At 69.9% G+C, this 57,671-nt stretch carries 48 protein-coding genes and 3 pseudogenes (1 of these 51 running past the window's edge); 21 read left to right on the top strand and 30 right to left on the bottom strand.

Translation table 11 applies throughout. The features are described 5' to 3' along the window. Window positions 1-780 carry the 3' end of a glycoside hydrolase family 3 N-terminal domain-containing protein gene (locus RM423_RS04380; protein ID WP_311421780.1) on the top strand. Its footprint begins 1,017 nt before the window's first position, so 780 of the gene's 1,797 nt are visible here — the last part of the coding sequence; its start codon lies beyond the left edge, outside the window; its stop codon occupies window positions 778-780. 101 nt (window positions 781-881) lie between these two features. Here the strand turns inward: RM423_RS04380 and RM423_RS04375 are convergent, their stop codons facing one another. The 3 genes from RM423_RS04375 to yidD form a co-directional block, all read right to left on the bottom strand. Beyond that, complete coding sequence (locus RM423_RS04375; RefSeq protein ID WP_311421779.1) at window positions 882-2,075, bottom strand: thiolase family protein; 1,194 nt, start codon at window positions 2,073-2,075, stop codon at window positions 882-884. A 73-nt stretch (window positions 2,076-2,148) separates the two neighbouring features. Then, entirely contained in the window at window positions 2,149-3,750 is a 1,602-nt protein-coding gene (locus tag RM423_RS04370) for a phospholipase D family protein (protein WP_311421778.1), read from the bottom strand. A 69-nt stretch (window positions 3,751-3,819) separates the two neighbouring features. Further along, entirely contained in the window at window positions 3,820-4,329 is a 510-nt protein-coding gene (gene yidD, locus RM423_RS04365) for a membrane protein insertion efficiency factor YidD (RefSeq protein WP_311421777.1), read from the bottom strand. A gap of 231 nt (window positions 4,330-4,560) precedes the next feature. Here yidD and RM423_RS04360 point away from each other — a divergent pair, with 231 nt between their 5' ends. Then, the gene (locus RM423_RS04360; RefSeq protein ID WP_311421776.1) at window positions 4,561-4,938 is read left to right on the top strand and encodes a YciI family protein; all 378 of its coding nucleotides are present in this window, start codon (window positions 4,561-4,563) and stop codon (window positions 4,936-4,938) included. A 67-nt stretch (window positions 4,939-5,005) separates the two neighbouring features. Continuing rightward, window positions 5,006-6,343: an RNA polymerase sigma factor gene (locus tag RM423_RS04355; protein ID WP_311421775.1), complete on the top strand. Its 1,338-nt coding sequence runs from the start codon at window positions 5,006-5,008 to the stop codon at window positions 6,341-6,343. Window positions 6,344-6,360: 17 nt separating this feature from the next. On the opposite strand, the gene RM423_RS04350 is transcribed toward RM423_RS04355, so the two are convergent. Next, window positions 6,361-6,546, bottom strand: coding sequence for a hypothetical protein (locus RM423_RS04350; protein WP_311421774.1), 186 nt, complete (start codon window positions 6,544-6,546; stop codon window positions 6,361-6,363). A 106-nt stretch (window positions 6,547-6,652) separates the two neighbouring features. Continuing rightward, complete coding sequence (locus RM423_RS04345) at window positions 6,653-7,858, bottom strand: MFS transporter (protein ID WP_311421773.1); 1,206 nt, start codon at window positions 7,856-7,858, stop codon at window positions 6,653-6,655. A 41-nt stretch (window positions 7,859-7,899) separates the two neighbouring features. On the opposite strand from RM423_RS04345, the gene RM423_RS04340 reads away from it, so the two are divergent. After that, window positions 7,900-8,589, top strand: a complete 690-nt coding sequence (locus tag RM423_RS04340) for a phosphatase PAP2 family protein (protein WP_311421772.1) — start codon at window positions 7,900-7,902, stop codon at window positions 8,587-8,589. Here the strand turns inward: RM423_RS04340 and RM423_RS04335 are convergent. After that, a complete protein-coding gene (locus RM423_RS04335) occupies window positions 8,575-9,015 on the bottom strand; it encodes a DUF1003 domain-containing protein (RefSeq protein ID WP_311421771.1) in 441 nt (146 codons plus the stop codon). The two genes, RM423_RS04340 and RM423_RS04335, sit on opposite strands and share 15 nt — an antisense overlap. A 163-nt stretch (window positions 9,016-9,178) precedes the next feature. On the opposite strand from RM423_RS04335, the gene RM423_RS04330 reads away from it, so the two are divergent. After that, complete coding sequence (locus tag RM423_RS04330; RefSeq protein WP_311421770.1) at window positions 9,179-10,066, top strand: SDR family NAD(P)-dependent oxidoreductase; 888 nt, start codon at window positions 9,179-9,181, stop codon at window positions 10,064-10,066. A 10-nt stretch (window positions 10,067-10,076) separates the two neighbouring features. Here the strand turns inward: RM423_RS04330 and RM423_RS04325 are convergent, their stop codons facing one another. From RM423_RS04325 to RM423_RS25415, 3 genes and pseudogenes are all read right to left on the bottom strand, one after another. Beyond that, on the bottom strand, window positions 10,077-10,694 hold the full coding sequence (locus RM423_RS04325) for a DedA family protein (protein ID WP_311421769.1): 618 nt from the start codon (window positions 10,692-10,694) through the stop codon (window positions 10,077-10,079). Between the two features lie 81 nt (window positions 10,695-10,775). Beyond that, window positions 10,776-11,474, bottom strand: a complete 699-nt coding sequence (locus RM423_RS04320; protein WP_311421768.1) for a haloacid dehalogenase type II — start codon at window positions 11,472-11,474, stop codon at window positions 10,776-10,778. 56 nt (window positions 11,475-11,530) lie between these two features. Continuing rightward, window positions 11,531-13,661: pseudogene (locus RM423_RS25415) on the bottom strand (acyltransferase family protein). A gap of 281 nt (window positions 13,662-13,942) precedes the next feature. Between RM423_RS25415 and RM423_RS04305 the strand changes: the two are divergent. Beyond that, on the top strand, window positions 13,943-14,512 hold the full coding sequence (locus RM423_RS04305) for a hypothetical protein (protein WP_311421766.1): 570 nt from the start codon (window positions 13,943-13,945) through the stop codon (window positions 14,510-14,512). Between the two features lie 260 nt (window positions 14,513-14,772). Here the strand turns inward: RM423_RS04305 and RM423_RS04300 are convergent, their stop codons facing one another. Further along, the gene (locus RM423_RS04300; RefSeq protein WP_311421765.1) at window positions 14,773-16,236 is read right to left on the bottom strand and encodes an HNH endonuclease signature motif containing protein; all 1,464 of its coding nucleotides are present in this window, start codon (window positions 16,234-16,236) and stop codon (window positions 14,773-14,775) included. A 113-nt stretch (window positions 16,237-16,349) separates the two neighbouring features. Next, a pseudogene (locus RM423_RS25410) lies at window positions 16,350-17,428 on the bottom strand (alkene reductase). A 306-nt stretch (window positions 17,429-17,734) separates the two neighbouring features. Between RM423_RS25410 and RM423_RS04285 the strand changes: the two are divergent. Further along, window positions 17,735-18,028 (top strand): hypothetical protein, encoded by a 294-nt coding sequence (locus tag RM423_RS04285; protein WP_311421763.1) that lies wholly within the window; start codon window positions 17,735-17,737, stop codon window positions 18,026-18,028. Here the strand turns inward: RM423_RS04285 and RM423_RS25405 are convergent. Genes RM423_RS25405 through RM423_RS04275 form a run of 3 tightly spaced genes read right to left on the bottom strand, consistent with a single transcriptional unit; the run spans window position 17,915 to window position 19,964 of the window. Next, window positions 17,915-18,253: a GrpB family protein gene (locus tag RM423_RS25405; protein ID WP_396327590.1), complete on the bottom strand. Its 339-nt coding sequence runs from the start codon at window positions 18,251-18,253 to the stop codon at window positions 17,915-17,917. The genes RM423_RS04285 and RM423_RS25405 overlap by 114 nt on opposite strands. A gap of 26 nt (window positions 18,254-18,279) precedes the next feature. Continuing rightward, entirely contained in the window at window positions 18,280-19,194 is a 915-nt protein-coding gene (locus RM423_RS04280; RefSeq protein ID WP_311421762.1) for a Dyp-type peroxidase, read from the bottom strand. Window positions 19,195-19,202: 8 nt separating this feature from the next. Then, window positions 19,203-19,964 (bottom strand): GntR family transcriptional regulator, encoded by a 762-nt coding sequence (locus tag RM423_RS04275; protein WP_311421761.1) that lies wholly within the window; start codon window positions 19,962-19,964, stop codon window positions 19,203-19,205. A 179-nt stretch (window positions 19,965-20,143) separates the two neighbouring features. On the opposite strand from RM423_RS04275, the gene RM423_RS04270 reads away from it, so the two are divergent. From RM423_RS04270 to iolD, 9 genes are read left to right on the top strand one after another with little or no spacing between them, the layout of a single operon-like run. Then, window positions 20,144-21,652 (top strand): CoA-acylating methylmalonate-semialdehyde dehydrogenase, encoded by a 1,509-nt coding sequence (locus RM423_RS04270; RefSeq protein WP_311421760.1) that lies wholly within the window; start codon window positions 20,144-20,146, stop codon window positions 21,650-21,652. A gap of 26 nt (window positions 21,653-21,678) precedes the next feature. Then, on the top strand, window positions 21,679-22,665 hold the full coding sequence (locus RM423_RS04265; protein WP_311421759.1) for a substrate-binding domain-containing protein: 987 nt from the start codon (window positions 21,679-21,681) through the stop codon (window positions 22,663-22,665). Then, complete coding sequence (locus RM423_RS04260) at window positions 22,662-23,726, top strand: ABC transporter permease (RefSeq protein ID WP_311421758.1); 1,065 nt, start codon at window positions 22,662-22,664, stop codon at window positions 23,724-23,726. Before RM423_RS04265 ends, RM423_RS04260 begins: the two co-directional genes overlap by 4 nt. 6 nt (window positions 23,727-23,732) lie before the next feature. After that, window positions 23,733-24,665 (top strand): ATP-binding cassette domain-containing protein, encoded by a 933-nt coding sequence (locus RM423_RS04255; RefSeq protein WP_311421757.1) that lies wholly within the window; start codon window positions 23,733-23,735, stop codon window positions 24,663-24,665. Window positions 24,666-24,678: 13 nt separating this feature from the next. Beyond that, window positions 24,679-25,743 (top strand): Gfo/Idh/MocA family protein, encoded by a 1,065-nt coding sequence (locus RM423_RS04250; protein WP_311421756.1) that lies wholly within the window; start codon window positions 24,679-24,681, stop codon window positions 25,741-25,743. Next, the gene (gene iolC / locus RM423_RS04245; RefSeq protein ID WP_311421755.1) at window positions 25,740-26,738 is read left to right on the top strand and encodes a 5-dehydro-2-deoxygluconokinase; all 999 of its coding nucleotides are present in this window, start codon (window positions 25,740-25,742) and stop codon (window positions 26,736-26,738) included. The genes RM423_RS04250 and iolC overlap by 4 nt, the downstream gene beginning before the upstream one ends. Then, window positions 26,738-27,670, top strand: coding sequence for a Cgl0159 family (beta/alpha)8-fold protein (locus tag RM423_RS04240; protein WP_311421754.1), 933 nt, complete (start codon window positions 26,738-26,740; stop codon window positions 27,668-27,670). The genes iolC and RM423_RS04240 overlap by 1 nt, the downstream gene beginning before the upstream one ends. Next, window positions 27,667-28,626 (top strand): 5-deoxy-glucuronate isomerase, encoded by a 960-nt coding sequence (gene iolB / locus RM423_RS04235; protein WP_311421753.1) that lies wholly within the window; start codon window positions 27,667-27,669, stop codon window positions 28,624-28,626. Before RM423_RS04240 ends, iolB begins: the two co-directional genes overlap by 4 nt. Then, window positions 28,623-30,512 (top strand): 3D-(3,5/4)-trihydroxycyclohexane-1,2-dione acylhydrolase (decyclizing), encoded by a 1,890-nt coding sequence (gene iolD / locus RM423_RS04230; protein WP_311421752.1) that lies wholly within the window; start codon window positions 28,623-28,625, stop codon window positions 30,510-30,512. Before iolB ends, iolD begins: the two co-directional genes overlap by 4 nt. Window positions 30,513-30,518: 6 nt before the next feature. Here the strand turns inward: iolD and RM423_RS04225 are convergent, their stop codons facing one another. The 3 genes from RM423_RS04225 to RM423_RS04215 form a co-directional block, all read right to left on the bottom strand. Next, entirely contained in the window at window positions 30,519-30,686 is a 168-nt protein-coding gene (locus tag RM423_RS04225; RefSeq protein WP_311421751.1) for a hypothetical protein, read from the bottom strand. Between the two features lie 114 nt (window positions 30,687-30,800). After that, entirely contained in the window at window positions 30,801-32,033 is a 1,233-nt protein-coding gene (locus RM423_RS04220; protein ID WP_311421750.1) for a Gfo/Idh/MocA family protein, read from the bottom strand. Next, window positions 32,030-32,944, bottom strand: coding sequence for a TIM barrel protein (locus tag RM423_RS04215; protein WP_311421749.1), 915 nt, complete (start codon window positions 32,942-32,944; stop codon window positions 32,030-32,032). Before RM423_RS04215 ends, RM423_RS04220 begins: the two co-directional genes overlap by 4 nt. A gap of 96 nt (window positions 32,945-33,040) precedes the next feature. Between RM423_RS04215 and RM423_RS04210 the strand changes: the two genes are divergently transcribed. Beyond that, window positions 33,041-34,126 (top strand): LacI family DNA-binding transcriptional regulator, encoded by a 1,086-nt coding sequence (locus tag RM423_RS04210; protein WP_311421748.1) that lies wholly within the window; start codon window positions 33,041-33,043, stop codon window positions 34,124-34,126. On the opposite strand, the gene RM423_RS04205 is transcribed toward RM423_RS04210, so the two are convergent. Genes RM423_RS04205 through RM423_RS04195 form a run of 3 tightly spaced genes read right to left on the bottom strand, consistent with a single transcriptional unit; the run spans window position 34,123 to window position 35,841 of the window. Further along, a complete protein-coding gene (locus RM423_RS04205) occupies window positions 34,123-34,452 on the bottom strand; it encodes a hypothetical protein (protein WP_311421747.1) in 330 nt (109 codons plus the stop codon). The genes RM423_RS04210 and RM423_RS04205 overlap by 4 nt on opposite strands. A gap of 36 nt (window positions 34,453-34,488) precedes the next feature. After that, the gene (locus RM423_RS04200; protein ID WP_311421746.1) at window positions 34,489-34,968 is read right to left on the bottom strand and encodes a hypothetical protein; all 480 of its coding nucleotides are present in this window, start codon (window positions 34,966-34,968) and stop codon (window positions 34,489-34,491) included. 36 nt (window positions 34,969-35,004) lie between these two features. Further along, entirely contained in the window at window positions 35,005-35,841 is an 837-nt protein-coding gene (locus RM423_RS04195) for a patatin-like phospholipase family protein (protein ID WP_311421745.1), read from the bottom strand. 170 nt (window positions 35,842-36,011) lie between these two features. Here RM423_RS04195 and RM423_RS04190 point away from each other — a divergent pair, with 170 nt between their 5' ends. From RM423_RS04190 to RM423_RS04180, 3 genes are all read left to right on the top strand, one after another. Then, window positions 36,012-37,979, top strand: coding sequence for a serine/threonine-protein kinase (locus RM423_RS04190; RefSeq protein WP_311421744.1), 1,968 nt, complete (start codon window positions 36,012-36,014; stop codon window positions 37,977-37,979). Between the two features lie 48 nt (window positions 37,980-38,027). Further along, complete coding sequence (locus RM423_RS04185) at window positions 38,028-39,506, top strand: amino acid permease (protein ID WP_311421743.1); 1,479 nt, start codon at window positions 38,028-38,030, stop codon at window positions 39,504-39,506. Window positions 39,507-39,639: 133 nt separating this feature from the next. Beyond that, window positions 39,640-41,565: an adenylyl cyclase gene (locus RM423_RS04180; protein WP_396327589.1), complete on the top strand. Its 1,926-nt coding sequence runs from the start codon at window positions 39,640-39,642 to the stop codon at window positions 41,563-41,565. 91 nt (window positions 41,566-41,656) lie between these two features. On the opposite strand, the gene RM423_RS04175 is transcribed toward RM423_RS04180, so the two are convergent. The 8 genes from RM423_RS04175 to RM423_RS04140 form a co-directional block, all read right to left on the bottom strand. Further along, a complete protein-coding gene (locus RM423_RS04175; protein WP_396327595.1) occupies window positions 41,657-42,337 on the bottom strand; it encodes a response regulator in 681 nt (226 codons plus the stop codon). Further along, window positions 42,334-44,949: a DUF4118 domain-containing protein gene (locus tag RM423_RS04170; RefSeq protein WP_396327594.1), complete on the bottom strand. Its 2,616-nt coding sequence runs from the start codon at window positions 44,947-44,949 to the stop codon at window positions 42,334-42,336. Before RM423_RS04170 ends, RM423_RS04175 begins: the two co-directional genes overlap by 4 nt. Window positions 44,950-44,997: 48 nt before the next feature. After that, window positions 44,998-47,379 (bottom strand): amino acid permease, encoded by a 2,382-nt coding sequence (locus RM423_RS04165; RefSeq protein WP_311421739.1) that lies wholly within the window; start codon window positions 47,377-47,379, stop codon window positions 44,998-45,000. Between the two features lie 104 nt (window positions 47,380-47,483). Next, entirely contained in the window at window positions 47,484-49,262 is a 1,779-nt protein-coding gene (gene ligD, locus RM423_RS04160) for a non-homologous end-joining DNA ligase LigD (RefSeq protein ID WP_311421738.1), read from the bottom strand. 41 nt (window positions 49,263-49,303) lie between these two features. Further along, window positions 49,304-50,389, bottom strand: a complete 1,086-nt coding sequence (locus tag RM423_RS04155; RefSeq protein ID WP_311421737.1) for an enoyl-CoA hydratase/isomerase family protein — start codon at window positions 50,387-50,389, stop codon at window positions 49,304-49,306. Further along, complete coding sequence (locus RM423_RS04150) at window positions 50,386-51,255, bottom strand: 3-hydroxybutyryl-CoA dehydrogenase (protein ID WP_311421736.1); 870 nt, start codon at window positions 51,253-51,255, stop codon at window positions 50,386-50,388. The genes RM423_RS04155 and RM423_RS04150 overlap by 4 nt, the downstream gene beginning before the upstream one ends. Window positions 51,256-51,319: 64 nt before the next feature. Next, window positions 51,320-54,541 (bottom strand): fused isobutyryl-CoA mutase/GTPase IcmF, encoded by a 3,222-nt coding sequence (gene icmF, locus RM423_RS04145; RefSeq protein WP_311421735.1) that lies wholly within the window; start codon window positions 54,539-54,541, stop codon window positions 51,320-51,322. A gap of 105 nt (window positions 54,542-54,646) precedes the next feature. Then, on the bottom strand, window positions 54,647-55,468 hold the full coding sequence (locus tag RM423_RS04140) for a helical backbone metal receptor (RefSeq protein ID WP_311421734.1): 822 nt from the start codon (window positions 55,466-55,468) through the stop codon (window positions 54,647-54,649). Window positions 55,469-55,577: 109 nt separating this feature from the next. Between RM423_RS04140 and RM423_RS25400 the strand changes: the two are divergent. Then, a pseudogene (locus RM423_RS25400) lies at window positions 55,578-55,802 on the top strand (alpha/beta fold hydrolase); the annotation flags it as partial. Window positions 55,803-56,022: 220 nt separating this feature from the next. On the opposite strand, the gene RM423_RS04130 reads toward RM423_RS25400, so the two are convergent. Both RM423_RS04130 and RM423_RS04125 read right to left on the bottom strand, forming a co-directional pair. After that, on the bottom strand, window positions 56,023-56,619 hold the full coding sequence (locus tag RM423_RS04130) for a hypothetical protein (protein ID WP_311421732.1): 597 nt from the start codon (window positions 56,617-56,619) through the stop codon (window positions 56,023-56,025). Between the two features lie 61 nt (window positions 56,620-56,680). Next, entirely contained in the window at window positions 56,681-57,415 is a 735-nt protein-coding gene (locus RM423_RS04125; RefSeq protein WP_311421731.1) for a class F sortase, read from the bottom strand. Window positions 57,416-57,671: the final 256 nt, after the last annotated feature.

The raw sequence follows: 57,671 nt of genomic DNA, 5'->3' as shown, positions 1-57,671 counted from the left end.
GGCGACATGGTGCTGACCGTGGACCCGTCCGTGCTGCCGGCGATGTACAACGCCGTGCTGGCAAAAGCCAATTCTGACTCCGCCTTCAGATCCAAGGTGGACGCCTCTGCCATGCGGGTCCTGACGTCGAAGCAGAAGCGTGGCCTGCTGCTGCAGGGCATGGACGTCTCCAGCGTCCAGGGCACCGTCGACTGGACCGGCGCGTTCAATCACGGCGCCCGGTTCGCCTACGTCAAGGCCACCGAGGGCAGCACGTACGTCAACCCGTCGTTCGGCTCGCAGTACAACGGCGCCTACAACATCGGCATGACGCGGGGCGCATACCACTTCGCACACCCGGACGCCTCCACCGGCGCCGCCCAGGCCGACTACTTTCTCAGCCACGGTGGTGGTTGGTCCGGTGACGGCCGGACGATGCCACCGACCCTGGACCTGCAGCCCAACCCCGGTGGCGCGACCTGTTACGGGCTGACCCCGGCGGCCATGGTCAGCTGGATCTCGTCGTTCTCGGCCCAGGTGTACGCCAAGACCACCAAGTACCCGATGTTGCTGACCAGTTACGACTGGTGGAACACCTGCACCGGCAACTCCAGTGCCTTCGCCGCGACGAATCCGTTCTGGCTGTCCAGCTACGGCACCGCCACGCCGAGCTCCATCCCGGCCGGCACCGGCACCTGGACGTTGTGGCAGAGCGCGACGTCGGGCACCTTCCCCGGCGGTCAGGACAACTTCAACGGCAACTACTCGCAGTTGGCGGCGCTGGCCACCAACCACGACTGAGGCTGGTCCGCACGGCCGGGCTCCCTCGCCGGAACGGATAACGGGGGAGTTCGCCGCGCCAGGTCATTCCCTGGGTCTCGGGACAGCGTCTCGGTGCCAGCTCAGGCCGCCTCGAGCACGACCGCGAGGCCCTGCCCGACGCCGATGCAGATTGCGGCCAGCCCGTACCGGGGCCGGTCGGCCGCGGGCAGGGCGTGCAGCGCGTGCGCCAGGTGGCCGAGGATGCGCGCCCCGGAGCTGCCCAGTGGGTGGCCGATGGCGATGGCGCCGCCGTGCACGTTGACGATCGCCGGGTCCAGCTCCGGCCACTCGGCGAGGCAGGCCAGCGACTGCGCGGCGAACGCCTCGTTGAGCTCCACCAGGGCCAGGTCGCCCCAGCCGATGCCGGCACGCCGCAACGCCTGCTCGGCAGCCCGCACCGGGCCGATGCCGAAGAACTGCGGCTCGACGGCGGCCACGCCCCGGGAGACGATGCGCGCCAGCGGCGTCCGGCCGGAGCGGCGGATGCCCTCCTCGTTCCCCAGGAGCAGGCCGGTGGCGCCGTCGTTCAGCGGCGAGGCGTTGCCCGCGGTGACGGTGCCGTCCGCGCGGAAGGCCGGCTTGAGCATGGCCAGCTTCTCGACGGTCGAGTCCGGGCGGATGCTCTCGTCACGCACCAGGTCCACCCCCTCGATGGCGACGACCTCGGCGTCGTACGCCCCGGCCTGCCACGCCGCGGCGGCCTTCTGGTGGCTCGCGGCCGCGAACTCGTCCTGCGCCGCACGTCCGATGCCGTACTTCGCGGCCAGCAACTCGGTCCCCTCGCCGAGGGAGCTCGTCCACTCGGCGGGCATCAGCGGGTTCACCATCCGCCAGCCGAGGGTGGTGGAGTGCAACGTCTCGGCACCGGCGGGGTAACCCTTGGCCGGCTTGAGGAGCACCCACGGTGCCCGGCTCATCGACTCCACGCCACCGGCGATCGTCAGGTTGGCATCGCCCACCGCCACCGCGCGGTTGGCGGCGATCGAGGCCTCCATGCCTGAGCCGCACAGCCGGTTCAGCGTCACGCCCGGCACCGAGGTGGGCAGGCCGGCCAGCAGCGAGGCCATCCTGGCGACGTCGCGGTTGTCCTCGCCGGCGCCGTTGGCGTCACCGAAGAACACATCGTCGATCTCGGCAGGATCCAGCCCGGGGGACCGTTCGACGAGCGCGCGGATGGTGTGCGCGGCCAGGTCGTCGGGCCGCACGCCGGCCAGGGCGCCGCCGTACTTGCCGACCGGCGTGCGCACCGCGTCCAGGAGAAAGGTCTCGGTCATCGTCAACACCATTCGGGTTCGTAGGGCAAGCCCGGGCAGTTCTCGGCCGGCGAGGTGGCCATCGCTGTCCGGCTTAGAATTCCCGGGCCTTGCGCATCCGGCGTGGGCGCCCGTCCGGGTCGTACACGGTGCGGTACAGCGGGGTCGCCCAGGCCAGCGTCGACCGGGACAGGTCCGGGGTCGGATAGGGCCGCAGCCGGCCCGGCGGCCGCGCTCCGGATCGCCCGGAGTCATGCCAGTGCTGCAGTGCCTGGGCAGTCGCGACGAAGGCGTCGAAGGCGGCCTTGGGATCGCACAGGTCATCCACCGCGTCCTCGGCGAGGTCGAGATGCTCGGCGGCCAGCCGCAGCCGGAGTTCCCGGGCGAATCGCCGGGCCCCGGCTCCCAGGCCGTCGATGACCCGGGGCTCGCGGGGATCGGCCACCTCGTCGAGCACCGCGCAGGCCAGCTCGGAGTCGTGCGTCCACGAGCGCCGGTTGATGTTGTCCGAACCGACCGAGGCCCAGACGTCGTCGACGATGCCGACCTTGGCGTGCACGTAGACCGGCACGCCCGCATGGTTCTCGACGCCGAAGACGGCCACCCGCGAACCGCCGGCCTCGGTGACCAGCTCGATCGCCTCTTGCCGGCCGACCAGGTTCGGCGGCTCGGAGAAGCGGCCGTCCTGGTCGGGGTGCATCGGCAGCACCACGATCAGCCGCAGGTCGGGCTTGCTGGCGAGCGCGTCGGCGAAGCCCCGGACGATGTCGGCGTTCCAGAAATACTGGTCCTCGATGTACACCAGGCTCTCGGCCTGGCTGATGACCTTCTCATAGCCCCGGGCCACACTGCGCTCGCCGTCCGGCGCGAACGGAAACGGCGGCCGCTTGTTGGGATAGGTCCGCAACAACTGCACGTGCAGCTCGCCACGCGGCTTCGGAGGCGGCAGCTGGCGCGGCAGCCGTCCCGCCGACACGTCCTCGCCACGCAGGCGGTCCACCAGGGTGTCCAGCGGATTGCGGTTGAGCGGCGTCGGGTCCTCCCAGCGCTCCCGGAATACCGTCTCGACATCGCGGACGGCCGGGCCGCGCACCGCCAGCTGAATGTCGTGCCAGGGTGGCCGGGGTCCGTACACGGCAGCCATCGGCTGGCGCTGCGGATCGCCGTCGTGGGCATGATCGTCGTGCCGGCTGTGGCAGAGGTCGATGCCGCCGACGAAGGCGACGTCCAGTTCCGGCCGGCCGGGGTGCCGGAGCACCACGAACTTCTGGTGATGCGAGCCGCCGGGGCGCACGCGCATGTCGCGCAGGCACTCCCCGCCGGCCGCGTTGATCTCCTCGCCGAGGTGCCGGTTCTCCTGCTCGCTGAACGAGAACCGGTCCAGGTGCGAGCGCCAGACCAGGCCCTTCACGATCACGCCCCGGGTCGCGGCCTCGCACAGCACCCGCTCGACCTCGGTGTCCTCACCGCCCATCAACTGGTCGGGGTCACCACGCCAGTCGGTGAACATCAGCAGGTCCCCGGCGCGTAACTCGCGGATGCAGCGGAGCAGCTCCGGAAGGTACCGGGCGCCGTGCACCAGCGCCGTCACGTCGTTGCCCGAACTCCACGCCTGGCCGACCGGACGGTCCCGGTCCAGCCTGGTCCAGTCGTTGCCCCGCTCGTCCGCGCTCAGGAACCACTGCTCGATGCCCATGGCCGCCATTTAACCCGCAGCTCAACCGCCAGTGGCCTGGCGGGCCGGTAAAGATCCACGGGCGCCCCGTTACCGCGGCGAGGGCACCGGGTCATCGCCGCCGGTTGCGCCCGGGCGGCAGCGGAGCAGTCGGCGCGCGGACAGCCAGAGCCCCCGCCGCAGCCCGTGGTCCCGCAACGCCTGGGCCGCGTAGTGGGAGCACGTCGGGCTGAAGCGGCAGCATGCCCGGCGCTTCGGGCTGATGTCGCGCTGGTACACCGCGATCGCGGCCAGCACGAACCGCAGCAGCCATGCCCGTACCCCACGGCCGGCGGCCGGCTCGGAGCCCGTTGCCGCGGCCGTGACCGAGCGTCGGATCAGGGACGGCCCCACCAGCGCCAGTTGCGGCCCGCAGCCCATCAGGTCGGCCAGGCAGCAGCCACTCTCGACGAGGCACATGTCGCGCATGCACGAACTGCCGCCGCCTCCGTAGCCGCGCCGGTAGCCGGGCGGTGGCCCGTACCCCATCGGGCCGCCGTAGCCGGGGCCGTACGCCCCGAAGCCGCGCCGGCGTGGACGCCAACCTCCGATGAACACCATCGTTAGAACCTACCGATCGGCTGCTGGTGGCGCGACAACAGCCTGCTGGTGGGGCGAGGACCGGCGCGTCCGTGCCTCGTCCGGGAGCGTGTCGATTTCGGCCGTCGCCGTTCGACGTACAGGTGCGGGGTAGTTTGCGCCGGAGTCGTCCCGCCACTGAGTTCCGGCAGACCAGAGAGTTCCGGCAGACCAGAGAAGTTCGCCGGACCTGACAAGAAGGAGAACCACATCATGCGAGTTCTGATGTACACCCTCGGCGACGAGTCGACCCCGATGGCGCCGCCGACGCCGGAGATGATGACCCAGATGGACCAACTGGTCTCCGACGCCACGAAGGCCGGCGCAATGCTGGCCACCGGCGGCCTCGCGCCGACCGCACAGGGCACCAAGGTCAGCTACTCCCAGGGCGAGTTCAGTGTGGTGGACGGTCCGTTCACCGAGACCAAGGAGCTTGTCGGCGGCTGGGCGCTGATGGAGGTCCGGGACAAGGAAGAGGCCATCGAGTGGGCCAAGCGCTTCCTCGCCGTCGCCGGGGACGGGGAGTCCACCATCCGGCAGGTCTTCGGACCGGACGACCTGCCGCCGGGTTTCGATCCTACCGCCCTCTAGCTGCCGCTGGACCGTACGGCGGCGCCGCTTTCCGGCGGCGCTGCCGTACGCGTGATCTGATCGACGCGTGACCTCGCAACCCGCCCATGCCGCCGTCGAGTCGGTGGTGCGGATGGAGTCCGCCCGCCTCATCGCCGGACTGGCCCGGATGACCGGTGATGTCGGCCTGGCCGAGGAGCTGGCGCAGGATGCGGTGGTGGCCGCGCTGGAGCAGTGGCCGACGGCCGGGGTGCCGCGCAATGCGGGGGCCTGGCTGATGACCGTCGCCAAGCGCCGGGCGGTGGACCTGTTCCGGCGCACGGAGCTGCTGCGGTCGAAGTACGCGGTGATCGGACGGGAACTCCAGGCTGCGGGTGAGGGCGTCGAGGTGGACTTCGACGGCGCGTTCTCCCAGGACATCGACGACGACCTGCTGCGGCTGGTGTTCATCACCTGCCACCCGGTGCTGAGCCCGCCGGCGCGGGTGGCGTTGACGCTGCGGATGTTGGGTGGCCTCAGCACGGCCGAGATCGCCCGGGCGTACCTGGTACCCGAGCCCACCATCGCCCAGCGCATCGTCCGGGCCAAGAAGACCCTGGCGCAGGCCGACGTCGGCTTCGCCGCACCCGGTCCCGATGAGCGGGCGGACCGGTTGTCAGCCGTGCTCGAGGTCCTTTACCTGATCTTCAACGAGGGCTACTCCGCCACAGCGGGGTCGGACTGGATGCGTCCCGAGCTGTGCGCCGACGCGGTACGGCTCGCCCGGATGCTGGCTGCGCTGATGCCGGTGGAGGCGGAGGTGCACGGCCTGCTGGCGTTGCTGGAGCTGCAGAGTTCCCGCGCTGCGGCCAGGGTAAGGCCGTCGGGGGAGCCGATCCTGCTGCTGGAGCAGAACCGCGCCCGATGGGACCGGTTGCTGATCAACCGGGGCCTCGCCGCGCTGGCCCGGTCCGTCGAGCTGGGCGGCGCGGAGGGGTTCTATTCGCTGCAGGCAGCGATCGCGGCCTGCCACGCCCGCGCCGTGCGTGCCGAGGACACCGACTGGGCCCGGATCGCCCGGCTGTACGAGGTGCTCGCGCGAGTGCGGCCCTCGCCGGTCATCGAGCTCAACCGCGCCGTGGCGGTGTCGATGGCCGCGGGGCCGCAGGCCGGCCTGGAGCTGGTGGATGCCCTCGCTGCCGACCCGGCGCTGCGCCGATATCACCTGCTACCTGCCGTCCAGGGGGATCTGCTGACCAAGCTCGGCCGCTTTTCCGAAGCGCAGGCGGCATTCCGGCGGGCCGCCGAGCTCACCGCCAACGCCCGCGAGCGGGAACTGTCGCTGGCGCGCGCCGAGCAGGCCCTCGCTGAGCAGGCTGTCGCCGAGCAGGCTGTCGCCACGCAGATCCTCGGCAGGCAGGCTCAGGCTGGACCGGGCGCCGGTTAGACGCCCGCTCGGGTGTCTCAGTCGCCGGCGACGTCGTCGGCGGAGGCTTTGGCGGCCTCGACGTCGGTGGTCGTGCCGTCCGCCTCACGCTCGAACACGTCGCTGTACTTGAGGTCACTGGACGTCTGGCCCGCGACCTGCTTCACCATCTCTTCGTCGGTGAGGCCTTCGCCGGCGGCCTTGGTGTTCTTCTCGTCGGTCATCTCGGCTGCTTTCACTAGAGGGGCGCCGCCCGGACGGACGGCCTGTCCCGAGACTAGCCAGCGGGTCGCTCCGGCGGGTGCGGGGAGTCCTGCGGCAGCCTGAGTCCTACCGTGCTTGGTCGGCTTCTCGGGCTTGGCCGCGGAGCAGCGGTACGAGCAGCCCGAGCGCGATGAGCTGGGCGGTCGCCACGAAGCCGGCGGCGGCCGCCGTCCCGTGCTCGTAGAGGTAACCGATCGCCGCCGCGCCGACCAGCCAGGCAATGCCATACAGGGCAGTGAAGGTTCCGTACCCGGCGCCTCGCCGATGCGCCGGCACGAAGTCGGCTACCGCCGCGCGCATGGTCGAGTCGTGCACCCCCATTCCCGCGCCCCACACCACCGCTCCGGCCACGAACGCGACCGGAGCGTCGGAGAACGACAGGAACGGCACCAGCGCGGCCAGCGGAGGCAGCACCACCAGCCCTCGTAACCCCACCCGGTCATAGATCCGGCCGAACCCCACGGCGGCGATCGAGGCCGCGGCCATCGCCAGCGCGTACAGCACCGGAACCACCGGCGAGGGCACCAGGTGCCGGCTGGTCAGGTGGAAGGCCAGCACCGCCCAGGTCGAAAACCCCAGCATGGTGGCGGTCGAGAAGGCCGCGTACTGCCAGAAGGCCCGGGGCAGCCCAGCTTCCAGTCGTAGCCGCTTGTTCTCCGAGACCCGTGCCGCCGGCTCCCAGTCCGCCGGGTCGGGTGCCGCGGACCGGAGCCGGGTGAGCATCAGCAGCGCGAGCGCGCCCGGCACCGCCAGCAGCGCGAAGGACAGCCGGTAATGCCCGCCCAGGGCCAGAGTGGCAGCGATCAGCAGCGGTCCGGCCATGGCCCCGAGCTGGTCCAGTGCCTCGTGCAGCCCGAAGGCGTAGCCGCGCCCCAGCTCGGCGGAGGCGTGAGCGAGCATGGAGTCCCGGGCGGGCGTACGCACCGCCTTGCCGACGCGCTCGCCGTTGTAGAGCAACCCCGCCGCGGCGAGGCTGCCGGTCAGGGCGAGCAGCGGCACGCAGATGGCGGTCAGGGCATAGCCGGCGATCGCCTGCGGCCAGGGCCGTCCGGTGCGGTCGGTGAGCCGGCCGGTGAACAGCCGCAGCACCAGAGCGGCCGCCTCGCCTGCCCCGGTGATCAGGCCGACCGTCGCGGCGCTCGCCCCCAAAGAGCCGAGGTACGGCCCGATAACCGACCGGGCGCCCTCGTACACCACGTCGGCGAGTGCTGACACGATCCCGAATCCGACGATGAAGCGGACCGGGCTGATCTTGTTCAGTGTGGCGGGCACAGCGATAGCGTCCTCCAGCCGGCGCGCCTAGCCTGAAGCGGGTGACGCCACGGTGGATGAGCGCGGCGGCCTCCGGCGTGCTGTTCTGCTCCGTCGCGGCGCTGGCGGTGCTGGTACGGACGCGCTGGTCACCTCTGCGGGATCTCGATGTCGGCACGGTCCGCCGGCTGAACGAGCACATCGCGCACCGGCCGGCCGAGATCTGGCTGTGGAAGGCCGTCAGCGTGGTCGGCGGCCCGACCGAGCTGCGGATCGCGGCGGCCGTGGTAACGCTCGTGTTCTGGCGCCGGCAGTGCCGACGGAAAGCTGTCCTGGTGGGCGTGACCATGGCCGGGGCGGCGGTGCTGTCCGGTGGAGTCAAGCTCCTCGTACATCGCGCGCGGCCGTCCGTCGGCGTGCCGGTCGCCAGCGCCAATGGTTACGCCTTTCCGAGCGGGCACGCGCTGACCTCGATCGTGGCGGCCGGACTGGTGCTGCTGCTGGCCTGGCCGGCTCTCGGCCGGCGCTCGCGCGCGCTGGTGGTCGCGACCCTGACCGTCGCCGTCGCCGCGGTGGGGTTCAGCCGGCTCACTCTTGGAGTGCACTACCTGAGCGACGTGCTCGGCGGGTGGCTGCTCGGGGGAGCGTGGCTGCTTGCCGTCCGGGCCGCTCTTCGGGTATTCCCACCTACTGCTGGCGGATCCCGGCGGGCGGGTCCGGCAGGGCCGGGCGCGGAGTCATGCCGGGTCTGAGTGCCGCTCCTCGCCGGCCACCAGCCGGGCGTGCAGCTCAGTGGTCAGCTGGTGGATCTGCCGGGTCAGGTCGGTGTTGGTGTGCAGCTCCTGCTCGCTCTCGACGAAGTCGTGATCGGCCTTGGCCTGCTGAAACGTGGCCTGCCGGTTCTGCCCGATCATCACGAACGTCGACAGGAAAATCGCCTCCAGCGACACGATCAGGGTGAGCGTCGGCCAGGGGCTCTTCTCGAACACCAGCATCCAGACCGCGAAGACCACCGCGTGCAGGTAGACGAAAGGCATCGAGCCCGCGAAGGCGGTGATGGCGTCAGCCACCCGCAGTTGGGCGTTGGCCGACCTGCGTTGGGCAGCGGCAGCCAGCGCGGGATGGCGGCCTTGGGAAGTTCGGCGGCGCTTTGGTGGTACCAGCTCACTCGGGTTCATGTCAGGTTCTCGTCTCGTCGGCATGTGTTTGGCGCCGCAGCGTCTCACGACCTACCACCGGACCCGTCGAGCGCGGCCTCGGTACTGTCGAAGGACGGCCTGTCCGCTTCCCCGATCCTGACGCCGCGACCCCGAAAGCCCCCCCCGAAACAGGAGCGTGAAGATGCCCCCACCCGTCGTGGTCATCACCGGTGCGTCCAGCGGGGTCGGCGTGTCCACCGCCCTCGCGTTCGCCGAGCGCGGTTATGCCGTGGTGCTCACGTCCCGCAGCGAGAAGCGGCTGCGGACGGTGGCGTCCCAGTGTCGCGCCGCGGGAGCTGCCAGCGCGCTGCCGGTGGTCACCGACGTCCGGGACGAGGCGGCGGTTCAGGCGCTGTTCATCCAGGCGACGTCGGTACACGGATCGGTGGACGTGGTCGTGCACACCGCGACCGTGATGGCGTACGGCAAGCTCGAGAAGTTGCCGCCGGAGCTGTTCAGCGGTGCCGTGAACACCGCCATCCTGGGGACCTTCCACGTGGCCCGGTCGGCGCTGGCGGAGTTCCGGCACCAGCGCCGCGGAACGCTGGTGGTCGTCAACTCACTGCTCGGCCAGGTCGCCGTTCCCGAGATGGGGGCCTACGTCACAGGCAAGTGGGGGCAGGCGGGTCTTATCAGGGTGCTGCAGCAGGAGACCCGCGACGAGCCCGCGATCAAGGTCTGCTCGGTCGTTCCCGGAGGCGTGAACACCCCGATCTATTCGCTGGCGGCCAACGTCACCGGACGCTCACCGAGACCGCCGATTCCGGTGGACCCGCCCGAGCGGATCGCCGCCGCCGTCCTGCGCTGTGTCGACAAGCCCAGGCCCCGGGTTTCCGTCGGGATCGCCAACCCGGTGATCATTCTCGGGTTCCGGCTGTTTCCCAGGCTGTACGACGCGCTCGTCTCGCCGCTGCTGCACTTCGGCGGCCTCACCAGCAAGCCGACCGAACCGAGCCCCGGCAATGTCGTCGAGCCGACACCCGAGGGCGAGGCCGAGCACGGTCCCTGGAGCCGCCGGCTGATCCCCTGAGCTGGCTGGGCTACGAGCTGGGCTGGGTAGCGGTCTTCTTCGCGCGGCGGTGCCGGAGAAACAGGAACGCCCCGATGGCCACCAGCAGCCCGAGGCCGATGTAGTTCGCGTAGTGCTCGATCTGCTTGTACTGGCTGCCGGCCAAATAGCCGAGGATGACGAACGCGGTAGCCCACACCGCACCGCCCAGGACGTTCCACGCCAGGAAGCGGCCGTAGCGGATGTGGCTCATGCCGGCCATGCCGGGCACCAGCGCCCGCAGCGCGGCGGTGAACCGGCCGATGAAGACCGCCTTGCCACCGAATTGCCGGATGGACTCCTCGGACCGCTTGATGTGCTCCGGCTTGAGAATGCGGTTCGGGATCTTGGACAGGATGGTCTCGCCGTAGCGCTTGCCGACCCAGTAGCCGATCGAGTCACCGATGACCGCGCCCAGGATGCCGGCGACGAGCACGGCGGCCAGCGGGAGCTTGTGCTGGTTGGCCAGCACGCCGCCCAGGATGACGCCGATCTCGCCCGGCAGGATCACGCCCACGAAGGCCGATGCCTCCAAGGCCGGTAGCAGGAACACGAGCGCCAGTGCGATCCATGGCGGTAATCGGAGGATGCCCTCCAGCAGATGACCCATCCCACCAAGCTACCTATGCCAACCAACCCCGGCGTTCACCTGTCCACCCAGCCTTCCTGCCGACTCAGCCTTCCTGCCGACTCAGCCGAGCGCCGCGGCCAATCCGGGCAGCGAGGTCGCGGAATGGTCCGGTGGCCGGAAGTGCGTCGGGTACCGTCTGCCGCCGCGGTTCAGCCATCCGGTTCGCAGGCCGGCCCGCGCGGCCCCATCGATATCCCACGGGTGGACCGCGATCAGCAGCACAGCTGAGCGTGGCAGCCCCAACGCCTGCGCGCCGTAGGCGTAGGCCGCCGGATGCGGCTTCCAGGCCGGGGCGTCGGACACCGACAACACCTGCTCGAAGTCTTCGCGAAGACCCGCGCGGCTGAGCAGGTCCTCGGCCACGCTGAGGGCTCCATTGCTGAGGGTGTTCAGGCGCAGGCCGCGCAGCCGCAGTTCGCGCACACCCGCCGGCACATCGGAATGCACCGGCAGCTCCGAGAAACCCTGCATGACGGTGGCGACCGCGCGGTCCGAGGCTGCGTCGGTGTCGGCGTGGGTATCGAGTTCCCCGAGCATCGTGCGCAGGACGCCGGCCGCAACCTCGGAAAACGCCGGATTGACCCCGGTCACAGTCAGCGCGAAGCCGTCCCGGAGCACGCTGGCGAACCACAGCCGCGACCACTCTTCGGGAGCGCCGATCTTGGTGAACCGTTGCGCCATGGACGACAGGTCGGACAAAGTCTCGTTGACGTCGAACAGCACCGCCTCGATGTTGTCCGGATGCGACTGTGCGGTCACGTTTGTCCTCACTGTTGGGCGGGTCGGCTCTCGGGTCGGTCGGCTGTTGCGGTCGGTCAGCTGTTGGCTCGAAGTTGCGACGTCAGCCAGGGAGTCAGCCACCCGACAGCGTCCGGGGTCAGGTGTACACCGTCGCTGCGGACGGTGATTCCGTCGACGTCCCAGGTGAAGTGGCCGTCGGGGCAGAGCTGACGACCGAAGTCGATCAGGTCCGTGCCGTGCCGGCGTCGCACTGCCTGGGTGAGCAGGTTGTTCCAGGCGGTGACTCGCTCGGGATGATCCTCGGGGTACAGGCTGCCGTCCGGTTGCTCACCACGGCGGTTGTACGGCTCGGTCGCCGCGACCACCCGGGCGCCCGTGGAGCCGAGCACGGCGAGCGCGCTGTCGAGTTGGCCGGACAGGTAGTCGTCGAACCCTGACTCGCCGATGTGGGTCCACTGTCCGTCGTGCATCCGGTCCATCGTCTCCCAGCGTCCGACCAGCAGCAGCGCCTCGTCCGGACGGTCCGTGGCCAACTGCTGTGCCCAGGTGCTCTGCCAGTTTTCGCACTGCGGGTGCTGATCGGCGACCGCGCCGAAGTACCGGTACGGGCCGCCCTCGACGATGCCGCAGCCGACGACGGTGCGGTCGATGAACCGGATGCCGGGCGTCGGTGGCAGGTAGCGCATCAACGTCCACGCGATGGAATCGCCGAATACGTCTATGGTCAGCGGCCGGTTGGCCGGCTTGGGTGCGGTTGCCACCGAACTGCGCTTCGCGCCGGACGGGTGTTGCTGACTGGACGCCGACTTCTGCTTCGCGACGGACGAGCCGGGCGCCTACCGGTGGTCGGCTGGACGTTGAGCGACCCGACAATCCCCGCCACCGGGTCCCCAGCCACCGCGCGGCGGCTCTGTCCATCGGGTTCGGCACGGTGGCTACCACCAGAACGGCAGCTCCGACAACCGCGGCGCCGAGGGCGAGGGTGCGAGTCCGCCGGGGGGCCGTGGCCGCGGGCGTGGATACCGGCGTGGTCGCGGGCCGGGCGGAACTCCACCTGCTGACCGGGCGCTCCACCAGGAACCAAGAGACGGTCGCCAGCGCGAGCGTGACCGCCACCCGCGCCGTCAGCAACGGCAGTCCGGTCAGTCCGGTCCGCTCGCCGTCCACCGCGAGGAACGTGGGCCAGTGCCACAGGTAGACGCCGTACGAGATCCGGCCCAGTCCCCGCAAGGGGGGCATGGCCAGCAGCCGGGCCAGCGGTGACCGCTGCGCCAGCGTCACTCCGACGACCAGGGCCACCGAGGCGAGCGCGGCCGCGGCGAGCAGTGCGTGCCGGAAGTCGGCCGGCGCTCCGGAAGCAGCGTGCGCCAGTACGACCAGCGCGGCAAGACCGGCCATAGCAGCCGCAGCCGCAGCGAGCTGCCCGCGTTTCCGTGTGCCGGCAGGCCGGCTGGGACCGTCGCTGAGTGGCCAGCGGCGCGCGAACACCGCCGCCGCGGCGGCACCGGCCAGCAGCGCCTGCGCACGGGTGTCGCTGCCGAAGTAAACCCGGCCCGGAGCGGCGTTGCCGCTCAGCCACACCGCCTCTGCCGCCGAGGCGATCGCGCCCACGGTGGCAAGCGCGCCCACCGTGGCAAGCGGCGCCAGCCGCCGCACGCTCGCGCGGGAGCGATGGGCCAGCAGCACGGTGACCGCGGTCACCACCAGCGGCCACACCAGGTAGTACTGCTCCTCGACGCCGAGGGACCAGGTGTGCTGCAGCGGGGACGCGGCACCTCCCTGGGCGAAGTAGTCCGTCTTCGCCGCGGCGAAGCGCCAGTTCGCGACCCAGCCGAGTGCCGAGAGGGCGTCGTAGCGCAGGCCGCCGACCGAGTCCGGCGCGAAGAGGCGCCGCCCCAGTGCCACCGCGGCGACCAGGACCGTCAGCGCAGGCAGCAACCGGCGAGCGCGCCGCGCCCAGAACGCCCCCAGGTCCACCCGGCCCGTACGCCGATGCTCGTCCAACAACAGCGAGGTGATGAGGAAGCCGCTCAGTACGAAGAAGACGTCCACGCCGACGAACCCGCCGGACAGGCCTGGCACTCCAGCGTGGTCGGCCAGGACGGCAAGCACCGCGAGGGCGCGCACGCCGTCGAGCGCGGGAATCCCGCGGCCACCAGTCCCCGCTGGACGATCGGTTCCGGACAGTGCGGCCGGGCGTCGCATCACGGGCGGCTCCCACAGTGTCTCGTCGCGGGGCGACCCGTCACCCACGCGAGCGGTGTCGCTGCTTTCCAGCAGAGGCCACGGTACCGGCAGCGGCCAAGTTGCCACTGCACTGTTGCGCGCAAAGCTGCCGCGCGCGCCGTATAGTCGCTACTCGAACCCTGCTGGCGCGCCCTAGTACGCCCCACGGTTCAACCACATCCAGGCGTGAAACCCGCTGCGCCGATGATGGCCGCGTCCCTCGATGGTGGACGCCGCTGCGATTTTGAGGCTGAGGAAGAGTGCTGAACGTGATTGACGTGCATGAGCTGGCCGGCGAGCTGGGCGTGTCCACAGACGTGATCCGCCAGACCGCCCTGGAGCTGACCGGAACGGCGGCCACCGGGCGCGAGCTGCCTCGCGAGCTCGCCGACCGGGTGCGCAGCCGGCTCAGGTCGCCCGGGCAAGGCTATTCCGGGGCGGGTGGCAGCCCGATGTTCTCGGCGGGAACGGCCCGCTCGACGGCCGCTCCGCTGGGCAACCGGGTGGTCGCGCCGGCGTTCGCGGTCGGAACCGGCGCGCCACGTGGTCCCCAGCAGGCACCGGTCCAGGAGCCGCCTGCCCGAGGCGCTTCCGGTGATGAGCAGCCGGATTCGCTGGCTGACCAGCTGGCGGCTCAGACCGCCGTTGCCGTGGAGGCCGAGCAGTGGCGCGCGGCCGGTCTCGGAGCGCATGACACGCACCTGATCGCGCAGTGCCAGCGGCACGGCATCACCCCGGACGACCTGCGCCGCCGAGTGGACGGCCGCACGATCGCGAGCAGGCTGAAGAACGGCGAGTCGTTCTCGTCCGTTCGCTCGCGCATCAACTGAGACCCCTCTCGTCAACCGGACCATCCGAGCGGGACAGCCCAGATCGGTGGGTTCGCTCGGCGTGCCGGACTTGCGGTCGGAGGACGGCAGCTCGGACCGCGTACGCAGGCAGGCAGGGAGGCGGCGCGGTGACCAACGAGGAGCAGCGCTATCGCGACGAGATACCGGCCGCTCGGATCAACCTGGAGAACCCGCGGCGGGGTGAGGTCGTCGGTGGGTAGGCAACGCATGCCACCCAACACGAACCGCCGCACCTATTACTAAGGATCAGGTGGCGCTGGCGGCTGCCCGCCGGGTGAATTCCAGCGCTCGGGCGGTCGGTTTCGGTAAGCACGGCCTTGAGGGCTCGTCCAGGTTGTAATACCGGTTTCCGGGTCGCGGTGGGCTTTCCAGCCATGGTGCGTCTTGGCGTTGTGATGCCTGCGGTGCAGTGGTTGCAAGTTCGCGGCGTCGGTGGGGCCGCCGGGGTAAGGGTGAATGTGGTCGAGGTCTGACGAGCTCGCTTGGTGGCTGCAGTGCGGAAAGGCGCATTCGCCGTCGCGGGTCATCACGTGTTCGACCAGTCGTGGTGGCGGTCGGTAGCGGGTGGTGCCGTAGTCCAGAATCTGGCCGGTGGCCGGGTCCGTGACCAGTCTGCGCCAGGTGCCGGTCGGATCGTGGGCGATCCGGCGGGCGTGCCCGGCTGTGATCGGACCGTGGCCGTCGAGCCAACCGGGCTGTTCGTCGTCCTCGACGAGAACCGACAGCGGCACGACCACGCTCACCGCTGGGCGCCGCCCGGGCGTGGCGACGTGCGTAGTCTGCGGCTCGTCGCGGGCGTCGGTCAGGATTGCGGCGATCAATGTGTCGGCACGAAGCTGGTCCATGGTTCGGTGCTCTGCCGCAACGGTCTTGGTGGTGTGGGCAGTCGTGTCCAAGCGGGCGTAGACCGCGCGGGCGTCCTCGGCTGGCAACAGTGACATCAGCCAGGCCATGCCGTGCTCGGCAGGCGCGATCCGGACGTGCCGCTCGGCGCGGGCACGGTGGTGGCGCTGCTCAGCGGTGCCGGGATCGAGGGCGATCACCGCGCGACGGACGGCCTGCTTGGTCTGGGCGAGGGATTGCTCAGGCGCTCGGGCCAGCACCCGCTCCACATAGGCAGGTAGGGCAGCGTCGGGCAACTGGAAGGAGGCCTCGGCGATCGCGGTGGCCTGCGCAGGCGCGATCTGGCCGTCGGTGAGCGCATCGAGGACGGCGGGGAGCCGCTCGCACAACTGCTCGGCATTCTTCAACCGGGTTCGGGCCGCGCCGCCGGGCAGCCGCAACGCCGCGCCGACCTCCTCCACACACCAGCGCTCCAGGGACATGTCGCCGGACGAGATCAAGCCCAGGAGCCGGTGACGCAGCGCCTCCAGCCACGAGGCCTGGCGCTCGATCGCCAGCAGAGCATCGACCCGCTCCACGTCCCCGAGCGCCGTCAGGTCAGCTGAGCCGAGCCGGGCCAGCTCGACCAGTCCCGGCTCCACCGATCCGAACCCGGCCTCGAGGAAACCACCTAACTCGGCTGCGGCTGCCCCGGGCGCCGCGAACGACAGCCCGGACCCGAGAGTGACCCCTGAGACGAAGTCACGCTCCGGCGGTGGCTCCTCCGGCACGGAGTCGAAGTCGAACGGTGGAACGTCGGCAGGCAGCCAAGAATCCGACTCGTCGCCGCCCTCGAACTCCCCGAACTCCCCGAACTCCATGAACGGAACCTAAACCCACCCACCGACACTTTCCGGTGAACGGCCAACGGCGGCGGCCCGGGTGAACGGCGGCGGCCCGGGTGAACGGCACCGCGCCGTGGCAGCAGAGTAAATCAGGCAGTGGCCGACAAGGTGGGGTAGTCGACATAGCCCTCAGCGTCGCCGCCGTAGAAAGTCGCCGAGTTCGGCTCGTTCAGAGCCGCACCGGCCTTCCAGCGCTCGACCAGGTCCGGATTGGCCAGCACCGGTCGTCCGACGGCGACGAGGTCTGCGAGGTCCTCGTCCAGAATCGCCTGAGCTGATTCGAGAGTCGTGACCGAGCCGAAGCCGTCGTTGCCGATCACCGGCCCGCCGAAGCGGGCGCGTAGGTCACGGGTCAGTTCAGCGCGGGGATCGGCAAGGTAGGACAGGTACGCGATCCGCAGACCGGCGATCCCGTCGACCAGCGCCCGATACGTCGCGGCGACGTCGGCGGCGTCCTCCTCGACAACGCCCTGGATGTTGTGCGAGGGCGAGATCCGGATGCCGACCCGCTCAACGCCGATGACCTCGGACACCGCGGTGACGACCTCGATCGCCAGCCGCGCACGGTTCTCCGGGGTGCCGCCATAGGCGTCGGTGCGCTGGTTGGACGACGGCGCGAGGAACTGGTGCACCAGGTAACCGTTGGCGGCGTGAATCTCCACACCGTCCAGACCGGCGTCCACCGCACTGCGCGCGGCATACACGAAGTCGGCGATGATGCCGGGAATCTCGTCCGTCTCCAGCGCCCGGGGCGTCGGGTAGTCCTGCAGGCCGGTGGGGGTGACAATCTGACCCGGCGCGGCGATGGCGCTCGGCGCACGATCTCCCGAACCGGCTTGTTGTCGGGGTGGGCGATGCGGCCTACGTGCATGAATTGCACGAAGATGTGGCCGTCCCGGTCATGGACGGCATCGGCGACCGTGCGCCAGCCCTCGATCTGCTCCTCGTTGTGCAGGCCGGGCGTGTCCAGGTAACCCTGGCCGACGGCGCTCGGCTGAGTGCCCTCGGTGATGATCAGCCCGACGCTGGCGCGCTGCCCGTAGTACTGCGCGGCGATGTCGCGCGGCACCTGTCCGGCGCCTGCGCGGTTGCGGGTCAGCGGAGCCATCACGATCCGGTTGGGAAGGGTCATCTTGCCGACCTCGATCGGCTCGAACAGTCCAGTCATTCAGTGCACCTCATGTGTTAGAGCGTTCAACCTTCTCGTCAGGGTCAAGGTGCTTTCGGGCGCGCTGCTTCCCCGATGTGACTCTCGCCGCAACCCGCTCAGGACAGCTGGGACGCGAGGAAGCTCAGTTGCCCGGGCGCAGGCCGAGGTCGTTCCCGAACGCCGAGCTGTCTGTCACCCTGCTCCGATCGCGATGTTCCCGACACGAACGGCACAGTCGGTTCTAAGCTGGGCTACGCCGCCGAAAAGTCGGACGAGCCTTTAAAAACATCGAGAACATCGAGAACATCGAGAAGAGGCATCGGCATGACCGAGTCCCGCTCCGAGAGCTGCCCCGAAGAACTGGTCACCGGCATGGGCACGGGCAGTGACGCCGGCGCGCCGGGGGACCAGCTGCCGGCGCCACCGCTGACCGAGGACGACAAGGCCGTGCTGTTCGAGCTCGAGACCACCGATGGCGCCGACGTGGTGCGGCCCGTCGAGGATTCACCCGAGTCGGAATGGGCGGCGGAGGACGATGGGCCGCTGCCGGTCACCCCGCCGGTGGGCGGCGACGACGATCCGGACACCCCCCGCTTCAGCGCCGGCCCGAACCGCTAGCGAGCGTGCGGCCGCCAACCGGTCGCGGCGGCCCGATCGCGTACCGAGAGTTGCAGATCCAGGATGTTCTTGGCGGCCATGCGCGGCCATGCGCGGGATCGCGGTGCTGCCGATGTGGTCGGCGTGGACCACCCTCGCACCCAGGGATCGGGTGAGGTCTGCCAGCAGCGCTGACGCCCGGTCCGGCCAGTCCGAGCTGTACGGAACGATGACGGGCCGGCTCACGAGGCCAAGCTACCCGGGCCCGGAACTCAGTCATCGGGATCGGTGCCGAACCGGGCCAGCGCGTCCACGGACGGAACCACGTAGTACGCGCCGGTGAGCGCGGTCACGTAGCGGGTCAGGGCGTCCCGGATGCCGTCGGTGATCCCGACCATCCGGCGCAGCATCTCGTCCAGGCGCCACTGGTCCTGGCTGAATCCGACGAACACGGTGCCGTGGTCGGTGATCCCACCATAGGCGACGTTGCGCCGGAAGATGTCGAGCTCCGTGCCGTCCAGTTCCAGCGTGGTGCGGCTGACGTGCGAGTCGGCGGGCATGTCCTCCTCCGACAGCTCGATGCTGTCCGGCTTGGTCCGCCCCATGGCCTTTTCCTGGGCGGCCATGGGCTGGTTCTCCCAGCGGGTGGTGTCGTGACGCCACAGTTGATGCAGCACCATGCTGCTGCCCGCGCCCGGGGTATCCGCCGGAGTGGCGACCACCTCGGGCGCCTCGAGCAGCGACGGGTTCTCGGTGCCGTCGATGAAGCCGGTCAGGTCACGGTCGTGGCGGTACAGCCAGCCGGTGGTCTCACAGCCGAGCGCGGCCACCTGGCGCAGCCGGTCGATGGCCAGCCGTCCGCTGTCGAAGATGGCTGTCCGGTCACCGCCGGAGACCCACAGCCACAGGTCGTGCTGGGTGGCAGGCATCGTGAAGCCGTCCGGTCCGACGAGGTCCTCCTGCCAGTCGTGCGCGCCGCGGGGCAGCTCAGCCGGGTCGGCGACGGCCTGCCACAGCGAGGGCCGGATGCCGACGACCACGTTCACTCCGGCAGTGGTGGACAGCTTGCCGACCACATCGGCCGCGGCGGCGATCAGCACGACGGCCTGACCCTGCGTTGTCACGTCGAACTCGAGGTAGCAGTGGTCGGTGGTTCCCAGGGCGAAGATGCCCGGCTGCGTGTTCACACAACCACTCAACCAGCCAGCAGGCTGAGTTGAAAGCTGTACCTGCTGGCTGCGTAGATGTGGTTGCCGTACTCGATGACCGCACCCGAGTCGTCGTACGTGGTGCGCTGCATGGTGAGCACCGCGGCGCCCCGGGTCTCGCCGAGCAGCCGGGCCTCGGCCGCGGACGCGACCCGGGCGCCGATCACCTGGGTCGCCGAGTGCAGGCGGATGCCCGAACTCCGGATCACCTCGTACAGGCCTTGCCGTTCCAGGTTCGTGGCCGTCAGGTCGATGAGGCCGAGCGGCAGGTGGTTGGTCATCTTCGCGATCGGCTGGTCCATCGCCGACCGGAGCCGGACGATCTCGACGACCTGGGCTCCCGCAGGCAGCCCGAGTGCCAGTGCCACCTTCGCCGTCGCGGGTACCTCGCTGAGCGAGAGCAGTTTGGTGCCCGGCCGCTGGCCGTCGCGGCTGAGGTCGTCGTGCAGGCTGGTCAGCTCCAGCGACCGGCGGACGGTGGGGGAGACGACCCTGGTTCCGATGCCGCGCCGGCGCACCAGCAGCCCCTTGTCGACCAGGTGCTGCATGGCCCGGCGCATCGTCGGCCGTGACAGCCCCAGCCGGTCCGCGAGCTGGATCTCGTTCTCGAACCGACTGCCCGGGCTGAGGGCGCCGGACTCGATGGCCCGCTCCAGATACTGGGCGACCTGGTAGTACAACGGGACGGGGCTGGCCCGGTCCAGGACGATGCCGTCCAGCGGTGACACCAGCTCTCCCGAGGTTGTCATGCTGGCGAGTATGTCAGGACTAACGGACATAGTCACGAGTAACTTTGTCCTGACAATCTCTTGACAGGGTGTGTGTCGGCGATGTTTCCTGATCGGACAACGCAGCGGTCGGAACAATGCCACTCGCGACCGCGGACGTAGTGCTGCGGGCGGACCCTTTTCCCAGTGGAGGTCAGTACATGGCAGCATCGACGGCGATCATCGAGCACTGGGTCGGCGGCAAGCGCACGTCCGAGCCGGACTGCCGAACCTCGCCGGTGTTCGATCCCGCGACCGGTGCCGAGCGCGGGCGGGTGAGCCTGGCCTCCGCTGCCGAGGTGGCCGCGGCGGTACGCACGGCGGATCTGGCCTTCGAGACGTGGTCCCAGGCATCGCTCAGCACACGCTCGAAGACCCTGTTCGCCTTTCGCGAACTGGTGAACAGCCATCTCGACGAGCTCGCCGAGCTGATCACCGACGAGCACGGCAAGGTGCTCAGTGACGCCCGCGGTGAGGTGCAGCGCGGCTTGGAGGTCGTGGAGTTCGCCTGCGGTATCCCGCAGCTGCTCAAGGGCGACTACTCCGACCAGGTGTCCACCGGCATCGACAGCTTCTCATTCCGGGAGCCGCTGGGCGTGGTCGCCGGCATCACCCCGTTCAACTTTCCGGTGATGGTTCCGATGTGGATGCACCCGGTCGCCATCGCGTGCGGAAACACCTTCGTGCTCAAGCCCAGCGAGCGCGACCCCTCGGCTTCCATGCTGGTCGCCGAGCTGTGGCAGCGCGCGGGCCTGCCCGACGGCGTCTTCAACGTGGTGCACGGCGACAAGGAGGCGGTGGACGCGCTGCTGGAATCCCCTGATGTCGCGGCGGTGTCCTTCGTCGGATCGACGCCGGTCGCCCGCTACATCCACGAGCGTGCCACGGCCACCGGCAAGCGGGTGCAGGCTCTCGGCGGTGCCAAGAACCACGCCATCGTGCTGCCCGACGCCGACCTCGACTTCGCCTCGGACCACCTGGTCGCGGCCGCCTTCGGCTCGGCGGGCGAGCGCTGCATGGCCATCTCGGCGACCATAGCGGTCGGCGCGGCCGGGGATGCCCTGGTGCGGGCAGTCACGGACAAGGCCCAGGCCGTCAAGGTCGGGCCCGGACGCGACGCCGCCAGCGAGATGGGGCCGGTCATCACCCAGGCGTCCATGGACCGGATCGAGTCGCTCATCGGCAGCGGTGCCGAGCAGGGCGCCCGGCTGGCGGTGGACGGCCGCGGCCTGCGGGTCGAAGGCCACCCGGACGGCTTCTTCGTCGGCCCGACGGTGCTGGACGAGGTCACCGTCGACATGGACGTCTACCGTGAAGAGATCTTCGGCCCGGTGCTGTCGGTGCTGCGGGTGGACACCGTCGAGGACGCCATCGCCATGGTGAACGCCAACCCGTACGGCAACGGCACGGCGATCTTCACGTCCAGCGGCGACGCGGCCCGCCGGTTCCAGCGAGGTGTCAAGGTCGGCATGATAGGCATCAACGTGCCCATCCCGGTGCCGATGGCTTACTACTCCTTCGGTGGCTGGAAGGATTCGCTGTTCGGCGACAAGCACGTGCACGGTCCCGAGGGAATCTCCTTCTACACTCGCGCCAAAGTCGTCACCTCCCGCTGGCCGGAGCGTTCCGGCGGATCCGATGCCAGCTATCACTTTCCGACCGCCAAGTAGGCGGACACTGCGACGAGGGGAACTCCATGACCGCAGCAAGAGCGAGGTGGCTGCTCGCCGCCGTGCTCGTCCCAGTGCTCGCGACGTCGGCCTGCAGCGACAGCAACGCCGTGAACCGGGTGTCAAGCAAGGCCGGCGGCGGCAGCGGTGGCTACGGCTACAAGATCGCGGTGGTCACCCACGGCGGTGCCGGTGACGCCTTCTGGAGCATCGTCAAGGCCGGTGCGGTCCAGGGCGGCAAGGACATGGGAGATTCCGTCAGCTACCAGAGCGAAGGCGATCCCACCGCCCAGGCCAGGCTGATCGACAACGCGGTGAACCAGAAGCCGGACGGCCTGGTCGTCTCCATGGCCAACCCGCAGGCGCTGAAGGCCGCGGTCCAGCGGGCGGTGGCGGCCGGCATTCCGGTCATCACCATCAACGCCGGCGGTGCGGAGTCCAAGTCCTACGGTGCGCTGGAGCACATCGGCTCCGACGAGCAGGTGGCCGGCGAGGCGGTCGGCGGCAAGCTCAAGGCCGAGGGCGTCAAGAACGTGGTGTGCGTGATCCAGGAGGCGGGCAATGTCTCGCTGGAGACCCGCTGCGCCGGGGTGAAGGCGGCCCTCGGCGGAACGGTCACCAACCTGCAGGTCGACAACAACAACCTGCCCGCGGCCCAGGCCACTCTGGAGGCCAAGCTGCAACAGGACAAGTCCATCCAGGGCATCGTGACCCTGGGAGCGCAGGTCGCATCGACGGCCGAGGCCGCTATCAGTGGCACGCACTCCTCGGCGAAGCTGGCGACCTTCGACCTCAACGCCGATGTCGCGAAGGCCGTGGTGGACGGCAAGATCGATTTCGCGGTCGACCAGCAGCCCTACCTGCAGGGTTACCTGGCTGTGCAGATGCTCACGCTGTACAAGTCGAACCTGAACGTCCTCGGCGGCGGGCTGCCGGTACTGACCGGACCGAACCTGGTCACCAAGGACAACGCGGCCGCCGTTCTCAAGCTCACGGCGGCAGGGACCCGATGACCACCGCCGTCCTCGCCCCGGACGAGCGGGTCGCCAGGGTCGGTTTGCTCCGCCAGCTGCTGGTGAAACCGGAGTTCGGCTCGCTCATCGGCGCCATCGTCGTCTTCGTGTTCTTCGCGCTGCAGTCCGACGTCTTCCGCTCGACCAACGGCATCGCGAACTGGCTGGACACGGCCTCGACCGTGGGGCTGATGGCGGTTCCGGTGGCGCTGCTGATGATCGGCGGTCACTTCGACCTGTCCGCCGGCGTGCAGACCGGTACCTCGGGGCTCGCCACCGGCATCATGACCACCTACTGGGGCCTGAACGTCTACGCGTCGTTGTTCGTATCGCTGCTGCTGATGCTCGGGATCGGTTTCGTCAACGGCTATCTGGTGACCCGGACGGGCCTGCCCAGTTTCATCATCACCCTCGGCACGTTCCTGGGGCTGCAGGGGATCAACCTCGGTGTGACCAAGCAGGTGACCAACACCGTGCAGGTATCGAACCTCGATCTGGTCCCGGGATACCGCGGCCTCAAGGACGTGCTGGGCAGCACGGTGACCATCCACGGCAGCAACTTCCAGATCGCGATCCTGTGGTGGCTGTTGCTGACCGCATTCGGGTCCTACCTGCTCCTCAAGACGCGCTTCGGCAACTGGATCTTCGCCACCGGCGGCGACACCAATGCCAGCAAGAACGTCGGCGTGCCGACCGGGCGGACCACGATCGCGCTGTTCATGCTGACCTCGGCGTTCGCGTGGTTCGTGGGCAACACCCAGATCGTCCGGTTCGGCACCATCCAGGCTCAGGTCGGCATCGGGCAGGAGCTGATCTTCATCGTGGCGGCGGTGATCGGAGGCTGTCTGCTGACCGGCGGGTACGGGTCCGTCATCGGCGCCGCCGTCGGCGCGCTGATCTTCGGCATGACGCAGCAGGGGATCGTCTACGCAGGGCAGCAGGGGATCGTCTACGCAGGGTGGAACTCCGACTGGTTCAAGCTGTTCGTAGGCGCGATGCTGCTGCTGGCCGTGCTGTCCAATCAAGTCGTCCGGCGCTACGCCGAGCAGAGCAGAAGGTGACGCGCGATGAGTGAGATCCACTTCGAGGACCACGACTCCGGACTCCAACCGGCGAGCACACAGCCCGGCACAGCTGCTCCGTTGCTGGAGATCCGCAATGTCACCAAGACGTTCGGCAACGTGATCTCGCTGTCCGACATCTCGACCACGGTCGGCGCGGGGCAGGTGACCTGCGTGCTCGGTGACAACGGTGCCGGCAAGTCGACGTTCATCAAGATGCTGGCAGGCGTCCACCAACCCGACAGCGGCGAGCTGCTGATGGACGGCAAGCCGGTCAGCCTCGGCTCGCCGCGGGATGCTCTCGACGCGGGTATCGCCACGGTGTACCAGGACCTGGCGATGGTTCCGTTGATGGCGATCTGGCGCAACTTCTTCCTCGGCTCCGAGCCGACCCGTGGCTGGGGCCCGTTCAAGCGCTTCGACGCCGAGAAGGCGAAAGCCACCACCCGCAAAGAGCTTTCCGACATGGGCATCGACATTCGCGATCCGGACCAGCCGGTGGGAACCCTGTCCGGCGGCGAGCGGCAGTCGGTGGCGATCGCGCGCGCCGTCTACTTCGGCGCCCGGCTGCTGATCCTGGACGAGCCGACGTCGGCGCTCGGGGTGAAGCAGGCGGGTGTGGTGTTGAAGTACATCGTGCAGGCACGCGACCGTGGCCTGGGCGTCATCTTCATCACCCACAACCCCCATCACGCCTATCCGGTCGGCGACCGTTTCCTGTTACTGAAACGGGGTAAAAGCCTGGGCGACTTCGCCAAATCCGAGATCAGCCTCACCGAGCTCACCGGGCTGATGGCCGGTGGCGCCGAGCTGCAGCAGCTGGCCCATGAGCTACAGCGCCCAGACGGCTCTGAGGGCTCTGACGGAGACCGGATGTCCGGCGTCGGTTCAGCCATGCTGGCCGACAGCCGGCCGGCCGTCCCCGGGGCGCCCGAGTGAAGGGGTCGCGTTCATGACGGTGCGCGCGGCAGTGATCGGAACGGGGATCATGGGCGCCGAGCATGCGCGGTTGCTGGAGCGCCAGGTGTCCGGAGTCGTGGTCACCGGTGCGTTCGATGTCGATACCGAGCGATGCCGGCAGGCCGTCGCAGGCATGCCCTCGGCCCGGGTTTTTTCTGACCCGATCGAGCTGATCTTCGATCCCGGCATCGACGCGGTCGTGATCGCCTCGGCCGATTTGACCCATGAGCGCTTTGCGCTGGCCGCGATCGCCGCCGGAAAGCCGGTGCTCTGCGAGAAGCCGCTCGCCCCGGACATCGCCGGCTGCGAGCGCATTCTCGCCGCCGAGGTGGCAGCGGGGCGGCGGCTGGTCAGCGTCGGCTTCATGCGCCGGTTCGATCCGGGTCACCGGCAACTCAAGCAGGCACTGGCCGGTGGCGACATCGGGACCGCGCTGTTGATGCACTGCGTGCACCGCAACCGCTCGGCGCCGGCCGGTCAACCGACCGCGTCGCTGATCACGGGCTCGGCCGTGCACGAGTTCGACGCGGCCCGCTGGCTGTTAGATGACGAGCTCGCCACAGTCACCGTGCACCGCCCGCGGTCCTCCCGCCGGTCCTCGCCGACGGCGGACCCGCTGTTCCTGGTGGTGGAGTCCAGCGCCGGGGTGCTCGTGGACATCGAGGTGTTCCTCAACTGCGGCTACGGCTACGAGGTTCGCTGCGAGGTGGTGGGCGAGGACGGAACCGTCTTCCTGGACGCGCCGGCCGCCACCGCGGTCCGCGGTGCCGCGGGGATCTCGCGCAGCCTTGCCGAGGACTGGCGTCCCCGCTTCGCCGAGGCCTACCGCTGCGAGCTGCAGGAGTGGATCGATTCCGTTGCCGCCGGTGCGGTGTCCTGCCTTGCCAGCACCTGGGACGGTTACGCCGCCACGGCCGCCGCACAGGCCGGCGTGGCGGCGCTCGACAGCGGGCGTGCCGAGCCGGTCCGGCTACCGCCGCGCCCGGAGCTGTACGGCGCGGAGCTGTACGGCGCAGAGCTGTACGGCGCCAAGGTGCACGGCGCGGTGCAGGCGTGACCACGCCGCCGTCCGCCGGTACCGCGATCGAGCTGCTGACCGTCGGCAGGGTCGGTGTCGACCTGTATCCGCAGCAATCCGGCGTGCCGCTGGAGCAGGTGAGCACGTTTGCCAAGTCGCTCGGCGGTACCGCGACGAATGTGGCCGTCGGCGCCGCGCGCCTGGGGCGATGCAGCGCGGTGCTGACCAAGGTCGGACCGGACGGGTTCGGGAACTATGTGCGCTCGGCGCTGACCGGATTCGGCGTCGACAACAGCTTTGTCGGCACCGCGCCCGAACTGCTCACCCCAGTTGTGTTCTGCGCCCTCGATCCGCCGGAGGACCCACCGCTGCTCTTCTACCGGCTGCCCACGGCCCCGGACCTGACGCTGACCGGCGCAGATGTGCCCTGGGACCTGGTCGCGGCGGTGCCGCTGCTATGGGTCACCGGCACCGGAGTGTCGGCCGAGCCGGCCCGCGGCACCCAGCTGGCCATGCTGGAACACCGCGGCCGGCCGGACGCCGGTTCCGGGCGGTGGACCGTGGTCGACCTCGACTGGCGGCCGATGTTCTGGAAGTCCCCGGCCGAGGCACGGCAGCAGTACGAGCGGATGTTCGAGTTCGCCACGGTCGCCGTCGGCAACCGGGAGGAGGTCGAGGTTGCGGTGGGCACCCGGGACCCGGAGCAGGCCGCACGCCGGCTGCTGGACCTCGGCGTCGAGCTTGTCCTGGTCAAGAAGGGCGCGGAGGGCGTGCTGGTGGCGACGGCCGAGTCCATGGTCACGGTCGCCCCGCAGCGTGTCGAGGTGGTCTGCGGCCTGGGCGCCGGTGACGCCTTCGGGGCCGCGCTGGCACATGGCCTGCTGTCCGGCTGGGCCCCGACGACGATTGCCGAATACGCCAACGCGGCCGGGGCGATCGTGGCCTCGCGGCTTGCCTGCGCCGACGCCATGCCCGGTGTCGATGAGCTTCACGCGCTGGTCGAGCGCCGGCCGGTCCCCGAGCAGGTGGGCTGATGGCCGGCGAGCTGACCGAGGACCAGTGGCGCGCGCTGCTGGTGACCAGGACGCGGCATCCCGAGGCCATCGCGCAGGCCTACGCCGCCCGCAAGCGACCGCACCGGCTGTTGAACGACCGCGGTTCGATCTTTCTCGTCGCGGCGGACCATCCGGCCCGGGGCGCGCTCGGCACCGGCGGCGATCCGCTGGCGATGGGCAACCGACGTTCGCTGCTGGAACGGCTCGCCACCGCGCTGGCCCATCCGGACGTCGACGGCGTGCTCGGCTCACCCGACGTCGTGGAGGAGCTGCTGCTGCTCGGCGCGCTCGAGGGCAAGGTGGTGATCGGCTCGATGAATCGCGGTGGCCTGGACGGCGCGATCTGGACGATGGATGACCGGTTCACCGGTTACGACGCGGCCAGCATCGCTTCGTGCAACCTGGAAGGCGGCAAGATGCTGCTGCGCATCGACGATCAGGACGAGCGGACCTCGGCCACGATCCAATCGTGCGCGCGAGCGGTGACCGAACTGGCCGCCCACCGGGTGATGGCGATGATCGAGCCGTTGCCGTACCGGCGCGACGAGCACGGCGTGCTCCAGCTGAGGACGGACGCGCAGTCACTGTCGCGGGCGGTGACGGTGGCGTCCGCGCTCGGAACCACCAGCGCGTACTCGTGGCTGAAGCTGCCCGCGTGCGAGGATCTCGCCATCGTGTACGGCTCCACCACCCTGCCGTGTGTGGTCCTCGGCGGGGTGGCGGCGGCGGACCGCGCGGCCCAGGTCGCCTCGTGGGAGCACACGCTGCGCCAGCCCACGGTGCGCGGCCTGGTGGTCGGGCGCACGGTGCTCTACCCACCGGACGGGGACGTGGCCGGCACCGTCGACGCGGCAGCGCAGGTGCTGCGTGCGGCCCGCGGCGATCAGCCGGCCGATGGGGGACCGGTGTGAGTGTCCTGCACCGTCCGGCCGGAACAGCGACGGCGCCGGGAATGCTGGTGGAACTCACGCCACAACAAGCCGGTTGGGACCGCACCGGGCTGCGGATCATCCCGTTGGAGCCATCCGACCCGGTAACCCTGCGGACCGGTGACGCCGAGGTGTTCGTCCTGCCGCTGTCCGGTGGGCTCACGGTGGAGATCGCCGACTCCGAGGGCCGTGTCGAGGACCGGTTCACGCTGACCGGCCGGCCCTCGGTGTTCACCGCCGTCAGCGATTTCGCCTATGCCGGCCGCGACAGCGTCCTGACTCTGAGCTGTGCCGAGCCGGCGACGGTGGCGGTTCCGTCGGCTCGCTGCGAGCGCCGGCTCGGCCCCGCGTACGGCGCTGCCGCCGACGTGCCGGTCGAGGTGCGCGGTGCCGGGCCGGCCTCGCGCCAGGTGACCAACTTCGGGGTGCCGGGGGTGTGGGAGCATGCCGACCGGCTGATGTGCTGCGAGCTGGTGACACCGCCGGGCAACTGGTCGAGTTACCCGCCGCACAAGCACGATGCGAGCGACCCGTGCCAGGTGGGAAACGAGGAGCTCTACTACTACCGGATCGCCGGGCCGGACCAGGTGACCCCGAGCAGGCAGGGTTTCGGCGTGCATCACACCTACACCGGACCCGAGCACGAGCGGGCCGGCCTGGCGGCGCTCGACGAGCGGCTGGTGGTGCGCGACGGCGATGTGGTGCTGGTGCCGCACGGCTACCACGGCCCGTGCGTGGCCGCTCCCGGCTACCCGATGTACTACCTCAACGTCCTGGCCGGTCCGGGCACCGGGCGGTCGATGGCGTTCTGCGACGATCCGGCGCACGGCTGGGTCCGCGACAGCTGGGCCGGCCAGCCGGTGGACCCGCGTTGCCCGGCCACGTCCGCGAACGGGCTGCTGCGGCAACCGATTCCAGCCCAGGGAGCTCACGAATGACGTCCGAGGCCGCGCCGACCGTACGGCTCATGACCGCCCAGGCCCTGGTGCGCTGGATGATCGCCCAGCGCTCGGAACTGCTCGACGGTTCCGAAGTGCCGCTGTTCGGTGGGGTGTTTGCGATTTTCGGGCACGGCAACGTCCTGGGCCTCGGCACGGCGCTGCGGGAGGTCCGCGACGAGTTGCCCACCTGGCGTGGCCAGACCGAGCAGGGGATGGCGCTGGCCGCGGTGGCCTTCGCGCGGGCCACCTCCCGGCGCCAGGTGATGGCGGCGACCTCGTCCATCGGGCCAGGGGCGTTGAACATGGTGACCGCAGCCGGCGTCGCCCACGCCAACCGGCTACCGGTGCTGCTGTTGCCGGGGGACACCTTCGTCGGGCGTGCCCCCGATCCGGTGCTGCAGCAGGTCGAGCACTACGGCGACCCGACCAGCACGGTGAACGACGCGTTCCGCCCCGTCGCCCGCTACTTCGATCGGATCACCCGCCCCGAGCAGCTGCTGGCGACCTTGCCGCAGGTCGCCAGGGTGCTGACCGACCCGGCCGATGCCGGGCCGGTGGTGCTGGCGCTGCCGCAGGATGTCCAGGCTGAGGAGTTCGACTTTCCGGCGGCCATGTTCGCGCCTCGGCTGCACCGGGTTCCACGTCCCCGTCCGGACGTCGAGGACCTGGCCGCGGCCGCACGGCTGCTACGAGCGGCCGAGCGCCCACTGCTGGTCGCCGGCGGCGGCGTCCGGTACTCGGGAGCGGCGGCGCAACTGCTGGCCTTCGCCGAGCGCCACGGCGTTCCGGTGGCCGAGACCGCGGCGGGTCGCACCCTGATGCCCGACCCGCACCCGCTCAACGCCGGTGGCCTGGGCACCATCAGATCGGCGTCGGCGAACGCGCTCGCCGCCGACGCCGACGTGGTGCTGGCGGTCGGAACCAGGCTGCAGGACTTCACCACCTCATCGTGGAGCGTTTTCTCCGCAAGCGTCAGGCTGATCTCGATCAACGCGGCTCGCTTCGACGCGGTGAAACACGCGGCGCACGCGGTGGTGGGCGACGCCGGGGTAACCTTGCGCGAGCTGGATCACGAACTGGCCGGCTGGGCTGCGGCGCCCGAGTGGACGGCATGCGCGGCGACCGTCCGGGCCGCCTGGGACGCCCATATCGACACCCTGCGTGCCGGCACGGCGCCAGGCCAGCTGACGTACGCACAGGTGGTGGGTGTGGTCAACGATGCCAGCACCGCGGCGGACTACGTGCTCGGCTCCTCCGGCGGCATCCCCGGCGAGCTCAACGGCGGCTGGCGTGCGACCGGCGTGGCCACCATGGATCTCGAATATGGCTTCTCTTGCATGGGATACGAGATCGCCGGACCGTGGGGCGCCGCGATCGCGCGTTCGCACAGTGATCCACAGGGGATCGTCACGGCGCTGCTCGGTGACGGCTCGTACCTGATGCTGAACTCGGAGCTGTACTCAGCGGCGTTCGCCGGGCACCGTTTCGTGGCCGTGGTGTGCGACAACGGCGGGTACGCCGTGATCCACCGGTTGCAGACCGGCCAGGGTGCGGAAGGGTTCAACAACCTGCTCACCGACTGCGCCGGGCCGGGCTCCGGTCCGGATGGCGTCCGGGTCGACTTCGCCGCGCACGCCGCCGCGCTGGGCTGCGCGGTCGTCGATGTTCCGGCGGGGTCCGGGGCGGCCGAGTTGCGCGCCGGCTATGCCCGGGCCAGGGAGCTGGCCACAACCGAGGAGCGCCCGGCCGTGCTCGTCTGCCGCACGAGTCCGTCCGAGTGGACGGAGTCGGGCGCGTGGTGGGAGGTCGGGGTTCCCGCCGGGCTGGCCGGCTACCCGGCCATGCGGGAGTCCAAGACTGCCCAGCTCCGGTGGAGTTCGTGAGAGTGCCTAGCGGGCGCCTTCGGTGACCAGCAGGGCCAGGCCCTCGCGCTCGTACTGCTCGGCCAGCTCGCGGGCCAGATCCTCCCGGCCCTCGTCGAGCAGCAGGTTCACTCGGTAGCTGTAATCATCGCTGAGCTGGCTGAGCGCATCGGTTCTGCGCAGTGGGGACGCCACGTTTTCTCCTTGGAATCGTCGCCATTCATCGGCCGTCAGTCGTTCCAACACCGGGAGCGGAGCCGGTGTTTCGGTGCGGGCCGGTGGGCTGCCTCACGCCGGCAGGGCGCTGCCTCACGCCGGTCCGGCGGTGCCGCGGCCGATCGAGGGGGTGTCCGTCACGGCCTCCCACTGGCCGGTGTGCTGCGAGCGGACCATCGCCTCCAGCGCGAGAGCACTCTGCACCGCATCCTCGATCGTGGCATGCGAGGACCGCGATTCCGACGTCCCGCCGCCACCGGGCGCTACACCGGAGCCAGCGATTGCCCGCAGGAAGCCGGCCGCTTCGATAACCTTCAGGTCGTCGTAGCCCATTGCCACGCCGGCTCCGGGCTGGAAGGCCCCGAAGTCGCCGTGCGCCGGACCGACGTACAGCGTGGACGACGGCTGGTTGGCGTAGTTTCCACCGACGCACACGGCTAGTTCGCCCATTCGCCGGAAGTCCCAGGACACGCTGCCGCGGGTGCCGTGGATCTCGAAGCCGTAATTGTTCTGCTCACCGACGGCGACCCGGCTGGCGCGCAGGCTGGCCCGCGCCCCGCCGCGCAACCGCAGCAGGCAGCTCAGGTAGTCCTCGTTCTCGACCGGCCCCAGCACGCCGGACTCGGCGACGGCGAAGTGACTGGCGAGCCCGTCCGGGCGTGGCCGCTCGGCAATGAAGGTCGCGGTGTCGGCGACCAGGGTGTCGATGTCGCCGAGCAGGTGCCGCACCAGGTCGACCCCGTGGGAGACGAGGTCACCGAGCACGCCGGCTCCGCCCTGGGCGCGTTCGAACCGCCAGGACAGCGCGCCGAGTGGGTGCGCCGCGTAGTCGCTGAGCAGCCGGAACGCCGCATCGGTGACCTTACCGAGCTGACCGGTCGCGATCAGCTCGCGCGCGTGTGCGACGGCCGGCGCGTTGCGGTAGTTGAAGCCGACCGAGGTCTGCACGCGGTTTCTCCGGACCGCCTCGGCCACCGCCTGGGCGTCCTCGGCGCTGAGGCCCACCGGCTTCTCGATCCACAGGTGCTTGCCGGCCGCCGCGACCGCCACCGCGATCTCGCGGTGCAGGAAGTTCGGCGCGGTCACGCTCACCGCCTCGACCCGGTCATCGGCCAGCACCTGCCGCCAGTCGGGCGTCCAGTCGGCGAAGCCGTAGCGCTCGCGGGCATCCTCACCACGCCCGCTGTCCGGCTCGGCGACCAGCACCAGGCGCGGGGTCAGCCCCAGGTCCGGAAAGTGCTGGCGCACCCGGGCGTACGCGCGGCTGTGCGCGTGCCCCATCCAGCCGAAACCGAGAACGGCGACGCCGAACGGCCGGCTGCTCATCGACCGGCCGCTGATACGCCCGGCGCTTTGCCCGCTACGGACAGCAAGAACGCGACACTGCGCCGCACGTCCGAGATGGGTCCCGTGCCGTCAGCGGGCTCGCGGTCGAACGCGGTGTCCTGTTCCATGACGTACCAGCCCTGGTAGCCCGCTGCCTCCAACGCGGCGACGATGCCCGCGATGTCGACGTCCCCCTCGCCCAGCGGCGCGTACAGACCCGCCCGCACAGCGTCCTGGTAGGCGGTGTTTCCCGCGGCGACCGTCCCGGCCACGCCGGCCCGAACGTCCTTGAGGTGGACGTGCGACACCCGGTCGGTGAATCGCTCGACGAGGTCGAGGGGTTCGGTGCCGCCGATCAGCAGGTGGCCGGTGTCCAGGCACAGCTGGACGTCACTGTCCTGGAGCAGCCGCAGCACCGACACGCGGCTCTCGATGGCGGTGCCGACATGCGGATGCAGCGTGGTGGTCAATCCGAAGTCGGCCGCGATCGCGCGGAGCCGGTCCAGGTTGGCCAGCAGGATCGGCCATTGCCGGTCGGTCACCGGCACCTTGTGGTCGTAGCTACCGTCCGGCGACCGGGCCGCCAGCACCACCACTTCGGCGCCGGCCGCGGCGAGGATGGCGATGGCGTCGGTTGCCTCGGACAGGTCCACCGCCTCGTCCACGTGCAACGGGACGGGCACGAATCCGCCGACGAGCCGCAGGTCGTGCTCGGCCAGCCGGGCTCGCACCGCGGCCGGTGTGCTGCCGAGGTAGCCGGCCGGGCCGAGTTCGGTGGCCCGCAGGCCGACCGAGGCCATCTCGGACAGCACTCGGGAGGCGGGCATCTCGTGGCCCCAACCGGGGGCTTCGCAGACGCCCCACGAGATCGGGGCACCGGCGATCCGGGTCCGCACGGGCAGCTTCGGCATGGGGGCTCGCTCCTTCTCAGCGGTAACCAGCAACGGCGCTGATGTAGTAGAGACGGCACTAGAGCGCTCTAGTGCATCGTTCCAGTATCATGGCTGGTGCCCACAGCTGTCAACGAAACGGATGCCGTGACGAGCGAGCACAGCGAACCCGCCGTTCCCGCGAGCCGGCCGCCCACCCTGCAGGACGTCGCCGACCGGGCAGGCTTCTCGCGAGCCCTGGTATCCATCGTCATTCGCGGCGTGCCCGGTGCCAGCGAGACCACCCGCCAGCGGGTGCTCGAGGTCGCCGACCAGCTCGGCTACCGCCCGGACGGCCGCGCGCGGCTCCTCGCCGCCGGGCGCAGCAAGCTGATCGGTGTCACCCTGGGGCTGGACAACCCGTTTCACTCCGACGTGGCCGCGGGCATCTACCAGGCGGCGGAAGCCAGCGGTTACCAGGTCGTGCTCAGCGCCGTGACCGCCAGCCGTACGGCGCAGCAGGCGGTCGAGACCCTGCTCGACTACCGGTGCGAGGCCGCGGTGCTGGTCGGGCCGCTGGTACCGGTCGCCTCGCTGCTGGCGCTGACCGAACGGCTGCCGGTGGTCGTGGTGGGGCAGTCCGCGCGGTCGCGCGCCGCCGACGTCGTCCGGGTGCCTGCCGCGGTCGGGCTCGGCCTTGCCGTGGATCACCTGGTGAGCCTCGGGCACCGGCGGATCACCCATGTCGACGGTGGCCGGGCGCCCGGTGCCGTCGAGCGGCGCACCGGCTTCACCTCGGCTATGCGGCGGCACGGCCTGGCCGGCACCGCGACCATCGTGCGGGGCGGCGGGGACGAGGAGGCCGGTGCGGCGGCCGCGCGCGAGCTGGTCGACGGCGGCCTGCCGACAGCGGTCATCACCTACAACGACGCCTGCGCGGTCGGGCTGCTGGACATGTTCGTCCGGCTCGGGGTCACCGTGCCGGGCGACGTCTCGGTGGTGGGCTACGACGACAGCAAGGTAGCCCGGCTGTCCTACCTGCGGCTGACGACGGTGAGCCAGGACGGCCGGCGGCTGGCCGCGGTGGCGGTCGAGCGGCTGATCGAACGGCTGGACCGGCAGCCGGACGGTCGGCGGGCAACTTCTGAGCTGAAGCGTGAGGTGCTGGTGCCGCCCCGACTGGTCGTCCGCGCCACCACAGCGGCGGTGCGGCAACCCGGCTAGGCGCTGATGTCAACCCGTGCCCCGTCCACCCACTCGTCGACCTTGGTCCACTGCTCCTCCAGCCACCGCAGAGCCGAGTCCTCCGCGCGCGGCACCTCGGCCGCCGGGTACAGCCACGGTGCGATCCGCATCGGACGGCCGCTCAGCGGCAGCGCCCGCCAGATGTCGGACGGGCTGACCAGGGTGTCCAGCCCGCAGTGCGCGATGACCAGGACATCGGCGTCGGGGCACGCGGCCAGGCACGCCAGCGCGCCGCCGGGCCGGGGCGGCAGCACGTGGCTGAGCTCACGCGCCCTGCGGGCCCGGTGGTAGTGCCCGGCCCGCACCCGTGGGCGAGGGCAGGAAGTAGCAGGCCAGCCGGGTCAGCACCAGATCCAGTCCCGGGTCCCACTGCAACGCCTTCTTGAGCACCACCTTCGGCTGCGCCGGTACGCCGCCACCAGCAGCTGCACGAGCGTGACCGAGTCGCCGGGGCCGGCGTGGCGGGCGAGCACGATCAGCGGGGCATCGCCGGGCGCCACGACTTCCTCGACGGTGTGCACCTCGTACCCCAGAAAGAGCCTGGCCAGGGTGAGCAGCAGCCGCAGCGCCCACCCCAGCAGCGCCGCGTGCCGCCGGCGCCAGCGGTCCTCGTCGCGGCGAGGCGTCGGCTGGCGGAGCCACAGCGTCCAACATCCCGCCACCAAGGCCAGGTCGATCCACAGATAGCAGATGGCGAGCGCGCTGAGCCTGAGCACCCTTCGACGCGAGGACAGCGGCGCCACCAGCAGCGCGAGCAGCAGCACGGCTCCGAACAGGGCGGTGCAGGTCAGGACAATCACCGGCCAGAGCGGGTCGATCACCGCGCGCCGGATCAGCCGCGGTGGTACCCGGCGCGTTCACCGGTGCTGCTCGACGCCATCGAGGTAGTTCCCGCTGGCCTGGTGGGCGCGTTCGATCCGCCCGAGAACCCGGCTGGTGTTGCGGTAGCGGACCGAGACCCCGGGCGTGTCCGGGGCGCCGCTCGGCAGCAGGTGCACCCGGATGCCGTCCGGCACACTCGCGAGATCCTCGACGAAGCGGTGCCGGCGGGCGATCTCGAAGGCGACGAGTCCCACCTGCCACGGCCAGCGCGGCGGAGTGAGTGGCTGCTCGATCCGCCCGACGTGCAGCACGTACACCTCGCGCATGCCCATCGCCACCGCCCGGCCGACGGGGATCGAGTCGACCAGCCCGCCGTCCAGAAAGTGCTCGTGGCCGACCGCGGCAGGCGGCAGCAGGCCGGGCACGGCGCAAGAGGCCAGCACCGCGTCCGTGATCGAGCCGGCGGTGAACCAGTGCGCCGAGGCCCGCTCGATGCTGGCGGCCACCGTCTGGAAGGCCACCGGCAGCTCCTCGATCAGGCGTACCGGAAGGTGCTGGTCCAGCAGCGCGCGCAACGGCTCGGCCGAGTGCAGGTGCGTGCGGTGCCTGGCCAGCCGTGCCGCCTGCGAGAACACCGAGCTGGAGAAGACGCCGGACTCCGACAGCGAGGTCCACACCGTGCTGAGCCGGTGGACCGCGGCCAGCGACGGCTCCGCGGCGATCAGGGCTCCGTTGAGAGCGCCGACGCTGGTACCGACGATCAGATCCGGACGGATGCCTCGCTCGATCAGCGCCCGCAGCATGCCGACCTGGGTGGAGCCCAGGATGCCGCCGCCGCCGAGGACAAAAGCGACACCGGCCTGCTCGCTCATGTTCGGGTACCGATCTTGGGCGCTCGGATACCGATCATGGGAGGAGGCTAGCGGTCACGCCTCGGCGCCGCCGACCACCGGCGCCGGCGTGCGCGGTCGGCGGAGCTGCCCCTGCCTCGGTAGGGTCGCTCATGGACCAGTAGGACGTTGCCGGATCGAGGGGGTTGTCAGTGAGCACTCCCGACGCTGTTATCGCGGGGCGCTACCGGCTGGTCGGCCGCGTCGCCGCGGGCGGCATGGGGACGGTCTGGGAAGGCTGGGACGAGCGCTTGCGGCGGCCGGTCGCCATCAAGCAGCTGCACCCGCAACCCGGCCTGAGCGACGCCGCCGCCGAGATGGTCAACAACCGGGCCATGCGCGAGGCCCGGATCACCGCGCGGCTGCACCATCCGCACGCCATCACCGTCTACGACGTGGTGGAACACGACGGCCAGCCCTGCCTGATCATGCAGTACCTGCCGTCGACGAGCCTGCAGGCGACCCTCAGCGACCGCGGCGTGCTGCCACCGATCGAGGTGGCACGGATCGGTGCCGAGATCGCCTCGGCCCTGGCCGCGGCTCACCGGGCGGGAATCGTGCACCGTGACGTCAAGCCCGGCAACGTGCTGATCGCCGAGGACGGTGCGGCCAACATCACCGACTTCGGCATCTCGCACGCGCTCGGCGATGTCGCGCTCACCTCGACCGGAATGGTGACCGGAACGCCGGCCTACCTGTCGCCTGAGGTCGCCCGGGGCAGCGAGTCCACCTTCGCCGCCGACGTCTTCTCACTGGGCGCGACCTTGTACGCGGCCGTCGAGGGCGCCCCGCCGTTCGGCACGGACGAGAATCCGATGGCGACGCTGCACAAGGTCGCCTCCGGGCAGGTGATCCCCCCGCACCGCGCCGGTCCGCTGGGGCCGTTGCTGACGCGGATGCTCGCCGCCGATCCTGGAGCCAGGCCCGCGATGATCGATGTCGCCCGGACGCTGGCCGCCCTGCACGCCGACGCCAGCGCGCCGCACACGATCGCAATGACGCAGACGCTGGCCTCCCCGCCCGGCAGCGGCCGCCCCGCCGCCCCGAACCCGCCGCCGCCGGTGGCGCTGGGATCCGGCAACGACGCGGCGGACGCGCGAACCCGGCGGGTCGCTCCGGCGGCTGCCGCGGGTGCGGGGCTGGCCGCTCTGGGCCTTGCTCGTTCTGCGGCTGGGTCTGGTTCCGGTGCTGTTGATGGTGCCGGCGCGGTTGGTGGTGGAGTACCACCGCGGTTCGGTGGCCCAGGTGCTGGCCACGCTCCGGTGCCCGATCCCGGTGGTAATCCGGCGGGCCGCACCGGCGGCAGTGCGGTGATCGACTCCGACTCCGACACCGGCTCGGGCCATCGCGGCGTCCTTGCCGCCGCGATCGCCGTGGTGGCGGCGCTGTTACTCGTCGGCCTTGCCTTCGCCACCGGCCTGATCGGCGGCGGCTCCGGTTCCGGCCGGAACAACACGCCATCGGCCGCTGGGCAGGGCGGAACAGCGACGTCGCGCACGTCGAGCTCAGCCGGAGCCAGCTCGGGCAAGTCCAGCAGTCTCCAGTCGAGCACGGTTCCGTCCAGCACCGTTCCGTCCAGCACCGTTCCGTCCAGCAGTGTTAAGTCCAGCACCGTTCCGTCCAGCACCGTTCCGTCGAGCACCGTTCCGTCCAGCAGCGCGCCGTCCAGCAGTGTTAAGTCCAGCACCGTTCCGTCCAGCACCGTTCCCTCGAGCAGCGCGCCGTCCAGCAGTGTTAAGCCCAGTACCGTCCCGTCGAGCAGTGCCCCGTCCAACGCAGGTGGCGGTGGCACCCCGAGCGCCGCTCAGCTGGCGGCCGCGATCAGCGGTTACTACGCGCTGCTACCCGACAACACCGACGGCGGCTGGTCCCGGTTGACGTCGCGGTACCAGACCGATCACGCGGGTGGCCGCGCAAACTACAACAGCTTCTGGGATGCCGTCGAGCGGGTGTCCGTCAGCAATGTCGTGGGGCTGCCGCCGAGCGCCGTCGAGGCCGACATCACCTACGTCGCCAAGGACGGCCACGTCACCCGGGAGCGCACCAGCTTCGGTCTGGTGTCCGAGGGCGGCGTCCTCAAGATCGACACGTCGACGGTGCTGAGCAGCCAGAGCGGCTGACCGCGCGCTGTCGGTCCGGCCGGCCGGCCGGCAAGTTAAGTTGTGTCAATGGACGTTTTCCGGAAGAAGCCTGTCGCCGATCTGCTCGCCCAGGACAGCGTAAGGGGCCCCGGACTGCGGAAACGGCTTGGCCCGGTCGACCTGATGGGCTTCGGCGTCGGCGTGGTCATCGGAACCGGTATCTTCACCCTGACCGGGGTGGAGGCGAAGAATCACGCCGGCCCGGCCGTGGTGATCTCGTTCCTGATCGCCGGCGTGGTCAGCCTGCTGGCCGGGCTCTGCTACGCCGAGCTCGCCTCCGGGGTGCCCACCGCCGGCAGTGCCTACAGCTATGCCTATGTCAGCATCGGCGAGATCGCGGCGTGGATCATCGGCTGGGACCTGGTGCTGGAGTTCGCGCTGGGAGCGTCGGTGGTGGCCCGCGGTTGGTCGGGGTATCTGCAGAACCTGTTCGACCTGCCGACCTCGATCTTCGGTGAGAGCTCGACGGTGAATGTCGGCGCCATGGCGATCACCGCCGTGCTCGGCACGGTCGCGGCGCTCGGCATCAAGGAGTCCGCCCGGGTCACCGACGCCCTGGTGATCGTGAAGGTCGCCATCTGCCTGTTCATCATCGTGGCGGGTGCCTTCTTCGTGAAACTCAGCAACTGGAGCCCGTTCATCCCCAAGTCAGCCGGCCCCGTCGGCACTGCGCACGGCACGGAGCGCACCCTGATCCAGGCGGTGTTCGGCCTGCCGCCGGCGGCGTTCGGCGTCGGCGGCATCCTGAGCGCGGCCGCCGTGGTGTTCTTCGCCTACAGCGGCTTCGAGGCGGTCGCGAACCTGAGCGAGGAGACCCGCAAACCGGCGCGCGACCTGCCGCTGGGCATCTTCGGCACGCTGGCGATCGCGACCGCCCTCTACATCGGCGTCGCGTTCATCGTCACCGGCATGGTCAACTACAGCGACCTCAACGAGGGCTCGCCGCTGGCGTCGGCCTTCGACTCCGTCGGGGCCAGTTGGGCAGGCACCCTGGTGTCGATCGCGGCGGTCTGCGGGCTGACCTCGGTCATCCTGGTGGACATCGTCACCATGGGCCGCATCGGGTTCGCGATGGCACGCGACGGCCTGCTGCCGAAGAAGGTGGCCGCGATCCACCCCCGGTTCGGCACGCCGGTGCGGATCACGGTGGCGGTCACCGTCGTGGTGATCGCTGTGAGCGGGTTCGTCTCGCTGCACACGCTGGCGGATCTGGTGAGCATCGGCACCCTGTTCGCGTTCGTCCTGGTGTCGGCGGCCATCCCGATCCTGCGGCGCACCGAGGCGGACGTCCGGCGACCCTTCCGGGTGCCGTGGTCGCCGGTGATCCCGGTCGTATCCGTGCTGGCATGTCTCTACCTGATGTTGAACCTGACTGTGGCTACCTGGATTCGGTTCGCCGTCTGGATGGTCATCGGGCTCGTCGTGTATCTGACGTACGGGCAGCGCAATGCCCGGCTCGCCCGTACCGGCGGCGCGAAGCCTGTGAGCACCATGGGGAGCCGGTGAGCACTATTGACAGTGTCGACGCGGAACGCTACAAAAGTTGAGCTGCCAAAAAGTTGAGCTGACAAACACGGTCAGCACGTATGGTTGTTTTTGCAGTGACCTGAGAGCGCTCTCGCAGCGTTGCCACTCCAGAATGAAAGGTGATGCCCCCGTGCCATCCCGCCCACCTGGACACCTCCCCTCGCTACCCGCGGGGTCACTATTCGCGCCTCGACCGCCCGGCGCGCGGCTGCGGCGACGCGCGCTCCTCTTGAGCGTGGCGACTGCCGCCGCAGTCTCGGTGACCGGCGTGACCAACGCCGCCACGTCGAACGCCGCAAGCCCGAAGTCCGCCGCGGCAGCTGCCCAGAAGTCGGCTCAGAAATCGGCTCAGCCCGGCCAACCGGACTTCGGTCCCAACGTCACCATCTTCGATCCGAGCACACCGGCCGGCGACGTCCAGGCCGCCATGGATCGGACGAACGCCCAGATGCAGAACAACGAGTTCGGTACTGAGCGCTACGCGTTCCTGTTCAAGCCCGGCGCGTACCGCGTCAACGCCCAGCTCGGTTACTACACCACTGTGGCGGGCCTGGGGCAGAACCCTGACGACGTCACCATCAACGGCGGCATGACGGTCTGGGCGCAGAATCGGTTCTCCGACAACCGCTCCTCGCTGACGAACTTCTGGCGCTCCGCCGAGAACCTGGCGATCATGCCGGACGGCGGCACGGACTGGTGGGCGGTCTCCCAGGCTGCTCCCCTGCGCCGGGTGGACATCAAGGGCCAGCTGGGCCTGTTCGACTACCTGGGCGGGTACGCCAGCGGCGGCTTCATCGCCGACTCCCACGTAGACAGCACGGTGATCAACGCTCCGCAGCAGCAGTGGCTGACCCGCGACAGCAGCATCGGCAGCTGGTCGAACGGAGTCTGGAACCAGGTCTTCGCCGGCGTCCAGGGAGCACCCCCGCAGTCCTTCCCCAACCCGCCGTACACCACGCTGCCGACCGACCCGGTCTCGCGTGAGAAGCCATACCTCTACATCGACGCGCAAGGCAAGTACAACGTCTTCGTCCCGACCGCTCGCAGGAACAGCTCGGGTACCAGCTGGGCCAACGGTTCGACCCCGGGCCAGTCGCTGCCGATCGGCGACTTCTTCATCGCCAAGCCGAGCGACAGTGTCTCGGCGATCAACTCCGCCCTGTCCCGGGGCAAGAACCTGATCCTGACGCCGGGCGTCTACCACGTCGGTCAGAGCATCAAGGTGAAGCGGGCGGACACCATCGTCCTGGGCATGGGAATGGCCACCATCGAGCCTGACAACGGTGTGGTGCCGATGACGGTGGCAGACGTCGCGGGTGTCGACATCTCGGGGCTGATCTTCGACGCCGGACCGGTGAACTCCCCGGCGCTGCTGCGGTTCGGTACCCAGCACGGCAACCGCACCGCCCGGGCGCACAACCACTGGAGCGACCCGGCCGACCCGAGCGGCATCCAGGACGTCTTCTTCCGGATCGGCGGCGCGCACCTGGGCAAGGCCACCGATAGCCTGGTCGTCAACAGCAGCGACGTCGTCCTGGACGACATCTGGGCCTGGCGTGCCGACCACGGAAGTGGCGTCGGCTGGACGAGCAACACCGCTGACACCGGCGTGCTGGTCAACGGCGACAACGTCACCGCGACCGGCTTGTTCGTCGAGCACTTCCAAAAGTACGACGTGATCTGGAACGGCGAGAACGGCCGCACGGTGATGTTCCAGAACGAGATGCCCTACGACCCGCCGAACCAGGCCGCCTGGCAGCACGACGGCGTCCTCGGCTACGGCGCGTACAAGGTGGGTGACAACGTCAAGACCCACGAGGGCTGGGGGATGGGCAGCTACTGCTTCTTCAACGTCAACCCCTCGATCCACGCCTCGCACGCCTTCGAGGTTCCGGTCACGCCCGGCGTCAAGCTGCACGACATCTTGACGGTGTCGCTCAACAACGCCGGCACCATCGACCATGTGGTCAACGACTACGGGCCACCGACCGACGCGAACACCTCGCCGAGCGACGTGGTGGAGTACCCGGCGCCGTAATATTTCGCCTGCGAAAACCGGTGGGTCGGAGCCGCATGGCTCCGGCCCACTGCCGTGTGCGCTCGGGCAGGTGCCATAGCGGTAACCATCGCTATTCGGCGAACCGGTAGCCGATACCCGGTTCGGTGATCAGATGCCGTGGCCGGGCCGGGTCGGCCTCCAGCTTGCGACGCAGCTGACCGAAGTGAAAGCGCAGGTAACCGGACTCGTCGGCGAACGCCGGTCCCCACACCTCGGTCAACAGCTGCCGCTGGGTGACCAGCTGCCCCGGATGGTGCACCAGCCGCTCCAGGAGCTCCCACTCGGTCTTGGTCAGCCGGATCCTTCCGTCCTCGCCGGTGACGGTGTGCGCGGCCAGATCGACCAGGTGGTTGCCGATGCGCACCGAGGCACGGGTCGCCGGAATGTCGGCACCGGCTCGTCGGGTCACCGCTCGAATCCGTGCCATCAGTTCGTCCATGCCGAACGGCTTGGTCACGTAGTCGTCGGCCCCGGCATCCAGGGCATCGACCTTGTCAGCGCCGCCGGCGCGTCCGGACAGCACGATGATCGGGGCGGTGGTCCAGCCGCGCAGGCCCACGATGACGTCCACGCCCTCCATGTCGGGTAGTCCCAGATCCAGCAGGACCAGGTCCGGCGGATTCTTCGCGGCCACGGCCAGCGCGGCCGCGCCCGAGGCCGCGGAGTACAGGTCGTAGCGGCGCGCCCGGAGGTTGATCGTCAGCGCCCGGACGATCTGCGGCTCGTCGTCCACGACCAGCACCCGCATCAGGCCACCTCGCCGGGAATCGACTCGCCGGGAATCGACTCGCCGGGAAGTGACTCGCCGGGAAGTGACTCGTCGGGAACTGAGTACGCGGCCGCGCGCCGAAGCGCGATCACCATGGTGAGCCCGCCACCCGGAGTGTCCTCGGGGGTCAGGGTGCCACCCATCGCCTCGGTCAGGCCGCGCGCCAAGGCCAGTCCGAGGCCGACCCCGGTGGTGTTCGAGGTGTCACCGAGCCGCTGGAACGCCACAAACGCCCGCTGCTTCGCCTCATCCGTCAGGCCGGGGCCGCCGTCGACGATCCGCAGTTCCACCCGCTGATCATGCGCGCTGGCGGTGAGCAGGGGCGCTCGGCTGGGCGGCGACACCCGGAGCGCGTTCTCCAGCAGGTTGCCGATCACCCTTTCCAGCAGGCCGGGGTCCGCAGTCACGGCCGGCAGATCCATCGGCATCGAGACCGACACCCGATCACCGTCCGGTCCGAGCGAATCCAGTGCCCGCGCCACCACGTCCTCGGCCGCGACCGCCTGGCTGTGGACGGCCATCGCTCCCGCCTGCAACCGGCTCATGTCCAGCAGGTTCGCGACGAGCCGGGCGAGCCGGTCCAGCGACTCATCAGCCGTGGCCAGCAGCTCGGCCTTGTCCTGGGCCGAGAACGCCACCGAGCTGTCGCGCAGGCTGCTCACCGCCGCCTTGGCGCCCGCCAGCGGGGTACGCAGATCGTGGCTGACGGCCGCCAGCAGCGCCGTTCGAGTCCGGTCCACCTCGCGCAGCGGCCGGGAGAGCTCGGCCTCGGCCGCCAGCCGCTCGGTGCGTAGCGCGGCCGCGGCCTGGATGGCGACCGCCCGCAGCACCCGCTGGTCGTCCGCCCCGAGCAACCGGCCGCTGAGCAGCAACGTCACCCGGTCATCGGCCGGTGCCACCACGTCGGCCTGGTGCGGAGTGGCCGGCGGCTCGTCCCCGGCGGTGGCGATGACCTGCCAGCGGTCGGCGGCGGGCTCCCACGGCTCGCCGCGCTCGATCACCGCGACCGCGCGCATCGCGAAGATCTCCCGCAGTTGCTCCAGCAGGCTGGTCAAGGCGCCCTCGCCGCGGAGCACGCTGTGGGCCACGGTCGCCAGCGTCTCGGCCTCGGCGGAGGCCCGCGCCGCCTCTCTGCGCCTGCGCTCGGCGCGGTCCAGCAGCACCGAGACGACGACGGCGACCAGCACGAACACCACCAGGGCAAGGGCGTTGTTGCTCTCGCTGATCGTGAATCGGTGCACCGGCGGCGTGAAGAAGTAGTTGAGCAGCAAAGTGGCGGCGATCGCGGTGAGGGTCGCGACCGCCAGGCCGGCCGCCAGGGCGACCAGCACGGTAGCGAGCAGGTACACCAGGACGGCGCTCAGCAGGTTGAGGTGGCCGCCGGCCGCGACCAGCACGACCGTCATCGCGCTGAGCAGCGCGGCGGACAGCGCCGCACCCAGCCAGGCCCTGCGCCGGGACGGCCACAGCACGCTGGCCCGTCTGCGCGGTGCGGCGCCGACAGCGGGACGGGTATGGACAGCGGGACGGGACTGGACATCGGGAGAGGCCGGATGGCCCACGATATGGACGCCGATGTCACCGGATAGCCGCGCCACCCCGGCCGCGAGGCCGAGACCACCTAGCCGGCTGGAGAGCCAGTTCGTACGACGGCCGCCCAGGACCAGCTGGGTGGCGTTCACGCCGTGGGCGAAGTCGACCAGGGCGCCGGCCCGATCAGCGCCCCGCACGACGTGGTAACTGCCGCCCAGGGAGTCGAGCAGCGCACGTTGGGTGGCCAGTTCCGCCGAGTCCGAGCTGTCCCGAGGGGCGGTGGCGACGTGTACGCCGTGTAGTTCGGCGCCCGTGCTACCGGCGAGCCGCGCTGCCCGACGGATCAGGGCAGCGCCGTCGGCTCTGCCGCTGAGCGCCACCGTGACCCGTTCCCGCGTTTCCCAGGTGTCACCGATCGCGTGGTCGGCCCGGTAGCGGTGCAGACCCTCGGCCACTCGGTCGGCGACCCACAGCAACGCCAGCTCGCGCAGCGCGGCAAGGTTGCCCGGCCGGAAATAGGCGGCCAGGGCAGCGTCGATCCGCTCGGGAGGATAGATGTTGCCGTGCGCCATCCGCCGACGCAGCGCCTGCGGTGTCTCGTCGACGAGCTGGATCTCATCGGCCCGGCGTGCCGTGGCGTCCGGCACCGTCTGTTCCGGCCGCACTCCGGTCACCCGCTCGACGATGTCGGTCAGGCTCGCCAGCTCGTCGATGTTGAGGGTCGAGACCACGTCGATGCCGGCGTCCAGCAGGCACTCGATGTCCTCATAGCGCTGCCCGGTGGCAGAGCCGGGAGGGTTGCGGTGGGCGAACTCGTCGACCAGCACCACCGCCGGGCTACGAGCCAGCACGGCGGCCAGGTCGAGCTCGCCGGACCGGGTCGGCACCGCCTCCAGCGCTCGCCGCAGCTCCTCGGTGGAGGCGCGGCCGTGCGTATCGACCACTCCGATCACCACGTCGGTACCCCGGCCGGCGCGGCGGATGCCCTCGGTGAGCATCGCGAAGGTCTTTCCGGTGCCGGGAGCGGCGCCGAGGTAGAGACGCAGGGTGCCGCGGTGCATGACACCAGTGTCGCGCACGATGTCGTGCACCAGCGTCGCCACGGCCGGTCACTCGGCGAGGAGCTCATAGCGCGGGTTGGCCAGCGCCAGGTGGCCCTTGTACTCGCCGATCCGGCCGCTGGCGCGCAGCCGGGCACCGGGCACGATGCCGGCGATCGCCGTCCGGCCGAAGAACAGCAGCCTGATGCCGCCGGTGTCGTCGAAGACCTGCGCTTCCAGTGACTTTCCCGCCACGGTGCCGACCTGCACCACCTTGACCCAGCCCTCGATGGTGACCTGCTGCTTCCACCCCACGGTGTTGATGGCAGCCGTGCCGTCGGGTGCGGTCCGGGTGGGCGCGATCGTGGTTGCGCGTCCCCGCTGTGCGATCCCCGGTGCCGCAGGCGGCAGCTCGCGGGTACCGGACGACGTCCGGTCATCGGTCATCGCCAGCGCCGGCGTGCTCGCGTCCGCGGCCTGCCGGCGCTCCAGCCGTTCCTCGACGTCCGGGGCGAGTGTGGTGTCGAAGGGCACGATGGTCGCCGACACGTGCGGGAGCCGGCCGACCGCGGCCGCGATCCGGTCGGCGGTCCGGTCGTGCAGGATGCGCTGGGAGAAGCTGCGGAAAGTTCGCCGGGGCAACAACACGGTGACCTCGGCTCGCTCGGACAGCACGGCCCGCAACGCCACCTGGCTCACTCCGCGCGCCAACCTACGATCCGGGCAGTCCACGAGTTCGAGCGGCACCCGGTCACCGAGCCCGCGGGCGATCCAGTCGCGCTGCAGCGCCGCGGCGGCCTGCGGGTCCAGAACCAGGTGCACGGCGCGCAGTTCGGTGGGATGCAGGCTGCCCGCGTACCGCAGCGCCCGGATCACGGCGATGTCCAGGCGGTCGACCAGCACCAGGATGGCGTGCCGCGGATAGTGCTGCGTCTTCGTGACGGCGTCCGGGCCGCCGGCAGTGACGAGATCGAGCGCGCGGGCCTCCGACCGGTACTGGGTGTTCAGCCGTACCAGGCCGAACCACATCACCGGGAACAGCACCACGATCAACCACGCGCCCGCGGTGAACTTCACCACCGCGAAGATGACCACCACCAGCGCTGCCACGAACCCGCACGCCATGCTGACGACGAAGTTGCGGCGCCAGCCGGGCTCCGGGTGCCTCTGGTAGTAACGGGCCATGCCGAAGCCCGCCATGGTGAAGCCGGTGAACACCCCGATGGCATAGAAGGGAACCAACTTGTCGACATGGGCTCCGACGCCCAGCAGCAGGGTCAGCGCCGCGCCGGTGAGCACCAGGATGCCGTTGCTGTGGGCGAGCCGGTGCCCGCGCCGGGTCATCTGACGCGGTAGAAAGGAATCCTCGGCGATGAAGCTCGCCAGGAACGGAAAGCCGGTGAACGGGGTGTTGGCCCCGGTGTAGAGGATCAGGGCGGTAGCCACCTGCACCAGCACGAAACCGAGATGGCCGATCGCCCCGCCGCCGAACGCCGCCCTGGCCACCTGGCTGATCACCGTGGGGCTGCCGCTGCCGTACGGCGTCGCGTGGGTTTGCCAGGCGAGGTAGGAGATTCCGAGCACCAGCGAACCGAGCAGAACGCTGAGGATCGAGAGGTTGGAACGGGCATTACGGCCCTCCGGAGGCCGGAATGCGCTGACGCTGTTGGAGATGGCTTCCAGGCCGGTCAGCGACGAACCGCCGTTGGCGAAGGCCTTCAGCAGCACGAAGACCGCCAGGCCGGAGAAGATGGCGTGGTGCTTGTCGGTGACGTCGATCATTCCGGCTACGTGCTGGTAGCGCGGCAGGTCCCCGAACAGCTCGCGCAGCAGGCCGACGGCGACCACCAGGCCGGCCATGCCGACGAAGAAGTAGGTCGGGAAGGCGAAGGCCTTGGCGGCTTCGCGCACCCCGCGCAGGTTGCCGTAGGCGAGCAGCAGCACCACGCCGACGGTGATTTCCGTGGTGTAGCCGCTGAGGGCGGGTACCAGTGAGGTGATCGCTGCCGTACCCGCCGCGGTCTGCACGGCGACGGTCACGATGTAGTCGATGAGCAGCGCCACCGACGCCACCTGGGCCACCTTGGGCCCGAAGTTCTCCCTTGCCACCACGTACGAGCCACCCGCCTTGGTGTAGACCATGACAACCTCGCGGTAGAGCAGCGTCATCAGCGCCAGGACGACCAGCACCACGGCGGTGAGCGGCATCAGGATGCGGAATCCGGCCAGGCCGAAGACCCCGAGCAGGACGATGAGCATCTCTTCGCTGCCGTAGGCCGAGGACGAGATGCAGTCACTGGACAGCACGCCCAGGGCGGCCTTGCGGGACAGCTTCTCTTCGCGCAGTTGAGCGGTCCCCAACGACGGGCCGAGCAGCAGCCGCTTCATCCGGTAGCCGGGTCGTTCCGGCAGGTCGATCACGTCACTCGGTTTGCGCAGGGTCTCCGTCACCGCTTCAGTACAGGCTCCCCGGCACTCTGGTTTCCCTGATCCTCACGGTTCGCTCATGCCGGCCGCCGTAAAGCATTCGCCGCTCACGCGGGGTATGCGCTGAGCTAACCGAGCGGCGGCAGGGTCTGGTGCGCGTCGAGCAGCGGACGGAACAGGTCGCCCTTCTCGGCCAGTCGCCGGGGCACCGTCCGCAGCGCGAACCCGTCCGGGCGCAGCGACGGGTCGTCCAGCTCCTCCCAGCCGATCGGCATCGACACCGGAGCACCGGGCCGGGGCCGGGCGCTGTACGGGGCGACGAGCGTCTTGTTGATCGCGTTCTGGGTGTAGTCCAGCCGGGCCTTGCCGCCGCGGGCGCGCACCTCCCACTTCCAGCTGAGCAGTTCGGGTACCACCGCGCCGACGGTTCTGGACAGCTGCTCCACCCACTGCCTGGTCTCGTCAAAGCTCGGTCCGCGCTCGATCGGCACCCAGACCTGGATGCCGCGCTGCCCGGTCACCTTGGGCAGCGCCAGGACCCGCAGGTGCTCGAAGGCAGTGCGGTGCAGCCGGGCCAGCACCAGGATGTCCTCCCAGGACGTCGAGTCGCCCGGGTCGATGTCGATCAGCGCGTACGTCGGCTGCCGTGGCTGGTCGGTCCGCGACGTCCAGGCGTGCCACTCCAGCGCCCCGAAGTTGGCCGCCCACACCAGCGCGGCCGGCTCGTTGACGACCAGGTAGGTGAGGCTCTCGCCCGGGTCCGCGTCCGGGTTCTCCCACTGCGGCAGCCAGTTCGGCGCGTGGGTCGGCAGCTCCTTGTGCCAGAACCCCTTGGTGCCGGCGCCATTCGGGTAGCGGTTCATGTTCAGCGGCCGGTCCGCCAGATAGGGCAGCGCGACCGGCGCGATCTGCGCGGTGTAGCGAAGGAAGTCGCGTTTCGTCACCGGCGCCTCGTCCTCGCGCCCGGGGAACAGCACCTTGTCGAGGTTGGTGACCTTCAGCTCCCGGCCGAAAATGTGCCAGACGCCGGACGCCGGCAGAGCATCTAATCCCGCCAGCTCGTCCTCGGAAGGGCCGCCGCCCGGCTGGGTAACGTCGGAAGGCTGTGCTCGGTCCGAGAGCTGTGCCCCGTCGGCGGGCTGGGTGGCCTCAGCCGGCTCCGCTCGCAGCGCGATGGACGCCTGTGCCGCGGGCAGATCCGAGCGCCACAACCGGTCCGGGGCCGCCTTCACCTCGTCGTTGGTGCGGCCACTGAGCACCGACCGCGGATGGTCCTCGGGATCCCAGCCGCCCACGGCGAAGTCGTCGTGCTTGTGCAGCAGCAGCCAGGTCTCCTTGCCGGCGGCGTCCTGGCCGGTGCGGACGAGCACGAACCGGCCGCGCAGCTTCTCGCCGTGCAGCTCGGCGTGCAGCTCGCCCTCGGCCACCGCGGCGGCGACGTCCGGACCGGCATTGTGCGGTTCCCAGGTGCCGGCGTCCCACACGATCACGTCGCCACCGCCGTACTCGCCGGCGGGGATCACCCCTTCGAAGTCGATGTATTCGATCGGGTGGTCCTCGACGTGAAAGGCCGCGTGCCGGACGTCGGGGTTCAGTGTCGGCCCCTTGGGCACCGCCCAGCTGACCAGCACGCCGCCGATCTCGAACCGCAGGTCGTAGTGCAGCCGGGTGGCACGGTGACGCTGCACCACGAACCGCCGGGGACCATCCCCGGCTACGGCGTGCTCATCCGGTTCTGCCGACGCTGCCTCGCCGGACGCTGAGCCTGCCGGCTCGTCCGACCCTGAGCCTGCCGGCTCGGCTGTACGGGTGAAGTTCCGCTTGCGGCGGTAGGTCGTCAGCTTCTCGGTGGGCGATGCGGCCGCGGCTGTGGCATCAGTGGCTCGGCGGTGCGGCGTCGGCGGCATGGTGCCAAGTCAAGTACGCCGACGGCTCGACGGCAAACCCGTCAGCCGGACCGGCTCGTCGATGCCGACGAGCTCATCGAATCCGCCAGCCCCAGTTCGTCGTTCTGACGCACCGCGAAGTGCCGGTCGACAACGGCAGGATCGACGCCGGCCAGGGTGGCCGGGTTCCAGCGGGGCCGGCGGTCCTTGTCGATGACCTGGGCCCGGATACCCTCCGCGAAATCCGGATCGGCCAGTCGCTGGCAGACGATCCGGTACTCCTGATCGAGCGCGTGCCGCAGTGACGGCAGTTCCGCGGCGCTGCGTAGCGCCCGTAGCGTCACCACCAGCGCGGTCGGACTCCTGGTGGCGATCACCGCCGCGGCCGCGGCAGCCTGCGGAGCGCCGCAGGCGGTGAGCCGGTCCATGATCCCGGGCATCGTGTCGGCCGAGTAGCAGGACCGCACCCACGACCAGTCACTGACCGGCCCCGAGCGGTCCTGCTGCCGGGCGTGGTCGAGAAGAGCGAGAGCCGACGCGGAATCCGGTGCCTGCCGCAGAGCGGCCAGCTGGTCGCTGTGGACGTAGACGTCGGCCAGCCCGCAGTAGATGGCGTCCGCAGGGCCGAGCATGGCGCCGGTCAGCGCCAGATGGGTGCCGAGCTCGGCCGGGGCGTGTCCGAGCAGCCAGGTGCCGCCGATATCCGGAACCATGCCGATTCCGGTTTCCGGCATGCCGATCCGGGAGTTGCCGGTGACCACCCGCAGCGACGCATGCGCGCTGATCCCGACGCCGCCGCCGAGCACCAGGCCGTGCATCAGCGCGAGCACCGGCTTGGGATAGCCGTCGATGCGGGCGTTCATCCGGTACTCGGTTTGCCACAGCGACCGGGCCAGGGTCCCGTCGCCACGCGCGGAGTCGTACATCGCCTTGATGTCACCGCCGGCACACAGGCCCCGCTCGCCCTCGCCGTCGATGACCACCAGGGCTATCCCCGGATCAACCGACCACTCGGCAAGCGCCGTGTCGATGGCTGCGATCATGCCCGCGCTGAGGGCGTTGATGGCGGCCGGCCGGGTCAGCGTGATGCGCCCGAGATCGGCGTGCCGCTCGACCCTGACCCAGTGCTCGGCAGTATCCGGATTCACCTGGTGTACTCGTAGAAACCGCGACCGCTCTTGCGTCCGAGCAGGCCGGCCTCCACCATCCGCAGCAGGAAGGGGGGAGCGGAGTACAGCGGCTCCTTGAACTCCTCGTACATCGCCTCGGCGATCGCCTTGATGGTGTCCAGGCCGATCAGGTCGGCGAGCTGCAGCGGGCCCAGCGGGTGCGCGCAGCCCAGCATCATGCCGTTGTCGATGTCCTCGGCGGAGGCGAACCCCGAGTCCAGCATCCGTACGGCCGCCAGGATGTAGGGAATCAGCAGCGAGTTGACGATAAAACCGGCCTTGTCCTTCGACCGGACAACCGTCTTGCCGAGCTGGTCGACGGCGAAGGACCGCGCCCGGTCCTCGGTCTCGGCCGCCGTCATCAGCGACGGAACCAGTTCCACGAGCTTGAGGACCGGCACCGGGTTGAAGAAGTGGATGCCGAGCACGTACTCCGGCCGGGCGGTCGCCATCGCGATCTTCATGATCGGGATGGAGGAGGTGTTGCTGGCCAGCACGGCGTCGGGCGAGGTCACGATCTTGTCCAGCCGTCCGAACACCTCGATCTTGGCAGCCTCCTGCTCGACGATGGCCTCGACGGTCAGTTCGCGGTCGGCGAAGGAGTCCAGGTCGGTCGTGAACAGCACCCGGCCGAGCGCCGCATCGGCCTCGGCCCGGGTGAGCTTCTCGCTCTTGACGGCCCGGTCGAGCGAGCGTTGCACCCGCCCACGGCCGGTGTCCGACGCGGACTGGGTGGGTTCGAAGCTGATCACGTCCAGGCCGCGGCGTGCACACAGCTCCACGATCCCGGAGCCCATCAGGCCGCACCCGATGACGCCGACCTTGCCGATGGTGCGCGTTGCCATGCTGCTCACAACTCTCCTTTGTATGTGGTGGTCCGCCGCGGCGCTCCGAATGAAATAGTGCGGGTTAGACGTTGCGACGGTACTGGCCGCCGACCTCGAAGAACGCCTCGGTCACCTGCTCCAGCGAGCACACCCGGGCGGCGTCCATCAGCACCTCGAAGACGTTCTGGTCCGGGGTCGCCGCGACCTCCCGCAACCGGGCCAGCGCTTGGGCGGATTCGTTGCGGTGCTGGGAGTGAAACTCCTCCAGCCGGCGAAGCTGCGAGCGCTTCTCCTCCTCCGTGCCGCGGGCCAGTTCCAGCTCCGGCGGTGCGCTGTCGGACTCCGGCGCGCGGAAGGTGTTGACGCCGACGATCGGCAGGCTGCCGTCATGCTTGCGGTGCTCGTACAGCATCGACTCGTCCTGGATGCGGCCGCGCTGGTAACCGGTTTCCATCGCGCCCAGCACGCCACCGCGCTCGGTGATCCGATCAAATTCGAGCAGCACAGCCGCCTCGACCAGGTCGGTGAGCTCCTCGACGATGTAGGAGCCCTGCAGGGGGTTCTCGTTCGCCGACAGGCCCCATTCCTTGTTGATGACGAGCTGGATGGCCAGCGCCCGCCGGACCGACTCCGCCGACGGGGTGGTGACCGCCTCGTCGTAGGCATTGGTGTGCAGGCTGTTGGCGTTGTCGTACAGGGCATTGAGCGCCTGCAGCGTCGTCCGGATGTCGTTGAACGCCATCTCTTGCGCGTGCAGCGAGCGTCCGGACGTCTGGACGTGGTACTTCAGCTTCTGCGAGCGCTCATTGGCACCGTAGCGCTCGCGCATTGCGATCGCCCAGATCCGCCGAGCAACCCGGCCCAGGACGGTGTACTCGGCGTCCATGCCGTTGGAGAAGAAGAACGACAGGTTCGGCGCGAAGTCGTCGATGTCCATGCCCCGCGCGAGGTAGGACTCGACGTAGGTGAAGCCGTTGGACAGCGTGAACGCCAGCTGGCTGATCGGGTTCGCCCCGGCCTCGGCGATGTGATAGCCCGAGATGGACACCGAATAGAAGTTGCGGACCTGGTTGGTGATGAACCATTCCTGGATATCGGCCATCATCCGCAGCGAGAAGTCGGTCGAGAAGATGCAGGTGTTCTGCCCCTGGTCCTCTTTCAGGATGTCGGCCTGGACGGTGCCTCGCACGCTGGCCAGCGCCTGCGCCCGGATGCCGGCGGCTTCCTCCGGCGACGGCGGCCGGCCCTGGGTTTCGGTGAACTTCCGCACCTGCTGATCGATGGCGGTGTTGAGGAAGAACGCCAGGATGGTCGGGGCCGGGCCGTTGATGGTCATCGACACCGAGGTGCTCGGCGAGCACAGGTCGAATCCCGAGTACAGCACCTTCATGTCCTCGACGGTGGCGATCGACACCCCGGAGGTTCCGACCTTGCCGTAGATGTCGGGGCGTTCGCCGGGATCGCGGCCGTACAAGGTGACCGAGTCGAAGGCGGTCGAGAGCCGGGTCGCCGGTTGCCCCTCGGACACCAGGTGAAAGCGCCGGTTCGTGCGGAAGGCGTCGCCCTCGCCGGCGAACATCCGGGCCGGGTCCTCACCGTCCCGCTTGAACGGGAACACCCCGGCCGTATAAGGAAAGTGGCCCGGCAGGTTCTCGGTGCGCAGGAACTTCAGCAGCTCACCGTGGTCGTCGTACTTGGGCAGCGCGACCCGGCGGACCTCGTTGCCCGACAGGGTGGTCCGGGTGAGTGCGGTGTGCAGTTCCTTGCCCCGGACCGTGACGACGAGCTCGTCGCCGGAGTACTCCTGCTGGGTCCGCGGCCACTCGCGCAGCGCCTGAACGGTCTCGGGTGTAAGCGCCTTGTCGATCCGCTCCGCGGCCGGCTCCAGGCCGGTGACGCCGTCGGCGATCTCGCGGACGGTATCGATGGCCTGGCGCTGGCGCACCAGCCGGACCTGCTCGGCGGTGCCCTGGTGGTAGCGGCGGATGGTGTCGGCGATCTCGGCGAGGTAGCGAACGCGATGCGAGGGGACGGGGCTGGACAGGCCCGTCGAGGCCTTCACCGCGACCGGCGGCAGGGTCGTGTCGGTCACCGGGAGGCCATGGGTGATCAGCAGGTCGCGCAGGTGCTGATAGAGCGCGGTGACGCCGTCGTCGTTGAAGCTGGCGGCGCTGGTGCCGAAGACCGGCATGTCCTCCCAGCTCTTGCCGAAGGCCTCACGGTTGCGCACGAGCTGGCGGGCGACATCGCGACGGGCGTCCTCGGAACCGCGGCGCTCGTACTTGTTGATCGCCACCACGTCGGCGAAGTCCAGCATGTCGATCTTCTCGAGCTGCGAGGCGGCGCCGAACTCGGCGGTCATGACGTACAGCGACGCATCGACCAGGTTGACGATCGCCGAGTCGCCCTGGCCGATGCCCGGTGTCTCCACGATCACGAGGTCATATCCGGCGGCCTTGCACGCGGCGATGGCGTCGGGCAGGGCCGGTGGCACCTCTGAGCCGCTGCCCCTGGTGGCCAGTGACCGGAAGTACACCTGGTCCTCGCCGAGGCTGTTCATCCGGATCCGGTCACCGAGCAGCGCCCCACCGCCCTTGCGCCGGGTGGGGTCGACCGCGAGTACTGCGACCCGGAGCTTGTCCTGCAGATCGAGCCTGAACCGGCGGACCAGCTCGTCGGTGAGCGAGGACTTGCCCGAGCCACCGGTGCCGGTGATGCCGAGCACCACCGCGGAGCGGCCGTTCGTACGCAGCTGCTCGACCGAATCCGCGGGCAGCTGCCCCTGCTCCAACAGCGAGATGGTGCGGGCCAGCGCCGCCGACTCGCCGGCTCGCAGCCGGTCGAACAGGTCATCCTGAGCAGCCGCGAGCGGGCGGTCGCTCTGCTCGATGATGGTGTTGACCATCCTGGCCAGGCCGAGCCGCTGGCCGTCCTCGGGTGAGAACAGCCGCGCCACGCCGACCGAGTGCAGGTACTCGATCTCAGCCGGCACGATGGTGCCACCACCCCCGCCGAAGACCTTGACGTCCGGGGCGCCCCCCTCGGCCAGCAGCTGCACCAGGTATTCGAAGAACTCGACGTGACCGCCCTGGTAGGAGCTGATCGCGACGGCCTGGACGTCCTCCTGGATGGCGGCCGTGACGATCTCGGTGACCGAGCGGTTGTGCCCGAGGTGGATCACCTCGGCGCCCTGGGACTGCAGGATGCGGCGCATGATGTTGACCGCCGCGTCGTGGCCGTCGAACAGTGCCGCCGCGGTCAGTACCCGGACGGGGTGCTGCGGGACGTGGATGTCGTCGCTCACGAGAAACTCCTGCACTGTGCTCGCTGCCACCCCGCTCACAGTGCGGGTCAGAGTGACCAGCACGCGGGTACTAGGACGTCCTAGTAAAGCACTTACTCGGACGTCCTAGCGAACTCGGGCGAGCCAGCCGAGCAGTTCGGCCCGGGCAGCCACCAGCGAGGGGCCGTACCACGTCAGGTCGCGGCCCCGGACCAGCACCGTCGAGATACCGTCGAAGGCCTCGGGCCCGTCGTCGGCGGTGAAGACGTAAGGCTCGTCGGGAAGAATCACCAGGTCCGGCGCGGTAGCCAGAATGTCGGTGACCTCGACGTGCGGATACCGGTCGAGACTGCCTTCCGAGCCGCTGGTTGGGATACCGCCGAACACGTTGTCGTAGCCGAGTCGGTCGAGCAGGTCGGCGGTGAACGTGCCCGGTCCGACCACCATCCACGGATCCCGCCAGATCGGTATCACCGCACGCCGCCGCGGTCCGGTCGCGGGCTCTGCCCAGACGGCCTCGGCCGCATCGAGCCAGGCTGGTCGCGGCGTGCCCAGCGCGACGGTGAACAGCCGGTCCAGGGAGGTGAAGGCCTGGTCGAGGGTCTCGATTCTGGTGACCCACACCGCGATTCCGGCGGCCCGCAACCGCCGTACGTCCAGCTCGCGGTTCTCCTCCTGGTTGCACACCACCAGGTCCGGCGCGAGGGCCTCGATGGCGCGCAGGTCCGGGTTCTTGGTGCCACGCACCCGGGTCACCCGCAGTCCCGCGGGATGTAAGCACCAGTCCGTCGCTCCGACCAGCAGTTGCGGTGCCGAGACCGCGATGGCCTCCGTCAGTGAGGGGACGAGGGACACCACCCGGCGCGGCGGTGCCGCCGGGGAGTACCCGAAGCCGAGGTCATCAACCAGCGCAGGCGTCGGCGGTGCGGCATCGGCAGGGGACGGCATGTCGAAAACCTAGCCCACCCGGGCCACGCGGCTAAGCTTCGGCTCCTGCTCGAGGAAGGGACGAACCGTGGCCGAGCTGTACCCGCTCGTGCAACCGTATGACTCCGGCATGCTCGACGTCGGCGACCAGAACCTGGTGTATTGGGAAGCCTCGGGCAACCCGGACGGCAAGCCCGTGGTGATGCTGCACGGCGGCCCGGGGCAGGGCTGCTCGCCGAACATGCGCCGGGGCTTCGATCCTGAGCGCTACCGGGCCATCCTGTTCGACCAGCGCGGCTGTGGCCGCAGCACCCCGCATGCCAGCGATCCTGCGGCGGACATGAGTGTCAACACCGCACCCGGATCAGGCTGTTCGCGAGCAGGCCGCGCGCGACTGGTGTACCTGGGAGGACGCCCGCTGGACACGGCGTGGGAGCTGGCGCGCGGCTGGCCGGGCGGAGCTGGTGGCCCTCGCCGACTCCGGGCACCTGGGCAGCCTGTCCCGCCGGGAGGCCCAGCTCGCAGCCTTGATCGATTCGCAGGCGGCTGACGCACCACGTTGAACTGGGCGCTGGCTACTCGTCGCCGGTCCAGCAGCCGAGCACGTCGGAGGCGATCTGGTTGGACAGGTCCGTTCGCTTCTGGTCCTCGGGACCGAAGACGGCGGGCAGTCGGGTGGTATCGACCTTGAGTGTCATGTTGTCCTTGACGACAACCGCGATCCCGGTCGTAGTGCGGTAGGCGCCCTCACCCAGGCCGACCAGGGATTCGGTGGGGCCGAGCGTGGACCGCAGGCTGGTGAAGTACGCCTTCGCCGCGGCACTGGTCTTGGACTGCTTCACCGAAAGAACCATCGGCCCCATCGGCAGCGCATAGGTACAGGTGTAGAGCTGGTTGGCCCAGGTCGTGGTGGTGGCCGGCTTCTTCGTCAGCTTGAGCACCTGGACGACCTTGCCCATGATGTCCTCGCCACACACCATCTTGGCGGTCGCGGTGGGAACTGCCGCTGCGGCCATCGTCTGTCCCGCCGGCATCGGCTGTCCCGCTGACATCGAGCTGGCGGCGGTCGAACCCGCTCTAGCGGCACTGTCGGCACTCTTGGAGGCGCTGGAACAGCCCACCAGCAGCAGCGGTACGGCGAGCAGGCTCAGCCGCCGGGTCGAGAAGGTCATGGTCAATGCTCCGATCGGGTTCGCGGCGGTCGGCTGCGAAGGTGGCTCAGGCGGTGTGCGCTCAGGCTGGGTGGCTGGCGGCGAGTGTGGCGTAGGCGACGATGTTGCTGAGGTAGTTGTGGGAGCTGAAGTCGAATTTGCCGCCGCAGGTGATCAGCCGCAGTTCGGCCTTGTCGGTGTTGCCGTAGACCTCGAGCGTCGGGAACTGGTTCTTCGGGTAGGACACCACGCGGTCGATGCGGAACACCGCCACAGTGGAATCAGCCCGGGTCACCGAGACCGTGTCGCCCTGACGGAGCGCTCCGAGCTTGAAGAAGATACCGGGGCCGTACTCCTTGGAGTCGACGTGGCCCAGCAGTACCGACGGCCCGAGCTGGCCCGGGGTGGGGGAGTAGCGGTACCAGCCGGCGCGGGAGTCCTTGCTCAACGGCGGTACTTGCACGGTGCGGTCGGGATTCAGGCCCAGTTGCAAGAGATCCGAACTCACGCCGATGGCGGGAATGTCGACCCGGGTCGGCTGCGACTTGGAAAGGATCGGGCCGGTGGGTCGGACCGGCTTCGGCTTGGCTGTCCCCGCGGCTGCCGAACCGGTGCTGGCGCGACCAGTGGTGAGCGGACCGGACGGTGCGGCGGGCGCGGTGGTGTGGGCGATGCCGGCGGAGGCGGGGGGTTGCGGGGCGTGCTGCTGCGCACCGGCGGCGCGGACCAGCACGATCGTGCCGACGAGCACGAGCAGCACGGCCAACGCGACGAGCGGAATGCGCATGCGGCGGCCGTGCTGCTCGGTGGTGCTCATGGAAACTTCTTTCTGCTGTCCCGGCCTGAGCTGATGACACAGCTCAGGCCGGGAAAACCAGCTGATCAGCTGGGGTTGGTGGGGTGTTGTGTTGGTCAGGTGTTGGTGGTGCGGCGGCGGTAGCTGAAGGCTCCGGCGAGTGCGCCGGCGGTGATGAGGCTGGCGCCGGTGCCGATCAGGGTCTGGTCCTGTAGGCCGGTGGTGGCGCCGCCGCCGGTGGAGGCCGCGCCGCCGGGCATGGCCGACATCTGGGAGG

The organism is Jatrophihabitans lederbergiae, from assembly GCF_031845305.1.
GTDB lineage: Bacteria > Actinomycetota > Actinomycetes > Mycobacteriales > Jatrophihabitantaceae > Jatrophihabitans_A > Jatrophihabitans_A lederbergiae.
Note: the sequence above shows the minus strand (reverse complement) of the source record. Positions and strands in the feature narration are given on the sequence as shown.

Coding starts and splice junctions, on each gene's coding strand:
- RM423_RS04375 (WP_311421779.1), bottom strand. CDS start 2,075: ATGACCGAGACCTTTCTCCTGGACGCGGTGCGCACGCCGGTCGGCAAG.
- RM423_RS04370 (WP_311421778.1), bottom strand. CDS start 3,750: ATGGGCATCGAGCAGTGGTTCCTGAGCGCGGACGAGCGGGGCAACGAC.
- yidD (WP_311421777.1), bottom strand. CDS start 4,329: ATGGTGTTCATCGGAGGTTGGCGTCCACGCCGGCGCGGCTTCGGGGCG.
- RM423_RS04360 (WP_311421776.1), top strand. CDS start 4,561: ATGCGAGTTCTGATGTACACCCTCGGCGACGAGTCGACCCCGATGGCG.
- RM423_RS04350 (WP_311421774.1), bottom strand. CDS start 6,546: ATGACCGACGAGAAGAACACCAAGGCCGCCGGCGAAGGCCTCACCGAC.
- RM423_RS04335 (WP_311421771.1), bottom strand. CDS start 9,015: ATGAACCCGAGTGAGCTGGTACCACCAAAGCGCCGCCGAACTTCCCAA.
- RM423_RS04330 (WP_311421770.1), top strand. CDS start 9,179: ATGCCCCCACCCGTCGTGGTCATCACCGGTGCGTCCAGCGGGGTCGGC.
- RM423_RS04325 (WP_311421769.1), bottom strand. CDS start 10,694: ATGGGTCATCTGCTGGAGGGCATCCTCCGATTACCGCCATGGATCGCA.
- RM423_RS04300 (WP_311421765.1), bottom strand. CDS start 16,236: ATGGAGTTCGGGGAGTTCGGGGAGTTCGAGGGCGGCGACGAGTCGGAT.
- RM423_RS04285 (WP_311421763.1), top strand. CDS start 17,735: ATGACCGAGTCCCGCTCCGAGAGCTGCCCCGAAGAACTGGTCACCGGC.
- RM423_RS04275 (WP_311421761.1), bottom strand. CDS start 19,964: ATGACAACCTCGGGAGAGCTGGTGTCACCGCTGGACGGCATCGTCCTG.
- RM423_RS04270 (WP_311421760.1), top strand. CDS start 20,144: ATGGCAGCATCGACGGCGATCATCGAGCACTGGGTCGGCGGCAAGCGC.
- RM423_RS04265 (WP_311421759.1), top strand. CDS start 21,679: ATGACCGCAGCAAGAGCGAGGTGGCTGCTCGCCGCCGTGCTCGTCCCA.
- RM423_RS04260 (WP_311421758.1), top strand. CDS start 22,662: ATGACCACCGCCGTCCTCGCCCCGGACGAGCGGGTCGCCAGGGTCGGT.
- RM423_RS04255 (WP_311421757.1), top strand. CDS start 23,733: ATGAGTGAGATCCACTTCGAGGACCACGACTCCGGACTCCAACCGGCG.
- RM423_RS04250 (WP_311421756.1), top strand. CDS start 24,679: ATGACGGTGCGCGCGGCAGTGATCGGAACGGGGATCATGGGCGCCGAG.
- RM423_RS04240 (WP_311421754.1), top strand. CDS start 26,738: ATGGCCGGCGAGCTGACCGAGGACCAGTGGCGCGCGCTGCTGGTGACC.
- iolD (WP_311421752.1), top strand. CDS start 28,623: ATGACGTCCGAGGCCGCGCCGACCGTACGGCTCATGACCGCCCAGGCC.
- RM423_RS04220 (WP_311421750.1), bottom strand. CDS start 32,033: ATGAGCAGCCGGCCGTTCGGCGTCGCCGTTCTCGGTTTCGGCTGGATG.
- RM423_RS04215 (WP_311421749.1), bottom strand. CDS start 32,944: ATGCCGAAGCTGCCCGTGCGGACCCGGATCGCCGGTGCCCCGATCTCG.
- RM423_RS04195 (WP_311421745.1), bottom strand. CDS start 35,841: ATGAGCGAGCAGGCCGGTGTCGCTTTTGTCCTCGGCGGCGGCGGCATC.
- RM423_RS04185 (WP_311421743.1), top strand. CDS start 38,028: ATGGACGTTTTCCGGAAGAAGCCTGTCGCCGATCTGCTCGCCCAGGAC.
- RM423_RS04180 (WP_396327589.1), top strand. CDS start 39,640: ATGAAAGGTGATGCCCCCGTGCCATCCCGCCCACCTGGACACCTCCCC.
- RM423_RS04170 (WP_396327594.1), bottom strand. CDS start 44,949: ATGCACCGCGGCACCCTGCGTCTCTACCTCGGCGCCGCTCCCGGCACC.
- ligD (WP_311421738.1), bottom strand. CDS start 49,262: ATGCCGCCGACGCCGCACCGCCGAGCCACTGATGCCACAGCCGCGGCC.
- RM423_RS04150 (WP_311421736.1), bottom strand. CDS start 51,255: ATGGCAACGCGCACCATCGGCAAGGTCGGCGTCATCGGGTGCGGCCTG.
- RM423_RS04140 (WP_311421734.1), bottom strand. CDS start 55,468: ATGCCGTCCCCTGCCGATGCCGCACCGCCGACGCCTGCGCTGGTTGAT.
- RM423_RS04130 (WP_311421732.1), bottom strand. CDS start 56,619: ATGACCTTCTCGACCCGGCGGCTGAGCCTGCTCGCCGTACCGCTGCTG.
- RM423_RS04125 (WP_311421731.1), bottom strand. CDS start 57,415: ATGAGCACCACCGAGCAGCACGGCCGCCGCATGCGCATTCCGCTCGTC.